57 protein-coding genes (1 of these 57 running past the window's edge) are annotated in these 56144 nt (G+C 68.5%); 19 read left to right on the forward strand and 38 right to left on the reverse strand.

What is annotated here, in order from left to right:
• Both AC1DP1_RS19190 and dtd read left to right on the forward strand, forming a co-directional pair.
• Window positions 1-957: hypothetical protein (locus AC1DP1_RS19190; RefSeq protein WP_477508199.1), on the forward strand; the 957-nt coding region annotated here is incomplete at its 5' end.
• 19 nt (window positions 958-976) lie between these two features.
• A complete protein-coding gene (gene dtd / locus AC1DP1_RS19195) occupies window positions 977-1426 on the forward strand; it encodes a D-aminoacyl-tRNA deacylase (protein WP_477508200.1) in 450 nt (149 codons plus the stop codon).
• 71 nt (window positions 1427-1497) lie between these two features.
• Here the strand turns inward: dtd and AC1DP1_RS19200 are convergent, their stop codons facing one another.
• Complete coding sequence (locus tag AC1DP1_RS19200) at window positions 1498-2646, reverse strand: glycoside hydrolase family 16 protein (protein ID WP_477508201.1); 1149 nt, start codon at window positions 2644-2646, stop codon at window positions 1498-1500.
• Window positions 2647-2719: 73 nt separating this feature from the next.
• Entirely contained in the window at window positions 2720-2992 is a 273-nt protein-coding gene (locus AC1DP1_RS19205; RefSeq protein ID WP_477508202.1) for a hypothetical protein, read from the reverse strand.
• A 170-nt stretch (window positions 2993-3162) separates the two neighbouring features.
• On the opposite strand from AC1DP1_RS19205, the gene cysD reads away from it, so the two are divergent.
• The gene (gene cysD, locus AC1DP1_RS19210) at window positions 3163-4077 is read left to right on the forward strand and encodes a sulfate adenylyltransferase subunit CysD (protein ID WP_300047360.1); all 915 of its coding nucleotides are present in this window, start codon (window positions 3163-3165) and stop codon (window positions 4075-4077) included.
• Window positions 4077-5369 (forward strand): sulfate adenylyltransferase subunit CysN, encoded by a 1293-nt coding sequence (gene cysN, locus AC1DP1_RS19215; protein ID WP_477508203.1) that lies wholly within the window; start codon window positions 4077-4079, stop codon window positions 5367-5369. Before cysD ends, cysN begins: the two co-directional genes overlap by 1 nt.
• Window positions 5370-5609: 240 nt before the next feature.
• Here the strand turns inward: cysN and AC1DP1_RS19220 are convergent, their stop codons facing one another.
• The gene (locus tag AC1DP1_RS19220) at window positions 5610-5876 is read right to left on the reverse strand and encodes a hypothetical protein (protein WP_477508254.1); all 267 of its coding nucleotides are present in this window, start codon (window positions 5874-5876) and stop codon (window positions 5610-5612) included.
• Window positions 5877-5885: 9 nt separating this feature from the next.
• Here AC1DP1_RS19220 and AC1DP1_RS19225 point away from each other — a divergent pair, with 9 nt between their 5' ends.
• Window positions 5886-6116 carry an acyltransferase gene (locus AC1DP1_RS19225; RefSeq protein WP_477508249.1) on the forward strand — a complete coding sequence of 77 codons (231 nt, stop codon included), beginning with the start codon at window positions 5886-5888 and terminating at the stop codon, window positions 6114-6116.
• Window positions 6117-6195: 79 nt separating this feature from the next.
• Here the strand turns inward: AC1DP1_RS19225 and AC1DP1_RS19230 are convergent, their stop codons facing one another.
• From AC1DP1_RS19230 to AC1DP1_RS19265, 8 genes are all read right to left on the reverse strand, one after another.
• Complete coding sequence (locus AC1DP1_RS19230) at window positions 6196-6768, reverse strand: acyltransferase (protein WP_477508250.1); 573 nt, start codon at window positions 6766-6768, stop codon at window positions 6196-6198.
• A 1528-nt stretch (window positions 6769-8296) separates the two neighbouring features.
• Window positions 8297-9709, reverse strand: a complete 1413-nt coding sequence (locus tag AC1DP1_RS19235) for a hypothetical protein (RefSeq protein WP_477508204.1) — start codon at window positions 9707-9709, stop codon at window positions 8297-8299.
• Window positions 9697-10671: a glycosyltransferase family 2 protein gene (locus AC1DP1_RS19240; protein ID WP_477508205.1), complete on the reverse strand. Its 975-nt coding sequence runs from the start codon at window positions 10669-10671 to the stop codon at window positions 9697-9699. Before AC1DP1_RS19240 ends, AC1DP1_RS19235 begins: the two co-directional genes overlap by 13 nt.
• Window positions 10671-11762 carry an acyltransferase family protein gene (locus tag AC1DP1_RS19245; protein WP_477508206.1) on the reverse strand — a complete coding sequence of 364 codons (1092 nt, stop codon included), beginning with the start codon at window positions 11760-11762 and terminating at the stop codon, window positions 10671-10673. Before AC1DP1_RS19245 ends, AC1DP1_RS19240 begins: the two co-directional genes overlap by 1 nt.
• A 104-nt stretch (window positions 11763-11866) precedes the next feature.
• Entirely contained in the window at window positions 11867-12928 is a 1062-nt protein-coding gene (locus AC1DP1_RS19250; protein WP_477508207.1) for a glycosyltransferase, read from the reverse strand.
• Window positions 12925-13953 carry a WaaS/CpsH family glycosyltransferase gene (locus AC1DP1_RS19255; protein ID WP_477508251.1) on the reverse strand — a complete coding sequence of 343 codons (1029 nt, stop codon included), beginning with the start codon at window positions 13951-13953 and terminating at the stop codon, window positions 12925-12927. The genes AC1DP1_RS19250 and AC1DP1_RS19255 overlap by 4 nt, the downstream gene beginning before the upstream one ends.
• Window positions 13953-15077: an NAD-dependent epimerase/dehydratase family protein gene (locus AC1DP1_RS19260; protein ID WP_477508252.1), complete on the reverse strand. Its 1125-nt coding sequence runs from the start codon at window positions 15075-15077 to the stop codon at window positions 13953-13955. The genes AC1DP1_RS19255 and AC1DP1_RS19260 overlap by 1 nt, the downstream gene beginning before the upstream one ends.
• 61 nt (window positions 15078-15138) lie before the next feature.
• Window positions 15139-16644 carry a sugar transferase gene (locus tag AC1DP1_RS19265; protein WP_477508208.1) on the reverse strand — a complete coding sequence of 502 codons (1506 nt, stop codon included), beginning with the start codon at window positions 16642-16644 and terminating at the stop codon, window positions 15139-15141.
• Window positions 16645-16990: 346 nt separating this feature from the next.
• On the opposite strand from AC1DP1_RS19265, the gene AC1DP1_RS19270 reads away from it, so the two are divergent.
• On the forward strand, window positions 16991-18349 hold the full coding sequence (locus tag AC1DP1_RS19270) for a helix-turn-helix domain-containing protein (protein WP_477508209.1): 1359 nt from the start codon (window positions 16991-16993) through the stop codon (window positions 18347-18349).
• 60 nt (window positions 18350-18409) lie between these two features.
• On the opposite strand, the gene AC1DP1_RS19275 is transcribed toward AC1DP1_RS19270, so the two are convergent.
• Window positions 18410-18535 carry a hypothetical protein gene (locus AC1DP1_RS19275; RefSeq protein ID WP_477508210.1) on the reverse strand — a complete coding sequence of 42 codons (126 nt, stop codon included), beginning with the start codon at window positions 18533-18535 and terminating at the stop codon, window positions 18410-18412.
• A 281-nt stretch (window positions 18536-18816) separates the two neighbouring features.
• On the opposite strand from AC1DP1_RS19275, the gene AC1DP1_RS19280 reads away from it, so the two are divergent.
• Window positions 18817-19578 carry a hypothetical protein gene (locus AC1DP1_RS19280; RefSeq protein WP_477508211.1) on the forward strand — a complete coding sequence of 254 codons (762 nt, stop codon included), beginning with the start codon at window positions 18817-18819 and terminating at the stop codon, window positions 19576-19578.
• On the forward strand, window positions 19575-21110 hold the full coding sequence (locus AC1DP1_RS19285; protein WP_477508212.1) for a nucleotidyltransferase family protein: 1536 nt from the start codon (window positions 19575-19577) through the stop codon (window positions 21108-21110). The genes AC1DP1_RS19280 and AC1DP1_RS19285 overlap by 4 nt, the downstream gene beginning before the upstream one ends.
• On the opposite strand, the gene AC1DP1_RS19290 is transcribed toward AC1DP1_RS19285, so the two are convergent.
• Complete coding sequence (locus AC1DP1_RS19290; protein WP_477508213.1) at window positions 21048-21545, reverse strand: hypothetical protein; 498 nt, start codon at window positions 21543-21545, stop codon at window positions 21048-21050. The genes AC1DP1_RS19285 and AC1DP1_RS19290 overlap by 63 nt on opposite strands.
• A 233-nt stretch (window positions 21546-21778) precedes the next feature.
• On the opposite strand from AC1DP1_RS19290, the gene AC1DP1_RS19295 reads away from it, so the two are divergent.
• A complete protein-coding gene (locus tag AC1DP1_RS19295; protein WP_477508214.1) occupies window positions 21779-23176 on the forward strand; it encodes a tyrosine-protein kinase domain-containing protein in 1398 nt (465 codons plus the stop codon).
• 164 nt (window positions 23177-23340) lie between these two features.
• Complete coding sequence (locus tag AC1DP1_RS19300; protein ID WP_477508215.1) at window positions 23341-24312, forward strand: hypothetical protein; 972 nt, start codon at window positions 23341-23343, stop codon at window positions 24310-24312.
• Window positions 24313-24321: 9 nt separating this feature from the next.
• On the opposite strand, the gene AC1DP1_RS19305 is transcribed toward AC1DP1_RS19300, so the two are convergent.
• From AC1DP1_RS19305 to AC1DP1_RS19335, 7 genes are all read right to left on the reverse strand, one after another.
• Window positions 24322-25809 (reverse strand): sensor histidine kinase, encoded by a 1488-nt coding sequence (locus tag AC1DP1_RS19305; RefSeq protein ID WP_477508253.1) that lies wholly within the window; start codon window positions 25807-25809, stop codon window positions 24322-24324.
• Between the two features lie 182 nt (window positions 25810-25991).
• Entirely contained in the window at window positions 25992-26297 is a 306-nt protein-coding gene (locus tag AC1DP1_RS19310) for a DUF1416 domain-containing protein (RefSeq protein ID WP_457191251.1), read from the reverse strand.
• 1 nt (window position 26298) lies between these two features.
• The gene (locus AC1DP1_RS19315; RefSeq protein WP_477508216.1) at window positions 26299-27147 is read right to left on the reverse strand and encodes a sulfurtransferase; all 849 of its coding nucleotides are present in this window, start codon (window positions 27145-27147) and stop codon (window positions 26299-26301) included.
• A gap of 36 nt (window positions 27148-27183) precedes the next feature.
• Entirely contained in the window at window positions 27184-27666 is a 483-nt protein-coding gene (locus tag AC1DP1_RS19320; protein WP_477508217.1) for a DUF4395 domain-containing protein, read from the reverse strand.
• A gap of 286 nt (window positions 27667-27952) precedes the next feature.
• The gene (locus AC1DP1_RS19325) at window positions 27953-28414 is read right to left on the reverse strand and encodes a TlpA family protein disulfide reductase (protein ID WP_477508218.1); all 462 of its coding nucleotides are present in this window, start codon (window positions 28412-28414) and stop codon (window positions 27953-27955) included.
• 117 nt (window positions 28415-28531) lie between these two features.
• The gene (locus AC1DP1_RS19330; RefSeq protein ID WP_477508219.1) at window positions 28532-30736 is read right to left on the reverse strand and encodes a carboxypeptidase-like regulatory domain-containing protein; all 2205 of its coding nucleotides are present in this window, start codon (window positions 30734-30736) and stop codon (window positions 28532-28534) included.
• Between the two features lie 112 nt (window positions 30737-30848).
• Window positions 30849-31157, reverse strand: coding sequence for a MoaD/ThiS family protein (locus tag AC1DP1_RS19335; RefSeq protein ID WP_477508220.1), 309 nt, complete (start codon window positions 31155-31157; stop codon window positions 30849-30851).
• Window positions 31158-31236: 79 nt separating this feature from the next.
• On the opposite strand from AC1DP1_RS19335, the gene AC1DP1_RS19340 reads away from it, so the two are divergent.
• Complete coding sequence (locus AC1DP1_RS19340) at window positions 31237-31956, forward strand: winged helix-turn-helix transcriptional regulator (RefSeq protein ID WP_191193337.1); 720 nt, start codon at window positions 31237-31239, stop codon at window positions 31954-31956.
• Between the two features lie 115 nt (window positions 31957-32071).
• Entirely contained in the window at window positions 32072-32890 is an 819-nt protein-coding gene (gene mshD / locus AC1DP1_RS19345) for a mycothiol synthase (protein ID WP_477508221.1), read from the forward strand.
• Window positions 32891-33020: 130 nt separating this feature from the next.
• Here mshD and ygfZ read toward each other — a convergent pair whose 3' ends face one another.
• From ygfZ to AC1DP1_RS19370, 5 genes are all read right to left on the reverse strand, one after another.
• On the reverse strand, window positions 33021-33968 hold the full coding sequence (gene ygfZ, locus AC1DP1_RS19350) for a CAF17-like 4Fe-4S cluster assembly/insertion protein YgfZ (protein WP_477508222.1): 948 nt from the start codon (window positions 33966-33968) through the stop codon (window positions 33021-33023).
• Window positions 33969-34140: 172 nt separating this feature from the next.
• Complete coding sequence (locus AC1DP1_RS19355; protein ID WP_477508223.1) at window positions 34141-35409, reverse strand: MFS transporter; 1269 nt, start codon at window positions 35407-35409, stop codon at window positions 34141-34143.
• Window positions 35406-35969: a winged helix-turn-helix domain-containing protein gene (locus tag AC1DP1_RS19360; RefSeq protein WP_477508224.1), complete on the reverse strand. Its 564-nt coding sequence runs from the start codon at window positions 35967-35969 to the stop codon at window positions 35406-35408. Before AC1DP1_RS19360 ends, AC1DP1_RS19355 begins: the two co-directional genes overlap by 4 nt.
• A 201-nt stretch (window positions 35970-36170) precedes the next feature.
• Window positions 36171-36593 carry a Fur family transcriptional regulator gene (locus tag AC1DP1_RS19365; protein ID WP_477508225.1) on the reverse strand — a complete coding sequence of 141 codons (423 nt, stop codon included), beginning with the start codon at window positions 36591-36593 and terminating at the stop codon, window positions 36171-36173.
• A gap of 77 nt (window positions 36594-36670) precedes the next feature.
• Window positions 36671-37165, reverse strand: coding sequence for a heme-binding beta-barrel domain-containing protein (locus tag AC1DP1_RS19370; protein ID WP_457191229.1), 495 nt, complete (start codon window positions 37163-37165; stop codon window positions 36671-36673).
• Window positions 37166-37188: 23 nt separating this feature from the next.
• Here AC1DP1_RS19370 and AC1DP1_RS19375 point away from each other — a divergent pair, with 23 nt between their 5' ends.
• From AC1DP1_RS19375 to AC1DP1_RS19390, 4 genes are all read left to right on the forward strand, one after another.
• The gene (locus AC1DP1_RS19375) at window positions 37189-37551 is read left to right on the forward strand and encodes a DsrE family protein (protein ID WP_191193344.1); all 363 of its coding nucleotides are present in this window, start codon (window positions 37189-37191) and stop codon (window positions 37549-37551) included.
• A gap of 46 nt (window positions 37552-37597) precedes the next feature.
• A complete protein-coding gene (locus AC1DP1_RS19380; protein WP_477508226.1) occupies window positions 37598-39775 on the forward strand; it encodes an RNA degradosome polyphosphate kinase in 2178 nt (725 codons plus the stop codon).
• 106 nt (window positions 39776-39881) lie between these two features.
• A complete protein-coding gene (locus AC1DP1_RS19385) occupies window positions 39882-40499 on the forward strand; it encodes a DUF47 domain-containing protein (RefSeq protein ID WP_477508227.1) in 618 nt (205 codons plus the stop codon).
• Window positions 40500-40548: 49 nt separating this feature from the next.
• Complete coding sequence (locus AC1DP1_RS19390; RefSeq protein ID WP_477508228.1) at window positions 40549-41544, forward strand: inorganic phosphate transporter; 996 nt, start codon at window positions 40549-40551, stop codon at window positions 41542-41544.
• 99 nt (window positions 41545-41643) lie between these two features.
• Here AC1DP1_RS19390 and AC1DP1_RS19395 read toward each other — a convergent pair whose 3' ends face one another.
• The 6 genes from AC1DP1_RS19395 to AC1DP1_RS19420 all read right to left on the reverse strand — a co-directional run bounded on the left by AC1DP1_RS19395 (window position 41644) and on the right by AC1DP1_RS19420 (window position 48080).
• Window positions 41644-42567, reverse strand: a complete 924-nt coding sequence (locus AC1DP1_RS19395; RefSeq protein ID WP_477508229.1) for a hypothetical protein — start codon at window positions 42565-42567, stop codon at window positions 41644-41646.
• A 384-nt stretch (window positions 42568-42951) separates the two neighbouring features.
• The gene (gene pstB / locus AC1DP1_RS19400) at window positions 42952-43731 is read right to left on the reverse strand and encodes a phosphate ABC transporter ATP-binding protein PstB (RefSeq protein ID WP_300047436.1); all 780 of its coding nucleotides are present in this window, start codon (window positions 43729-43731) and stop codon (window positions 42952-42954) included.
• A 32-nt stretch (window positions 43732-43763) separates the two neighbouring features.
• On the reverse strand, window positions 43764-44855 hold the full coding sequence (gene pstA, locus AC1DP1_RS19405; RefSeq protein WP_477508230.1) for a phosphate ABC transporter permease PstA: 1092 nt from the start codon (window positions 44853-44855) through the stop codon (window positions 43764-43766).
• Entirely contained in the window at window positions 44852-45787 is a 936-nt protein-coding gene (gene pstC / locus AC1DP1_RS19410; RefSeq protein ID WP_477508231.1) for a phosphate ABC transporter permease subunit PstC, read from the reverse strand. The genes pstA and pstC overlap by 4 nt, the downstream gene beginning before the upstream one ends.
• A gap of 104 nt (window positions 45788-45891) precedes the next feature.
• Entirely contained in the window at window positions 45892-47010 is a 1119-nt protein-coding gene (locus AC1DP1_RS19415) for a phosphate ABC transporter substrate-binding protein PstS (RefSeq protein ID WP_477508232.1), read from the reverse strand.
• Window positions 47011-47213: 203 nt separating this feature from the next.
• Window positions 47214-48080 carry an NUDIX hydrolase gene (locus AC1DP1_RS19420; RefSeq protein WP_457191213.1) on the reverse strand — a complete coding sequence of 289 codons (867 nt, stop codon included), beginning with the start codon at window positions 48078-48080 and terminating at the stop codon, window positions 47214-47216.
• Between the two features lie 40 nt (window positions 48081-48120).
• On the opposite strand from AC1DP1_RS19420, the gene AC1DP1_RS19425 reads away from it, so the two are divergent.
• Window positions 48121-49206 carry a hypothetical protein gene (locus tag AC1DP1_RS19425; protein ID WP_477508233.1) on the forward strand — a complete coding sequence of 362 codons (1086 nt, stop codon included), beginning with the start codon at window positions 48121-48123 and terminating at the stop codon, window positions 49204-49206.
• 16 nt (window positions 49207-49222) lie between these two features.
• Here the strand turns inward: AC1DP1_RS19425 and AC1DP1_RS19430 are convergent, their stop codons facing one another.
• Together AC1DP1_RS19430 and AC1DP1_RS19435 are read right to left on the reverse strand one after the other, a co-directional pair.
• A complete protein-coding gene (locus AC1DP1_RS19430) occupies window positions 49223-49384 on the reverse strand; it encodes a hypothetical protein (RefSeq protein ID WP_300047447.1) in 162 nt (53 codons plus the stop codon).
• Window positions 49385-49581: 197 nt separating this feature from the next.
• Complete coding sequence (locus AC1DP1_RS19435; protein WP_056598399.1) at window positions 49582-49785, reverse strand: cold-shock protein; 204 nt, start codon at window positions 49783-49785, stop codon at window positions 49582-49584.
• Window positions 49786-50069: 284 nt separating this feature from the next.
• On the opposite strand from AC1DP1_RS19435, the gene AC1DP1_RS19440 reads away from it, so the two are divergent.
• Entirely contained in the window at window positions 50070-51599 is a 1530-nt protein-coding gene (locus tag AC1DP1_RS19440) for a M81 family metallopeptidase (RefSeq protein WP_477508234.1), read from the forward strand.
• On the opposite strand, the gene AC1DP1_RS19445 is transcribed toward AC1DP1_RS19440, so the two are convergent.
• Both AC1DP1_RS19445 and AC1DP1_RS19450 read right to left on the reverse strand, forming a co-directional pair.
• Complete coding sequence (locus tag AC1DP1_RS19445) at window positions 51582-52310, reverse strand: copper homeostasis protein CutC (RefSeq protein ID WP_477508235.1); 729 nt, start codon at window positions 52308-52310, stop codon at window positions 51582-51584. The two genes, AC1DP1_RS19440 and AC1DP1_RS19445, sit on opposite strands and share 18 nt — an antisense overlap.
• A 185-nt stretch (window positions 52311-52495) precedes the next feature.
• The gene (locus tag AC1DP1_RS19450) at window positions 52496-53662 is read right to left on the reverse strand and encodes an enolase C-terminal domain-like protein (RefSeq protein WP_300047457.1); all 1167 of its coding nucleotides are present in this window, start codon (window positions 53660-53662) and stop codon (window positions 52496-52498) included.
• Between the two features lie 88 nt (window positions 53663-53750).
• Between AC1DP1_RS19450 and AC1DP1_RS19455 the strand changes: the two genes are divergently transcribed.
• The gene (locus AC1DP1_RS19455; RefSeq protein ID WP_477508236.1) at window positions 53751-54410 is read left to right on the forward strand and encodes a GntR family transcriptional regulator; all 660 of its coding nucleotides are present in this window, start codon (window positions 53751-53753) and stop codon (window positions 54408-54410) included.
• Between the two features lie 40 nt (window positions 54411-54450).
• Here the strand turns inward: AC1DP1_RS19455 and AC1DP1_RS19460 are convergent, their stop codons facing one another.
• The 3 genes in view from AC1DP1_RS19460 to AC1DP1_RS19470 are tightly spaced (at most 6 nt apart) and all read right to left on the reverse strand, a layout consistent with a single transcriptional unit that may run on beyond the window.
• Complete coding sequence (locus AC1DP1_RS19460; protein WP_457191200.1) at window positions 54451-54696, reverse strand: hypothetical protein; 246 nt, start codon at window positions 54694-54696, stop codon at window positions 54451-54453.
• A 2-nt stretch (window positions 54697-54698) separates the two neighbouring features.
• A complete protein-coding gene (locus AC1DP1_RS19465; RefSeq protein WP_477508237.1) occupies window positions 54699-55289 on the reverse strand; it encodes a DUF305 domain-containing protein in 591 nt (196 codons plus the stop codon).
• Window positions 55290-55295: 6 nt separating this feature from the next.
• Window positions 55296-56144: the 3' portion of a glycosyltransferase family 4 protein gene (locus AC1DP1_RS19470; protein ID WP_477508238.1), read on the reverse strand. Its footprint extends 312 nt past the window's final position; the window shows 849 of its 1161 coding nt (coding positions 313-1161); its start codon lies off the right edge, out of view — the gene reads right to left on this strand; it ends in the stop codon at window positions 55296-55298.

The raw sequence follows: 56144 nt of genomic DNA on the forward strand, positions 1-56144 counted from the left end.
GTCGAGGACGCCGCGGCCCATGGTGCGATCGCCGGGCCCAGCGGGTCGGTCGTCGGCGACCAGGTCGCCCTGGCCGTCACGCTGCAGGCCATGGAGGCCAACGAGGGCGACCTCCTGATGCTGCGTGCCGCTGCCGTCGCCGACCCGGAGACCGGCCGGTGCGTCGTGCTGGTCGGCCCTGCTGGCAGCGGGCGCTCGACCGCCGCCCGGACGCTCGCGCGGCACTTCGGCTACGTCACCGACGACACCGTCGCCTTCACCGCAGCGCTCGACCTGCTCCCCTACAGCAAGCCGCTGCTCTCGACCGACGACCCCGCGCAGGGCCTGCTTTCCCCCGACGACCTCGGCCTGCGCCAGGCACCGGGCGACCTCCGCCCGGCGGCGGTGCTCCTGCTCGAGCGCCACGCCGAGGGCTTCGTCCCGCCCGTGCTCACCGAGCTCCCCACCGCGGAGGCGATCGCCCACCTGTCGGGCAACGCGTCCTACCTGCGCTCGCTCGACAAGCCCCTGCACCGCCTGGCCGCTCTCGTCGAGGAGGTGGGCGGGGTGCACCGGGTCGACTACCGCGAGGCCGACGACCTGGTCGCCGTCACCCAGCAGCTGCTCAACCACCCGCCGGCACGCGACATCGAGACGGAGTCGGCGCCCGAGCCGACCGTCGTCGAGCTCCTCGGACCCGACACCACCGACGGCGGCGAGCGCGTACGCCGCAGCGACTTCGTCGACTTCCACGTCAGCGACGGCGTCGGCTGCGTGATGCTCGGCGAGACCGTCGTCGCGCTGTCCTTGCTGGCCACCCGCGTCCTCACCCYGCTCGGTGACGGGTCGGCCAGCCTCGACCGCCTCGGCGAGGCGCTCCTCGTCGAGCTCGGCGAGCCCGAGTCCGGCGACGCCAGGTCGCTCGTCCAGACCCACGTCGACGACCTCGTCGAGGTCGGCGTCCTCACCCGCGTCTGACGCGAGCAGGAGCAACGCCGTGCGTGCCGTCATCCAGCGGGTGCTGTCCGCCAGCGTGCGCGTCGACGGCGAGGTCGTCGGCGAGCTCGACCGCCCGGGACTGCTGGTCTACCTCGGGGTCACCCACGACGACGGCCCGACCGAGGTCGCGTGGACGGCCCGCAAGATCTGGGACCTGCGGCTCCTGCGCGACGAGCAGAGCGCCAGCGACGTCGGCGCGCCCGTGCTGGTCGTCAGCCAGTTCACGCTGTACGGCGACGCGCGCAAGGGCCGCCGGCCCACCTGGCAGGCGGCCGCGCCGGGCCCGGTGAGCGAGCCGCTCTACGACGCGGTCTGCGCCGAGCTCGAACGCCTCGGCGCCCACGTGGAGCACGGCCGCTTCGGCGCCGACATGCGCGTCGAGAGCGTCAACGACGGCCCGATCACCCTCGTCCTCGACTCGCCGTCACAAACCTGGCTGGTCGAGTAGCCCGCGAGGACGACCCCTCGCTGGTCGAGTAGCCCGCGAGGAACGAGCGGGCATATCGAGACCCCGGAACCTCACTTCGGGCCCGTCTCCCACACCCGCGCCCAGTCGACCTCCATGGTCTGGGGCAGCTTGCCGTCGGAGCGCGGCAGCTCGTAGTCCGAGGACAGCAGGCTGAGGATCAGGAACTCCGGGCGCCCGGAGGTCTCCCCCTTCAGGCGCTGGGTGACCTTGTCGTCGATGCGGAAGACGTACTCGTCGGGCGTCCACTCCACGGAGAACACGTGGTACTTCTCGGCCCAGTCGTCGCCCAGCTCGTCGGCGTTGGGGAGCCAGCCGCCGACGGTCTGCTTCTCGCCATTCTCGTCGAGGAAGTAGGTGAAGCTGGTCAGCCCGCCCTCGGGGTGTTCGTCGCCGAAGTACTCGATGACGTCGATCTCGGCGCCACCCTTCTTCGGGCCGCCGGTGCCCTGACCGCCGACCGGCTGCATCCAGAAGGCCGAGTGCTGGCCGCGGCTGGGCTGCGTCTTGATCCGAGCGGCAGCAAAGCCGTACGTGAACGCGACCTTGTGCTCGGTGCCGACGTGGCCGTTGAGCCGGTAGGAGAACTTCTTGCGCTTCCCGGGGAGCTGGCACTCGTCGCCCTCGCGGTCCGGGTCCTCCAGCACGCTGAGCTTCAGCACACCGTCGGCCACCTCGGCGGCGTCCGCGCTGGCCTTGGAGCAGGTGCGGACGCCCGTATAGCCCTGGTCGCGCGTCAGCCACATGGCGTCGGGGCCGTCGACGCTGTCCTCGTCGTCGAAGTCGTCGGTGAAGGTCGCCTCGGGGGCGTCGTCGGTCGAGACCTTGGTGCCGATCGCATCCTCGCCGTCGCCGACCACCACGTGGAGGTCGCCGGAGTCGCGGCTGGTGAGCGAGACGCGGCCCTTGGCGTCGGTCTCCTGCTCGTCGACGTCGGACCAGCCGTCGTCGTCCTTCGCGACCAGGGTGACCGTGGTCCCCTCCTCCGCGTCGGCGATCGTGGCGTCCACGACCCAGGCGGCGGCGGCGGCGGACTCGACGTCCTCGCCGTTGGCAGCGAGCTGGGGCAGCACCTGCGCCTGCACGCTGTCGCTCTTCTCGTACGACGGCGGCGTGGGGTCGCCCTCGTCGGCCGAGCTGCAGCCGGTGACGAGCAGGGCGCTTGCGAGAACGGCCGCAAGGGCCCGGGGGGTGGTCCGCATGCGCGCCATTGTGACGAAGGGACCGCGACCGAGACCAATCGTCCCGGCACCGTCCGACCCTCAGGGCCGGCCGTCACCCGGTGATGCGTGCGGCACTCCCGGACATCACTGCCACACGGCGGCGCGACCTGGAGAGCGCCCGGGCCTCGTGCGCCCATCGTGAGGCCTCGCTGCGGCGACACTCGACGCGTGAGAGGTGTGCCACCCGGTCCACCGCGACGGACGGGACTCGAACGGGCGCGGCCACGGCGTCGGGACGGGCCGCGAACATCCGCCCGACCACCACGGCGACGGGGAACGACAGCAGGATCCACGCTGCGAGGATCATGAGCGCCCAGACGACCATGCCGTGTTGTTACCCCCATCACACCCGGGTCAAACCTCTCGACACGAATTAGTCGCGAACCGGTCCTCCGGCGACCCGCCCCGACCACGCCCGGCAGTGCGAATCGTCGGTCAGGCGGCGCGTCGCTACGATGATGGCTGCTGTCCCCGAGAGAGGCCGTCGCAAACGCCATGACCAACACCCACGTCGACTACCAGCTGAGCCAGCTGGACCAGCTCGAGGCCGAGTCGATCCACATCTTCCGTGAGGTCGCCGCCGAGTTCGAGAAGCCCGTCCTGATGTTCTCCGGTGGCAAGGACTCCATCGTCATGCTCCGCCTGGCGGAGAAGGCGTTCTTCCCGGCCAAGCTGCCGTTCCCGCTGCTCCAGGTCGACACCGGCCTGGACTTCGACGAGGTGCTGACCACCCGCGACTCGTGGGTCGAGCGGCTGGGTGCGCGGATGATCGTGGCCACGATCGATGAGGCGATCGCTGCGGGTCACGTGGTCGATGACGGCAAGACCAGCCGCAACCGCATGCAGATCGGCACCCTGCTCGGCGCGATCGAGGAGAACGGCTTCACCGCCGCCTTCGGTGGCGGTCGCCGCGACGAGGAGAAGGCCCGCGCCAAGGAGCGCGTCTACTCCCACCGCGACGACTTCGGCCAGTGGGACCCCAAGATGCAGCGCCCCGAGCTGTGGAGCCTGTACAACGGCCGCATCCACGCCGGCGAGCACATGCGCATCTTCCCGCTGTCCAACTGGACCGAGCTCGACATCTGGCACTACATCCACCGCGAGGAGATCGAGATCCCCTCCATCTACTTCGCCCACGAGCGCGAGGTCGTCGAGCGCGACGGCATGCTGCTGTCGGTCGGCCAGGAGATCCAGCCCAAGGGTGGCGAGAAGGTCGAGAAGAAGATGGTGCGGTTCCGCACCGTGGGTGACCGCACCCAGACCGGCTGCGTGGAGTCCGAGGCCACCGACACCGCAGCCATCATCGACGAGATCGCCATCGCCCGAGTGACGGAGCGAGGCGCCACCCGTGGCGACGACCGCTTCTCCGAGGCAGCCATGGAAGACCGCAAGAAGGAAGGCTACTTCTGATGGCCAGCACCACTGACGCCCACACCGCCGCCCAGGGCGAGATGGACCTGCTCCGCTTCGCGACCGCCGGTTCGGTCGACGACGGCAAGTCCACGCTCATCGGGCGCCTGCTGCTGGACTCGAAGTCGATCTTCGAGGACCAGCTCGAGGCGGTGGAGTCGACCAGCCAGTCCAAGGGCTACGACTACACCGACCTGGCGCTGCTGACCGACGGCCTGCGCTCCGAGCGCGAGCAGGGCATCACCATCGACGTGGCCTACCGCTACTTCGCCACTCCGGCGCGCAAGTTCATCATCGCCGACACCCCGGGCCACATCCAGTACACCCGCAACATGGTGACCGGCGCCTCGACCGCCGACCTGGGCCTCGTCCTCGTCGACGCCCGCCAAGGCCTCACTGAGCAGTCCCGCCGGCACGCGGTCCTGCTCTCGCTGCTGCGCGTGCCGCACCTCGTGCTGGCGATCAACAAGATGGACCTCGTCGACTGGTCGCAGGAGGTCTACGAGAAGATCCACAAGGAGTTCACGACCTTCGCGACGAAGCTCAACATCCCTGACCTCGAGGTCATCCCGATCTCGGCCCTGCAGGGCGACAACGTCGTCAACCGGTCCGAGAACACCCCGTGGTACTCCGGCCCGACGCTCATGCACCACCTCGAGCACGTCCACGTCGCCTCCGACCGCGACCTCGTGGACACCCGCTTCCCGGTGCAGTACGTCATCCGCCCCAAGTCCGACCAATACCACGACTTCCGCGGGTACGCCGGCCAGGTGGCCGGCGGCGTTCTGAAGAAGGGCGACGAGGTCGTCGTTCTTCCGAGCGGCATGACGTCGACCATTTCCAAGGTCGAGCTCTTCGACCAGGAGATTTCCGAGGCGTTCCCGCCCATGTCGGTGACGATCCACCTCGAGGACGACGTCGACGTCTCCCGCGGCGACATGATCGCCCGCCCGAAGAACGCGCCCAAGCCCAGCCAGGACATCGACGCGATGATCTGCTGGATGACCAACGAGCCGCTGCGTCCGCGCCAGAAGCTCGCCATCAAGCACACGACCCGCATGGGCCGCGCGATGGTCAAGGACATCCAGTACCGCCTCGACGTGAACTCGCTGCACCGCGACCAGGAGGCCGGCGAGCTCTCACTCAACGAGATCGGCCGCGTCCAGCTGCGCACCACTGTGCCGCTGCTCTGCGACCCGTACTCGAAGAACCGCACGACCGGCTCGTTCATCCTGATCGACGAGGCCACCGGGGTCACCGTTGGCGCCGGGATGATCAATAGCGCGAGCTAGGCGCTCCCGCCCGGTTCTTGCGGCGCGAGAGTCGCCTATGCGGTCAGCCCGAACTGCGCCCCGGCGGTTTCCGTCCTTCTCGGATCTCAGCATCGAGCGACTGGCAACCGCGACGATCGTCATCTCACGGCAACTCGGCGAAGGAGTTCAAAGTTGAACGTTCGACGGCGGCTGAGCCGCGCTAGACGCGCCTATGTCCACGCCAAGCTTCGCGCAGCCGGGGTGCACATCGGCGACGGGTCAGATGTCGGGCGTCCCAAAGCGATAGGCCACGGAGCCTCTATCAGCATTGGCGCTCGATGCCGCGTTGGCCCTGACGCCCGACTCTTCGCTGTGCAGCACCAAGCAGCTATCGACGGCATCGGCCGGATCGAAATCGGGGACGACGTCTATATCGGGACGGACGCGTACTTGGTTGCTCACTCGGAGGTCCGAATCGGAGACGGTGCGGTCATCAGCGATCACGTCTTCATGAATGACGGTACCCATGGACTGCAGCCCGACCACGGACGCATCATGGAACAACCGGTTGCGGTGAAAGGCCCGATAATCATCGGCAGGGGAGCCTTCGTCGGTTACCGGGCGGTCCTCCTACCAGACGTCACCATCGGAGATCACGCCGTAGTGTGCGCGCAATCGGTCGTGACACGAAGCGTCCCGCCGCAAACGATGGTGGCTGGGGCTCCAGCGCGACCTATCAAGACGTACGATAACGAAACGGGCGCTTGGGTGGCGTATCGCACTTGAGTAGAAGTCGGGGCGATTACGTGAACTGAACCTCACGGAACAGGCCATAGACCCCGGGCATTCGCGTCCCTCGTGGCTACTAATGGGATCGGATCACCCTCGCCGGCACCCCGGCCGCTACAGCGCCGTCCGGAACGTCGCTTGCGACAACGGAGTTAGCGCCTATGACGCACCTCGCTCCGATCCGAACGTCCGGGAGCACAACCACCCCCACCCCCAAGAAACTGCCAGGTCCTATATAGACTTCGTGTTCGCCGCCTACCAATTCCGCGGCAACACTGCCTGCCACATCCGTCGGGCTTGAATGGCTGGTATCCACAATTGCGCATCGTGGCGCCAAAACGACATTGTCGGAAATTGTGACTCTTGACGAGCAAACGATATGAACATCTTGCTCTATCGATACCCGGTTGCCAATCGACAAATTGGGCTCAATTTCGCCGGTTCTATGAATGACCTCAATCCTGGCCCCATCCCGGACCTCAGTACGTTCACCAATATGTATCCACTTTCCGCCAGCAACGAGGACCGGGCGTCGGATCATCGACCGTGGGCCGAACGAACCAAGCACACGGCGGTAGTAAAACGACGACCAGAGTCGCGACTTCATTCGAGCGACACGGACAAGGACGTCAGTCGACATATCTATCATTATCCTCTGTTCCCTTGCTGCAGCATGACCACGGGCCGCGAGACAGCTCGCCAAAGCCGCACCCTATCTAGCGCTTGAAGCCCGGTCCAAAGCACTCCAAAGAACGACGTGACCACTCCGGCGAAAATCACCGATAGAGACGCGGCTACGCCTATGTCAATCGTCTCCGCGATCCACACTGCTAGAATCGCCGGCCCCTGCCAAAGTACTGCTGAGACGACACGGACAAATACAAATTTCCGTTCCACAAACTGCGTAATCCCTACGACAGGCATAACCGAGCACGTGGTCAGCATTACCGCCAGCACCGATGATAAAAGGAGAGCACACGCCACCCCCGTCGCCCCAAATAGCTGGCCGCCCGCGATTACTAAGACTACGGCGAAAATGGCGTCCAACACTGGCTGTAGCTTTACCTTGGAATGCCGGCCCGTTGAAATCGCCGCAAAACTAATTGGAGACATGCTGTGCCGCAAGGCGGCCGCATAGATCACCAAGACAATGGCCATCGTAGATACGGACCCCTCGGCTAGGACGCCAGCCACTGCAGTTGTAAGTCCGACCCCGACTGCGCCGAGGGCGAAGGGCAGAGCAACCCCCAGGGAAATTACACGCTCAAGGACAGGCCCAATACTGGCTGGGCGTTTCGCCGCCCGAGTCAGCTCCGAGAGCACTGGACTAAAAATCGCCTGCGCGGCCCCCATTACGCCCATCCCTACCGAAACGGCCAGAGCAAATGTCGGAAGTGCGGCATAATCAAGGCGCCCAACAACTACGGGTGCCATCGCGAAGGTCGGAAGCGAACAAATCGCCCACAAGGCCAGCGGGCCTGAAAACCGAAGAAGCCTAGCGAAGGAATATGCATCTGAATCTTGCGGTACGGCGGGCGCGCTCGTGGTAACCCATCGCCATATTATGTAGACAATTGCAGCCGAAGGTAGGGAATACGCGAACGCGAGAATGCTCAATGAACTGCTTAGGGCTGCAGCAGCAGTGACACCAACCACAACACCAAGGCGCCCCAGAGCGAAAACCAACGAGGGCGCCAACTGGCGCTGGAGTCCAGCGAAGTATCCCGCTCCCACGTTTGCCACCAGTACGCATGACTGGGCAAACGTAACGACAACCAACGAAAGAGCCACTGTAGATTCTAGATAGCGCGGAAGGTCAGGGAACAACCCCTTGATATGCCAAGCGGCTAAGGCAGATCCGCCAATGGCAAGGAGACCAATCAGGCTTAGCGCCTGCATGCCGCGGATGCCGGCTTGCCGAGCAGCCGCCCTGTTCCCGGCGGCGAGATTTTCAGCCGCGATAGCCTGAATTGACGTTGACATGCCCAGATCGAAGTACATGACGAACGAGCTGAGGCTCAGTATGACCGACCACGCTGCGTACTCGGGTCCTGGCATCAGTAGGTACAAGAGGAACGGTAGGGCTACAAGCGCCAGACTATTTGCACCAGCCCTGATCGCACTCGCAGCCGAGTTGGACACAAGAACGTCTAGCGGTCGAACGGCGTGTGCCCCCATCACTGCCTCATCCGCCCATCGCCTATGGGCCAAGTCGTACGATGTCCGACTGGTGTTGGGTCTTCCCAGCTCTGCGCGGGGCGAGACGCTCGCCCTCGGTGGTCGAGTTGTGCAACCGTTTCAACAGCCCGTCCATTCTCGACCTGACCGGCCCCGAGGACACCAATCAAGATCCAGAGTAGTGGCGTCGAGAGATCCGGTTCCGCCGCAATCTTAGCCAGCAGGAGCGCGAGTAGCGCCAGCCACACGGCTGGAGCAGACCGGAACTGCACGCCTCGCCATAGTCGCACGCAAGCGACGCCAAACAGCAGCGTTCCCAATACGCCAACGTTGCTAAGCAACGTTGTCGCAAAACTTGAAGCTCGGTTGGCACCTAGGCCAGCGCCCAACCCCCACGTATCAAGCATCACGTGAAGGGCCCGAATATCGGCGGCGAAGCGGGAGACAGCAGAATCTGAAGCCGACTTGGTGCTCACCAAGTCGATTACATAAGAAGTCAAGGGATTCGGCATCAGAGCCAGGCACGCTAGGACCAGGGGGGCGAGAGCGACGGCGGGAGGAATCCGCCGGTTTCGATGCACCCCGCGCAGCCATGCAGCTGTGACGACAACTACAACCAGCGCTCCCCCAGCAACGACTGCAGTGCCAGAAGCAGATTGCGCAAGATTGAGCAGACTGAGCGCAAGCCACGCGCCCGGCCACACGCGGGCCCTGCCTCGGCCGACGAACATCCGATAGCCGAAGTAGGCGGAGCTAGCCAGGGCAAATGCCGCTAGGTAAGACGGCTCGGAAAAGGTCCCGAAGTGGCGCGTTTCGCCTGCGTTGTAGCCCGCTCCCGGATAGTTCCGGAACCAAGAATCGATCAAGGCCGATGCCCGAGGAAGGAGCAACGACATCGCACTAAGACCGATTCCGCAAACAAACGCCGCCTCGGGCAACCGCGACGATCGAGCGGCCGCATTCGCTAGAACAAAGGCAATCGCAATATTGATGACTAGTAGAACAATTTGGAAGCGCATTCCTGGCGTGTAGGCAAGCGCGGTTGGCGTCTTTACAGCCGCATCGATTCCAATGTCCGGCGCGAGCACCGGAACACCCGCAAACAGTTGGGGAGAAAGGACGCTGACCACGATTCCCACGAGCGCAAGGAGAGCAAAGGTCCGGAATGCGCCTTGCGCGGACCCGCGACGCCGTAGCGCCGTAAGCCAGAACGAGAAGAGCGTCGCTGATCCAACTAGATAGAACGGAGTGACGCTCGCATTGGACCCGATATTTATGGCCGCGGTTGTCGGAAAGGCTGCAGCGGCACTGAGGATCCATGGGAGCGCGCGCCGCTGCAACAGAACGGCTGCGCATGTCACGCCGAGGAAGACAATTCCAATTTCTGTTACCGATAGGATCATCTCTGACACTCCCCTGGCATATCTGCATACAGACTGCCTTGCGGGCTCGGCCCAATGTCGGCAAACAGCCCAGCACGGAATGCGCGGAGGCGGCGCGCACTCGCGCTTACTCCATCCTTCCGCAGAATGAATCTGGCTGCCACCCAGGCTGCCAAGAATGCGTAACTAAAAAGTCGACTCGGCAGGCTTTGCAGCTTCCTGACGGCGATGATCCGATTCTGCGACTCCCACCAAATAGAAAACGGTGACTTTGTTCCGCCAGTCGACGAACTCTCTTTATGGAGCAGAACTGTTGACGGCGCCAAGACGTACGAGTATCCCAATCGCCGCGCGCGGACGCTGAAGTCGACATCGTCGTAGTAGACAAAATAGTCCTCATCCATGAGCCCCGCCCTGTGGAAGTCAGTCGTCCTTCCGAGCAGACTGCACGTCGGCGCGTACTCCACTTCGCGTGGGACCTCCGGGGGCCGGAGTCCTCTCTGGCCGCGGCCAGGATGCGATACCTTGAACGCGAAAGCGTCTCGAATCGTGCCGTCGTTGTACCAGACCGTACCAACTGGATCGGACGACTCGATGAATGTCGTAACAAAGGACCCGGGTAATGCCGATGCAGTGGACAACATAACACTGATGTAATCCGGCGGCAGGACCGTGTCATTATTGAGGAGAAGCACCCATCCGATTCCTAGCTCGCTCGCCCGGCGGATGCCTTGATTATTGCCTATCGCTACCCCGAGGTTGCGAGAATTCCTGAACACCTCAACACCGGTAAGACCGAAGGACTCGATCAGTTCGGCCGATGAGTCCTCGGACGCGTTATCTACCGCTATCAGACGCACACCTGGGTGGGTCTGCGCGCKTAGACTGCGCAGAAAGTCTGGGAGCACGGCAGCGCCGTTGTAGGTGACGGTGACAACCGCAACTTGCACTTCGCGGCGGCTTTCTTGGTTCGCGTTACATTCCACAGCCACTACCGTCGACGATCGCTAGATGGGGGCCTGAGCGAGGCAGCACCGTGGGGTCCGGGTAGTGCACCTTCTACTACATCGTTGTACAAAGAAGGAGCGGGAGTAGGTGCCATCTCCTCTGGATGGTTTCGGGAGCGCGCTGCACGTCTCCGATGCCACCCCAACGCTGGCCGTTCCACGAATATCCAGCTTCCCCACGCCAGAGGGGCGGCGAGCAGGACCGCAATGGCAGAGAAGATCAAGAACGGCAAATTTACCAGCACCGTGCTTGCTATGAGTTGCTCGACAGGAAAACCATAAATGTACATGCCGTAGGAGATGTCGTTGTCCAAGCGAAGCCTCGGGTGTCGGAGAAGGATCCCAACACCCAGGACGACGTAAGACACTGGGAGGGCGGCCACCAGTCGGTAGTCTGGGAGCGCAGCTGCAGAGACCCCTATGACCATTATTGCGCCTGCAATGATGGGCCATGACAGTCGGACCCGGCGGCGTAGGAGAAACAACAACGCGCCGCCCGAGAACATGAGGCCAAGACGGGACGCGTCCCCGACAAACTTTGGTACTTCATTGACGACCGCATAGAGGCTTGCGCTCCAGCACGCTACAAAAACAGTTAGATAGATCAGGTCGGGGCGTCGGCGGACGGCAGTGCCAATTGCCACCGCCATGACATAACAAGCAAACTCCCACTTTAGCGTCCACAGCGACGCGTTCCAGTCCCCGGGCCACGGGACTGCATGCGGGCCACCGGCTATGTCGTGCTGGAAGACAATTAGGAACCCGTTTGCGAACGGGTACCCGAGCCAGCTCGCCAGGTCACGCGCCAGCTCGCTTGTGGTGTGGGTCAGCGCCGCGGCAATAGGAGCGAAAATCACTGCAGTCATCAAGAGACATACCCAGTAGGCCGGAAACAGCCTAGTTGCCCGAGCCTCTATGAATGACATTGCGTTTGCCGCTCGCCCCCAGCTACGAACTATCAGGAATCCCGAGATGGCGAAGAAGCCGTCGACGGGGAGCTGTCCGACCAGCGGATCGAACAGTCCACGAGGATCGGTGGAACCGGACGTCACCACGGCCCCATGCGTGAAGATCACGGCGGACGCCAGGGCCAGTCGTACAGCGTTCAGAGAGTTGGCGCGAGGTACGAATGCGGTCTCGATTGTTCTCGAATTCTTGGATGGCATCGACAAAAGGCCCATTAGGCGTCTCCCATCAAGAGGTCCCCCAGCGCTCGCCGGACCCCCTGCGCAGTGTCGCTCCATGTGCCCGAGGCCGTGCGCTCTGTTGCTTGCGGCGCCCGCAGACAGCTTACGATCGCTCCGGCGAGGTCTGACGGGGTCGGCGGAACCACCTGCACACGGTCCCCGTGGATGCGGTCGATTCCATTATCGTTCGTTGATATCGCCGGAATCCCGAAAAAGAATGCTTCAGATATGGGGAGACCAAAACCCTCGTCTGTCGACGCTAGCACGATCGCCGCAGCACTCTGCACCCGTTTCTGGTAGTCGCTTTCCTCGACAAAACCCGGTAGTTCGACGTGGTCGCCAATACCCAATTCGGTCGCGAGACGCCGCAGTTCTTTGGCGAACTCGCCTCGTGCTCCGAGAACGGTCAACGGCGTGCGTACGGCCGAGCCCTGAGCAACCTCCGCCATCGCGCGAATGACCAGATCGGGGCGCTTGTTCGCGTGGTGGCCAAAGGTGACCACAGAGCGCGCCTGGGGCTCTGTCGGGACAAGAACCGGCCAGCGGCGGGCGTGATCCTGCCCGTTCTCCACGATCACGCGTCGCGCCCGAGGCGCAATGCCCGCGGTCTCCTCGTCTGTCTTTGGCGATATCTGGATCGCCAGATCGGCGTGGTTGGTCGACCACACCCACGAGCGCCGATAGACGCGCTGCGACGTGCCGAATTCTTCTGGGCGGACCAGGTGTCGCCAGTCATGAACGGTGCATACCCGCGGGCGGCCCTGCACGAGCGGGCTTGCGACGAGGCTGATGGACAGAACCGCATCGGCCTTTACGCGTCGGGCGACCAAGGGTGTGTAGAGCCACTGGCCGACGAGCCGTCCCGCGACGGTCTCGCGCAGCTCGTGGACGCGTACGCCGTGGTTACCGAACGCCTTGGATGCCCACGGGTACCCAACCACGTGGATGTCGTCCCCGGACTCAAGCTCCGCCCACGCCTTGACGAGCTCCTCTGCGTACAACCGCATGCCGCCCGAACGTTCCGGTGCGCCTAAGGTATCGATCAGGATTCTCACGACATGGCCTTCCCAGGTGCAGCACCAGCGGATACTTCGTGAATCCAGGACCGGAGCGAGTACCTCTCGAACCCCGGTGGCGCTGCGCCTGGCCGGCTTCGGGATGCCAACTGGTCATACAGGGCGGCCGAGTCGATCTCAGCGGGATCGGTTGGAACGACTACAACTCTGGCCGGGTCGAAGAACGGCTCGAGGGTGATCGCTGCATTGGTCGTCACGAGAATCGCCCCTGACGCAAGGACCTCGAATGTTCGCATGGTCAGCCCGTGTTGGCCTGATCGCTGCATGTCCAGGACTGCGTGAGATGTTTTGAAGATCTCGGCGATCCCCCGTTTGGCCATCGGGTCGAACGAGACCTCCGACCAAGGCACGTCGCGATGCTCGCGAGTGATGTACTTCAGGACGAAGAAGTACCACCGAGCAGGAACGAAGAAGAACCCGAAGGTGGCGTGAGAGTCAGCGAAGCACCTCTGCGCGAACGTGTACCGCTCAGTGTGCAGCGTTCCGACGAATGCCAGGTCGTACGCACGCGACGTCTGTGAGGCGTTGCTGGGTGCGGCGTCAAAGTCGTCCACATAGAAGAGGGGGAGGTAGTTGAAATCGTTTCTGCACGCGACGTCCTCTCGGTCAAAGCTCAGTCGAGTGTCGAAGCAGTCGAGCACTTCTAGGCAGTTGCCAGCGTTCGCCAGAGCGTCGTAGGTGTAGAAGACGAAGCGCGCACTGGGGTTGTCGGCTCGCAATTGCTCCAGGAACCACCGGGGCACCACTTCAGCCTTCACGACCAGAACCAAATCAAACTGTTCTCCGCGCAACTTCCGTTGCCAGGACCGGTAGTACCTGTCGACCCAGCCCTTTGCGAGCTGCTTGCGCACCCGCAAGAGCGCGCGCACCAAGGCAGTGTTGGACGGTCGCTCGTCAACGAGAAGCGTTGACCACCCCTGCCCCTCGAGCTCAGCGACGATGTCGCGCTCGTACCCGAAGAAAGAGGGAGAGATGATGAGCGCTCGTTGCGCTGCCGGCGACATCACTTCAGCAGGTTCTTCTGCCGCATTTCCTCGAGCGAACGTTCGTACCCACTCTCGGAGACAGCTTGAGTGTTGACCCAGCCAACAAAGTTCGACAACCCCTCGCCGAACGAGACGCGGGGAGACCATCCCAGAGCGGCGCGGATCTGCGAAATGTCCGCAACATTGTGCCTGATGTCGCCGAGCCGGAAGTTGCCCGTGATCTCGACTGGAACCTGCATCCCCAGGGCGCTCATCAACTCGGCGACGACCTCGTTGACTGTCGTGGCAACCCCACTGCCGACGTTGAACACCTTGTCGTTGGCCCGGTGACTCTCGAGCGCATCGGCCGTCGCAGCCACAACGTCGTCGATGTAGACGAAGTCGCGGCTTTCCAAACCGTCCTCGAAGATGTTGATGGAACTGCCCTGCCGAATGCGGGTCGAAAAGATCGACAGAATTCCGGTGTACGGGTTCGTGAGGGACTGCCCCGGACCGTAGACGTTCTGGTAGCGGAGAGCCACCCCCGCCATACCGAGAGTCGGGGCCACAGTCATTACCAGCGATTCCTGCATCTGCTTGGTGATGCCGTACACGGACGACGGATGCAGCTTCGCGTCCTCACCTGTCGGGATCATCCGCAGAGGTCCTACCCCGGGATGCGTGACGTCGAACAGGCCAGAGAGCAGGTCGGACTCACCCCGTCGGTCAGGACACACGCGCATCCCATCCGGGGTCTCGTAGCTCCCCTCGCCATAGATGGACCGGGATGAAGCAACCACGATCTTTCGGACGGTGCGCTCGCTCTCGCTCCCCAACACCTCGAGGAGCGTCGCGGTGCCGCCGATGTTCACCCGCGTGTAGTGCTCGATCTGATACATGGATTCGCCCGTGCCGGTCTCGGCCGCGAGATGAACGACCGCATCCTGGTCCTGAACCGCAGCACGAACGTCATCCCGCGAGGTCACGTCACCGCGCAGGACCCGGGCGTACCGTGACGCGTGCTGGACGAGCGGACTCGTCTCCGGCTGCGGGCCGTGGATCTTCGGCAGGAAGTTGTCGAGGACGGTGACGGTGTGCCCCCGCTCGCTGAGTTCTTGGGCCAGACGCGACCCGATGAACCCAGCACCGCCAGTAATGAGCACGCGTGACAAGACATCTCCTCCGAGATTGATAACTGGACTGCTGGCGCTTCGGGAACGTGGATCAGTAGGCGCCGTCGGTCGCAATGACCGCGCGCACCGTACGCCACAGGATCGCAAGATCTGCCGTCATCGACCAGTTCTCGACGTAGTGGACGTCGAGGTTGATTGCCTCATCGAACGACAGGTCCGATCGACCCGAGACCTGCCAGAGTCCAGTCATCCCGGGCTTGACCGTCAGACGTCGCGTCGCGACGCGGTCGTATCGCTCGACCTCGAAGTCACGCTGGGGCCGCGGTCCGACCAAGCTCATGTCACCCCGTAGGACATTCAGCAGTTGGGGGAGCTCATCGATCGAGTAGCGCCTGATGAAGCTGCCGACGCGCGTCACCCTTGGGTCCTTCGTCAGCTTCGGCAGTTCGGCGAGTGACTTGCCTTCCGCCGCCAACAGCTCGGCCAACTGGCTGTCCGCGTCGCGTCGCATCGAGCGGAACTTGACCATCCCGAAGCGCTCGCCACTGCGACCGATCCTCTCCTGGCGGTAGAAGACGGCGCCCGGGCTCGACAGCTTGACCGCGACAGCGGTCGCCATGAATACAGGGGACAGCGCTGCCAGGATGAACAGTGAGCCGAGAAGGTCGAAAGCGCGCTTGCCGAGGCGCCCGGCGGCCGCGAACTGGGGCTCGCTGACGTGCAGCATCGGCATGCCTGAGATGTCTTGGAGGAAGAGACGCGAGGATGCCACGTTCAGCACGTTGGGAGACAGGATCAGATCGATGTTCGATCCTTCCAGCTGCCACGCAAGATCACGGAGCGACTCATGCCCGAGATGCTCGGTGTCAGTGACCACAACGGTGGTCGCCCCAGAGATGGCCAGAGCTTCTGCGAAGTCGGTGCGTGACGACATCACTGGAATGACGACCGAGGTGTCGTCGGGCACCACATCGAGGGGCATGCCTCCGTCAGGTACCCAGACGCCGCACACCTGGTAACCCGCGGTCTTGTGCTTGGAGAACCAGTTGGCGAGCTCCGACGCCGCTCGCTCGCCTCCGATGACCAGGACCCTCGCCACCGCCTCGCCGTTGACGCGGGCGCGGTGGAGGCTCAGACGAGCGATCTTGCGCTCGACCAGGAGCCCAGCGAGTCCGAGTGGGAAGGCAGTAGCCAGGTACAACCGGGAGGCATCCATCTTGAGAGCAACCGACAGCATGGCAAGCACGGCGAACACCCGGAAGGTTGCCAGGATGACTCGGCGGTACTCTTCCCAGCCGTGGCCCACGACCTTGGGGCTACGAGCCTGGTGCGCCTGAAGCGACAGCCACCACATCGCCGCGATCGCGACGCCGAGCACTGCGTAGGAAGCGCCGAGTCCACTGACCGGTCGATCGGGGGTTCCACCGAATCGCACGACCTGAGCGGCACCGAGCGCGATCACCAACACGATCAAGTCGCCGAAGATGAGAGCGCGCGCGTGACGTCGCCGCCAGTCGACAGCGTTGCTAGTCTCCTGGCCGACGACCTGGATCGAGCGGTGCACGACCTCGGGTCGACGGATGGCGACCTCGGGCACACGACTGACTACGGACACTGCATCCCCCACGGATGACTTGCCGAGACCATCTGGCCCCGAGAACGACGTCAATCAACCCCTGACTGACACCCCCACGCTAAGCGACCATCACTCGATTCGTGCAAACTTGAACGAAGATGGACCGTTTGTGAGGTGTGCTGTTGCTCACCAGTTACCCGTCACCCACCCCTACGGGGGGAACCTGCGCCTCTCCCCGTCACTTCACCACACTGACGCACGCGCTTGCTCCATGGCGTGATGGACCGTTAGGACTATCTGGGCAAACCTGACGATGGTTTTTGCCAGAATTCAACAACTCGGCTCGCCCGACCGCCACAATGGCCGGATGGACGCACGTCAGGCTGAACTGCTCGCCAAGGCCGACGCCCACGAGCTGGGTCGTCGGCTTCGCTCGATCCGTGTTGCCCGTGGGCTCACTCAGGGCGAGGTGGTCGGCGACACGATGTCGGTTGCCTATCTCTCCCGCCTCGAGACCGGCGCTCGCAAGCCGACGGTGAAGGCGCTCAGCGCTCTCGCCGCGCGACTCGACGTGACGATCGATGCACTGCTCGCAGTAGAGCCGGGTCAGGATCCTGACGAGGTGCGGCTGGCGCTCGACTACGCCGAGCTGGCCCTCGAGTCGGGAGAACCTGCCGAAGCCGCCCAGCACCTCGACGCAGCCCTGAGCCGGGTAGGCGATGTGGCCGGGACCGGCCTGCGTGAGCGCGCCAAGCTACTGCACGCTCGCTCACTGGAGGCCGCCGGCCAGGAGGACGAGGCCATCATCGAGCTCGAGATGCTCCTGGACGACAGCACCGTAAGCGAGGTCAGCCGCATCAAGGCCGGCATCGCCCTCAGCCGCATCCACCGGGAGACCGGCGACCTGGGCCGAGCGATCACCTGCGGTGAGGAGGTGCTGTCACAGCTGCGCACCGCTGGCCTCGAGGCGAGCGACGAKGCCGTCCAGCTCTCCGTGACCGTCGCGGCCGCCTACTTCGAGCGTGGCGACACGGCCCACGCCGTGCGGCTCTGCAGCAAGGCCATCTCCCAGGCCGAGACCCTGGAGTCCCCGCGCGCCCGCGCTTCGGCCTACTGGAACGCGAGTGTGATGCAGGCCAACCGGGGGGACATCGCGGCCGCGGTGCCGCTCGCCGAGCGGGCACTTGCCCTCCTCAGCGAGGGCCAAGATGCGCGCAACCTCGCGCGGCTACGCACCGAAGTGGGTCGCCTGCAGCTGGAGCTCGACCCGCCTGCCGTCGACGAAGCACGTGAAAACCTGACGCAGGCGGCATCGGAGATGGAGTGGAGCAGCGCATCCCCGACCGATCGGGCATGGACGCTCCTTGGTCTGGCTCGCGCGGCGTACCTGTCCGGCGAGCTGGAGCAGGCACGTGACCTGATCGGGGAGGTCAAAGTCACGTCGGGCGGGCACGCACCCCTCGCCGAGGCGGAGGCCCTGACGTTGGCCGGCCGGACTTGTGCAGCAGAGGGCAGGATGGAGCAGGCCGCTGACTACTACCAGCAGGCCGTGTTGCGGCTGTCGGCAATCGGTGCCGACAAGGCGGCCGCTCAGTCCTGGTTCGACCTCGCGGCTTTGCTCGAGAGTGTGGACCTGGCCGAAGCCGCACGCGACGCGTACCGTCGCGCGGCGGCCTCGACAGGTCTCCGAACCCGTTCGACTGTCGCTTCGCCCGTACGCGTGTGAGGTGAGGGGGCCCCGCGGCCGCACGCTGGGTCGAGGACGACCTGTGGGATCCGCTTGAGATCAGCAGCACCACACGTTGCGCTGCTGGACGTCCTTGGGGGCTGCGGTGGCCGGGGCTGCCATGCCGGAGATGCTGACCATGACGATGGCAGTGGTGGCAACGACGAGGCGGGCGATGTTCTTCATGGGGTGACTCCTTGTGGGGTGTGGGCTGACCGAGCGACCCGGGCAAACGGGTCGCTCGCGGCGATTGTGTCAAAAATGCTGCGCGGACGCGCCGTGTCTGGCAAACTCAGTCAAGACAGATTGGCAAATGCCCCCGCCGAGACGTCTGCTCGTCAAGTGCCCCCACTTCGAGCCAAGAAGATGCGCTCCACCCCACGGAGCGCCCGGAGCCCCCCGCACCCCACGCGGGGGGCCCATTCTTTTCCCATCAGAACCGGTGCATCCCCATTAGGGTTGCGCGCATGTCCAGCACCGATGAGCTCGAGGTCGAGCGGGACGTGGTCGCCCACATCTCGGCCTTCGGGGTCGTGGTGCCGGTCCGAGCTTCTCCGGCATTGCGCGGGCCCGTGCTGGGAGCGTGGCGCGACGCGCTGACGGACGACGATCCGACCACCGGCGTGGTGGACGCCGTCGGCCCGGACGTCGCGAGCGCCCTTCACTACCTGTCCCCCGCCGTCACCACAGCCGCGATCGACGCCAGGGCGGGAGAGCTCGTCATGTTGCACGCTGCCGCCCTCGCCGACCCCGCGACGGGCCGAACCGCGGTGCTCGTCGCGGCCTCGGGCACCGGGAAGACCACCGCGTCGGTGACGTTGGGGAGGACGTTCGCCTACCTCACCGACGAGACGTCAGCCATCACCCCGGACGGAGTCGTGCTGACCTACCGCAAGCCGCTGTCCATCATCGACGGCGGGCACCTGAAGAAGCAGGTCGCCCCGTCCGAGCTCGGACTGCTCACGACTGAGCGCGAGTGCCGGCTGGCCGCCCTGATCGTGATCGAGCGGGATCCAGAGCACCAGGGCGGGCCGACCGTCGAGCCACTCGCGACCGTGGACGCCATCGCAGCCATCGCGCCCCAGTCGTCCTACCTGCCAAGCATGGACAAGCCCCTCCACCGCCTGGCCGAGCTGATTCACCTCGTGGGTGGCGCTCGACACGTGCGTTACGCCGAGTCGGCCGACCTCGGACCCGTGCTCACCCAGCTCCTGGCCGTCCCGTCGTGATCGTCAGGCGTGGCGCGCTCACCGACCACTACCTCGAGGGCGAACGCAGCGTGGTGATGGTGGACGAGAGTGTGCTCGGCCTCTCCCCGATCGCCACCACCATCCTCGAGGCCGTCCCGGAGGGGAGCTCTGTGAGCCTTCACGATGTCACCGGTCACGTCGTTGCGGCGTTCGGTCCACCTGCGGGTCCGGAGTCGGCTGAAACCCTCACTCGGCAGCAGGTGTGGGACCTGGTGGCCCACAAGGTCTTGGAGGTCGTTGACGACAAGGTAGGTCGCGACGGTTCTCCGTCCGATTCCGACCGGTGTCGCGAGCAAGACGCGTCCGACGATGACGTCGAGTCCGCGGTGGCAGCACTTCGGGATGCCCTGCGGCACATCCGATCGGACGATCTGGGGCGCTGGACAGCACCCGGGTCATTGAGCCCCCAATCACTACTTGCTGCAGCCAGACAACACCACGTCGTTCCCTATCTTGCGGCCCACATGGACCGCCTCGACCTGCCGGGGCAAGCAAGGTCGGAGGTCGAGGTTATGGCAGGCCGTCAACAGGCAGGAGCAACGATCTTGGCTGCCGATCTCGTCGTGGCACTCGAGACCCTGACCGCAGTCGGGGTGAGGGCCCTGGCGTGCAAGGGCCTGGCCCTGGCCGCGCAGGCACACGGGGACTACTTGGTTCGAGGGGCAGGCGACATCGACCTGCTCGTTCCGCCCTCGGACCTCGAGCGGGCGCACGGAGCCCTTTCAGAGGCCGGCTGGACCCCTGGTCTCGGATACCCCGTGCCTGGCTCGTCGTGGGCGTGGCGTCACCTCGCCCGTACCGGCAACGAGCTCACCCTCTCGGGACCCCACAGCGACATAGACCTCCACTGGCACCTCGCGCCCACACGTGGAACCTTTCCGGACTTCGACACCCTGTGGGCGCGCCGCACAGGCGTAGTTGTCGCAAGTCACTCGGTGCCCACGTTGTCTCGCTACGACGCGTTGGCTCACTCCGCCGGACACGCAGCGAAGGACGAATGGCGCTGGTTGCGGAGCCTGATCGATGTGCACGCACTCATGTCGGACCCCGACACGTGGCTCGGCGCCGACCGCCCACTCCGCAAGGACCAACTGCTCACGATCGGGTTGGCTGCACGCGAGTTCGGCACTCCGACTGTTGCCCCGGCGGTCGTCACCTTCGCCGAAGGACACGTTGACAAGACCTTTCTTCGCCGAGCTCGTCACGTGCAGGCTGCCACCAACGCCGAGCACCGACCGTCTGCCGTGCCTGGAATCGACTTCCTGAGCCGCTTGAGGGTCGTCGGTCTCACCGACGGCTCGCCACGGGAGGCAGCGCGACTTCTGAGCCGAAGTGCCCTGCCGCCCTGGCTGACCGCAGATCTTCAGTCACCACGGACAACCGTTGCAGCTCCCCAGGCGTTGGCCAGGCGCGCCAGGGAAGTGGGGAGGAAGTGGTGGCAGAAGCGCTCAGCGCTGCTCGGTGTACCCAGCGGTGAGCGTTCCGATGACCCGGTTCGGAGATCCGGCTGAGAGGATCAACGATGCCGTGCCGTTGCCGTTGCTGGTACGCGTGAACCTGGCCGTCACCGTGATGGACCCGTTGGCGTCGAGCGTGCCGTACATACGAGACATCGCGCCGGTGTCCGACCACGTGGTTTCCCCACAAGTCACGGTCAGGTCCGAGACAGCCGAGACCCCAGAGAAGTCGGCCTTCAGATTGGTCAGCGGAGCCGAGCCAGCAATGATGGTGAAGGTCCAGGTCACGTAGTGCGTGCTCTGGTCCTTCGAGCTCCGGTATGCCGCGCTGTTGGAGAAGGTGGCTGTGCCGGTCGAAGCCGCTGCGATGTTCGGCGTCGCTACGACAACCGTGACCGCTGATGCGGACCACGCTGCCCCACGCAGCGCGGTCCGACGGGTGATGCCGCTCTCGTTCGAGCGTGACTGACTGGTGAGCTGATCGCTCATTGTGGTGCCCCCACCTTGAAGTTGTGAGTGGTCGCCCCCGACCACTGCCGGTCAGCGTCTGCCGTCCGGGTTGATCGAAGGCTATAGATCACAATCTCGAGTTCCGTGGCGTTTTACTCGAATGAGGGTTTCCTCGATGAATGTTGTACTTCCCCACGGGCCACCCCATTCGCCGGACGACTCCTCCGCGGGCACCTACTCTTCTCAAGACGTCCGAAAGTAAAGGGGATCCGGTGGAGCTCGCCGACTACCTGCGCATCTTGCGCAACCACTGGATCGCCGTGACGGCGTTCATCCTCGTGGCCGCGCTGGCCGCCTTTGGGTGGAGCAGCATCCAGCCCAAGGTCTACGCCGCGAGCTCGTCGGGCTTCGTCACCTCCGGTGGCGGTGGCGACCCCGGCCTCGACAGCCTCAACGACTCGCTGTCCAAGTCGCGCGCGGCGTCGTACGTCGTGCTGGCGAAGGACCGCGAGACCGCGTCGATCGTCATCGACGACCTCGGGCTCGACACCTCGCCCGAGGGCCTGGTCGGCAGCATCGACGCCGCCCAGACGCCCGACACGGTCGTCATCTCGATCACCGCCCGCGCCGGCACGCCCGAGGAGGCGCAGCAGCTCGCCGACGCATGGGTGGGCGCGCTCGCGGAGCGGGTCAAGAGCATCGAGGCGGGCAAGTCCAGCGGCAGCCAGGGCATGCGCATCGAGGTGTCGGAGTCGGCACAGCTCCCGACGAGCCCGGTGTCTCCGCAGGTCGAGCGCAACGTGCTCCTCGGCGCCGTGCTCGGCGCCCTGCTCGGGCTCGGCTACGCCGTCGTCCGCAGCCTGCTCGACCGTCGCATCCGCTCGGCGGAGGACATCGAGCGTGACACCGGCGTCCCGGTCGTCGGCTCGGTGCCGGATATCGGCAAGACGCCCGGCATCTTCGTCGGCACCAGCACCGGCAACGCCGCCCTCGCCGCGGAGGGCGTACGCCGCCTGCGCACCAACCTGTCCTACATGGACGTCGACAACCCGCCGCGCGCGATCGTCGTCACCAGTCCGAAGCAGGGCGACGGCAAGTCGACCGTCGCGGCCAACCTCGCCGCCGCCATCGCCGGCTCCGGGCAGGCCGTGACCCTGGTCGACGCCGACCTGCGGCGACCGACCGTCGCGTCCGCGGCCGGGGTCGACGACACGGTCGGCCTCACCGACGTGCTGTCCGGCCGACTCGAGCTGGCCGACGCCCTCCAGTCGCACCCGACCATCGAGGGCCTCAGCGTGCTCACCTCGGGCTCGCGGCCGCCCAACCCCAGCGAGATCCTGGGGTCGCAGGCCATGCGCGGCGTCATCGCGGACCTGACCGCCAAGGGAATGCTGATCATCGACGCCCCTCCCCTGCTGCCGGTGACCGACGCCGCCGTCGTCGCGCACGCCGCAGACGGTGCCTTCATCGTTGTCTCGGCCGGTCGGACGCTCGACACGGAGCTCGACAACGCCCTGGGCCACCTGCGCACGGTCAACGCCCGTCCGCTCGGCATCATCCTCAACCGGGTCTCGAAGCGGACCGTCGGCGCCGGCAACTACGGCCACTACGGCTACGGCACCGACGACTACGTCGAGGGCACGTCGGGACGGCGCAAGAACCGACGCTGACCCGGGAGAGGTCGAAGGTCTGCACCAGCGGACCAGACCGCTCGCCGACCAGATCAAGGTTTGCCGCACGTTCCGTGCAGCCCGGTGGCAACGGGCTGAAGTCGACCTACGCTCGCCGAACCAGCCCGTGGGGGCGCTGGTTCGTCGAAACGTGGGGGTACACCGTGTCCGATCAGGGAAGCATGGGGTCGACCGTGCTCAGCAGGCGGGCAGCCGTCCGGGGAGCCGTGTGGGCGATCCCCGCGGTCACCGTCGCGACGACGGCTCCGGCCTTCGCCAACACCTCGGGCGGGATGGCGCTGACCGGCTTCACAGCGGTGTACGCAGCCCCGGACCGGCTCGTCATCTCCGGGACGGTCGTCGCCGGTGCCATGGCCCAGGCAGGCACGCTGACCTTCACCGTCGAGCCCAACCTGGTCGGTTCGGTCGCCGTCGTCGCGGGTGCGACAGGGGTCGTGGTGCCGACGTCGGGCGGCGGCTTCTCCATCACCTACCCCGTCACGCCCGGGTCGTTCACCACGACCCTCGACCTCGGTGAGGACGACCTCGCCGGACAGTTCCGCGGCTACCGGGGTGACGAGACCGTCCTCCTCGCGGACGTCGAGCCGTCGGTGTCCGACCCGGAGCCCGTTCCGGTGGCCCACCTGCCCTTCTCAGAGCTCGAGCCGGTCAGTGCGTCGGCCGCGTGGACGTCGTACACCGCGGTGCGCGTGGAGGCGACCGGGGTGCGGCTGACGACGGACCCCCAACCCTCCGTGGGACGGCTCCGGGTCACCGTCAGCATTCCTGCGGCCACCTACGCCAACGCCAACCCGCCGGCCGTGTCCGACCTGGCACCCGGCTGGATGGCGGACCCGAGCCGCGCGCCCTTCGAGGCAGCCGGCGGCTGGGTCATGCGTTTCGTCACCGGGCAGGAGGCGCACACGTCGCTGACGGGGGTGGCAGCGCATCGTGGCCCCGGCGCCTTCGGCGTGACACTGACCCACGACAGCACGGGCTTCTTCGTCCCCGGCCGGTTCCCGATCGACGTCACCACGGACGAGACCGCGTTCGGCTGGGGTGAGAGCTCGTCCAAGGTGCTCGACCAGGACATCCGGGTCGACCTCGGCCCCCGCCCGGCTCCGCCGGAGGGCTGACGGCCCTCCTCAGCGGGGCAGCAGCACGCAGACGCTGGTGCCCTCGCCGAGCGCGCTCTCCAACGACACCACGCCGCCGTGGGCCTCGACGATGCTGCGCACGATCGTGAGGCCCAGGCCGGTGCCGGGCACGTGGAGCCGGCGGGCGTTCTCGCCTCGGTAGAAGCGGCCGAACACCTGCTCGACGTCGGCGGGCTCGATGCCGGTGCCCTCGTCGGTGACCGTCAGCACCACGTGTTCCTCGCGCATCGCCAGGTCGACCGTCACGAAGCAGCCCTCGCGGCTGTAGGCGATCGCGTTGTCCAGCAGGTTGTCGAAGACCTGTCGCAGGCGCATGCCGTCGGCGACGGCCGGCAGCGCGTCCGGCACCCGGCTGACGATCCGCACGCCCCTGCCGTCGGCGTCGAGCGACGCCGCGTCGACCGCCTCGCACAGGATCACGGCGAGGTCGACCCGGTAGGGGTCCACCAGCGGCGAGCCGGCCGAGACGCGGGTGGTGAAGAGCAGGTCGGCGACCAGGTGCGAGAGCCGGAGCATGTTGCGGCGGGCCGCGGTCACCTGCTGGTGGCCCTCGGCGCTGACGTCGGTCGACTCGTCGAGCAGCTCGAGGTAGGCCAGCGCCGCCGTGAGCGGCGTACGGAGCTCGTGGGAGATCGTCGAGACGAACTCGTCCTTGACGCCCATCGCGCGCACCAGGTCGGTGACGTCGTGGTAGGCCAGGACGGCGCCTGCCAGCTCCCCCGTGCGGTCGAGGACACGGCGCGCGGAGACCGACAGGGCCCGGCGCGAGTGGGGGTCCTCGCCCACCCACAGGCGTAGGTCGTCGAACTCCTCGCCGGACGCGGCCCGCACCGACGGCATGTCGTCGCGCGCCAGCGGCTGCTGGTCGAGGTCGTAGGCGAAGCCGGTCTGCCCGGCCTGGCCGAGGTGACCCTCGGGGAAGGCGAGCTCGAGGAACTCCCGGTGCCGGCCGTTGGTGGCGAGGTAGTGGCCGGTGGCGTCGATCTGCAGCAGTCCGACCGCGACGCCCTCGAAGATCGCCTGGGCCGTACGACGCTCCGCATCTGCGGCGGCCTCCGCCGCGTCGAGCCGCTCGACGAAGGCCTGGCGCTCGCTGAGGTCGACGATCTGGGAGATGAAGTGGATCGGGGTGCCCAACGGGTCGCGCAGCAGCGCGACGGACAGGTCGCCGACCAGGATGCTGCCGTCGGCGCGGAGGTAGCGCTTGGTGATCCGGTAGGAGCTGATCTCCCCGGCCAGCGTCTGCTCGAACAGGCGCAGGTCGGCGTCGAGGTCGTCGGGGTGGGTGATGTCCTGGAAGGACTTCGTGATCAGCACGTCGGCCTCGTGGCCGAGCATCTCGCACAGCGCGACGTTGGCCGTCATGAAGCCGCCCGTCGGGGACACGATCGCCATCCCGACCGGCGAGTGCTCCATCGTCAGGCGCCAGAGCTCGTCGGTCTCGAGTGCGGGCGCGGGCGCGATCTCAGCGACCATCACCCACCTACCCTCCACGTCACAGCCCGCATGCGGCGCACAGCCCGAGGTGCCACGGTAGGACGGGTGCGAGCCCGCCGCTCCGAGTGTGGGGGAACAGTGGCGAAAATGAGAGGAACGCCCCGCACTGCGCGTGCAGGACGTCCCTCCGGTGGTCTGGACCAGGCGCGGGTCCGCGCGGGTCAGGCGGTGACGAGCACCTGCACCTCGGCGACCGAGCCCGTCGCGGCGACGACGCGGGTGTCGACCGGCTGGGCCTTCGGCGCCAGCGTCCGCAGGGTCCACTCGCCGTCGCCGGCGAAGAAGCGGAAGTGCCCCGTCGCGGACGTCGGCACCTCGGCGGTGAACTCGCCGCTGCGGTCGAGCAGCCGGACGTAGGCGTTGGCGACGGGCTCGTCACCGCTGCGCAGCACCTGGCCCTGGATCACGGCTTCCTTGGCGACGTTGACGCCGTCGAGCGACAGGCCGCCCTCCTTGGCTCCGCACATGTCAGGCCTCCCCGGGCTCGTCGCCGAGGGCGACCGGGACGCCGACGAGCGAGCCGTACTCGGTCCAGGAGCCGTCGTAGTTCTTGACGTTCTTGCGGCCGAGGAGCTCGGTCAGCACGAACCACGTCAGCGAGGAGCGCTCGCCGATGCGGCACAGCGCGATCGTGTCCTTGTCGGTGTCGAAGCCGACCTCGTCGTAGAGCGCGGTGAGCTCCTCGTCGGACTTGAAGGTGCCGTCGTCGTTGGCGTTCTTGCTCCACGGCACGTTGACCGACGTCGGGATGTGGCCGGCGCGCTGGGCCTGCTCCTGCGGGAGGTGGGCCGGGGCGAGCAGCCGGCCGGCGTACTCGTCGGGGCTGCGCACGTCGACGAGGTTCTGCGTGCCGATCGCGGCGACGACCTCGTCGCGGAAGGCGCGGATCGAGGGGTCCTGCTCCTGCGCGGTGTACGACGCCGTCGCGCGGGTCGGGAGCTCGTCGGTCAGCTCACGCGAGTCGAGCTCCCACTTCTTGCGGCCGCCGTCAAGGAGCTTGACGTCCTGGTGGCCGTAGAGCTTGAAGTACCAGTAGGCGTAGGCGGCGAACCAGTTGTTGTTGCCGCCGTAGAGCACGACGGTGTCGTCGTTGGAGACACCGCGCTCGGACAGCAGGGCCTCGAACTGCTCCTTGTTGACGAAGTCGCGGCGGACCTGGTCCTGGAGGTCGGTCGTCCAGTCGAGCTTGATGGCTCCCCGGATGTGGCCCTTGTCGTAGGCGGTCGTGTCCTCGTCGACCTCGATGAGGACGACGCCGTCGGTGTCGAGGTTGTCCTCGACCCACTGGGCGGTGACGAGCGAGTTCTCGCGGCTCATGGTTGGTGTGCTCCTTGTTGGTGGTGACAGTCGGGGTCAGACGGTGGCGATGAAGCGGCGGACGAGCAGGTAGACCTCGCATCCCAGGCAGAAGGCGAAGACGGCGTTGAGGAGGGCGGCGACGAGCGCGAGGCCGACCGCCACCTGGGCGACGACGGTGGCGCCGGCCGCAAAGGCGAGCAGCCCGACGAGCGCGAACGCGAGGCCCACGGCCTGGGCGAAGCGCGGCGGCTCGGGGGCCTCCCACTCGGTGGGCGGCGCCAGGCGCGGGCGGACGAGCGTGCGGAACAGCCAGGCGTGCGGCGTCGCCTGCACCCCGCGCACCGCACCCACGGCGAACAGCACCGCCTGCACGGCGAGCAGCGCGACGGCGTACGGCGTGGGGAGCAGCAGCACGGCCACCAGGACGACGGCGGTCAGGGCGGCGGCGAGCTGCGGGCCGCGGGGGTCGATCGCACCCTCGGGACGGAGGGCGGCGCCGGGACCCTGGGCAGGTCGGGGCTTGGCGGTGGTGGTCATGTCTCTCCTGAGGTCGGTCGGCACGGCAGGGGCCGGGCACGCCGGGGCAGGGCCCGGCATGCGGGTCCCACCGACCGAGCACGGTCCGGCGACGTCAGGCCGGACGGGGGCTCAGGTGAGCGGTGGGACCGCTACGACATTCGACACAGCGCCGAGCGCACGCGGCAGTGGTCCACTGCGCGGCGCTTGGTGAGCATGGTCGAGGACATGACGACGACCCTAGGCGCTCCCACCATCTCGACCCCGCTCTGTCTCACCATGTGACCCACGCATCCATATCCTGAGATCACACGCGTGCCAGCGCGCTCAGGACCTGGTCGCGCGTGGGCGCCCCGGTCGCGCGGGTCACCTCAGCGCCGGCGGCATCGAGCACGATCGTGGTGGGCGTGCGGAGGATGCCGAGCGTCCGCGTCGCCTCGAGGTGCTCCTCGGCGTCGATCTCCACGTGGGTGACGCCGTCGACGAGACCGGTCACCTCGCCCAGCACCCGGCGGGTCGCGCGGCACGGGGCGCAGAACGCGCTGGAGAACTGCAGCAACGTCGCCCGCTCCCCCAGCTGCTGGCCCGCAGCGGCGACAAGATCGGCGCCGGGCCTCGTGACGGGCACGTCGTCCACCCCGAGGTCGGGCGCCGCGGGAGGGCGTACGACGTCGGTGCCGCGGAAGCGACCGTCCGTCGCGAGCCGCCACAGCCCGAACGCCAGCGCCAGCACGACGGCGGCGACGACGATCCAGGCTCCGGTGGTCACATCCGCCCAACGACGGTGCGCGACGGATTTGTTCCTGCGCGCCCGCCCAGCCGGAAATGGAGCGAGGCCCCGGGACGGATCCCGGGGCCTCGCGTGGTGGAGCAGTGGTGCAGGAGGTCAGCGCTTCTTCTTGACCTTGACGGTCTTCGCAACCGTGGCGTCTCCGTACTTGCCGCCCTTGAGGTCGACCTCGAAGACGAGCTTGTTCTTGCCCGTGATCAGCTTCTTGAGGGTGACGGTGGCCTTGCCGTTGCGGAGCTTGGCCGTGCCCACCTTCTTGTAGACCGGGGCGCCGAACTCGTCCTCGCGCACGATCTTCTGGACGACGACCTTGCCCTTGAACTTCTTGGCCTTGACCTTCTTGTCCTTCACGACGACCGAGGCCTTGGTGCCGTTGACCGAGATCTTGACCTTCGGCTTCTTGGCGATCTTCTGGGTGGTCGCCATCGCGGTGCCGGTGATGCCGTCGTTGGTGGCGGTCACCCGCAGGGTGATGCGCTTGCCCTTGTAGTTCTTCGTGACCTTGAGCGTGCGGCCCTGCCCGACGACGACGTCGTCGACCAGCCACGCGTACTGGTAGGTCGTGCCGCCGTCGAGCGTCCAGTACCCCGTGGTCGCGCGGATCTTGCCGCGAAGGTAGGGGTTGCCCTTGATCTCGGGCTCGCGCAGCGCGCGCATGCCCTCCTCGAGGGTGGCGTCGACACCCGAGACGGTCTTGCCGCTCGTGACGGTGATGATCTCCGCGTTGGCGAAGTTGGTGTTGTCGTACCACTCGGGGCCGAAGAACTTGTCGTCGAAGCTTCCGTCGAGGAACAGCACCTTGTACTTGCCCGGCTTGAGGGCGGTCGCGTTGAACGTGCCGTCGTCCTCGATCGAGCCGTAGGCGTAGCTGCCCTGGGTCACGGGCCCGTCATTGGCCTCCATCATCTGCACCGAGACACCGTCGATCGACAGCGGGGACGCAGCGGACACGGTGCCGGAGATGCCACCGGTGAGCGGCAGCACGACGTTGACGCCGGCAGCCGGCACGGGCGCCGGGTCGGCCACGGCAAAGGACTGCGCCCCGCCGTACCAGCGGCTCATGCGGTAGTACTGGCCGTCCTCGCGCTCGAGCTCGTCCTCGACCTCGATCTTGTACTCGGTCTCCGAGGAACCGGTCGACGCGGGGTCGAGGTCGTCGAAGGCGTACTGGCCGGCGCGGTTGGTGATGGCGACCGTCTGCTGACGCTCGTCGCGCGCCTTGAGCGGCGTGCTCCATGCGGTCACGCGAGCACCGATGACCGGAGCTCCGGCGGAGTCGGTGACCGTACCGCTCATGTCGATCGTGGCCGGGTCGACGGCGAAGGACGGGTCGTCGGCCAGGGCCGCGTCGACTCCGGCGACGGTGGCGCCGCCGTTGAGCACCAGCTCGGTGGCAGAGGCCTGGTCGGCCTTGTCGGCGAACCACTCACCGAGGAACTGCCCGACGGGGTCGCTGAACCGGATCTTGTAGACGCCCTCCTGGGCACCGTTGATCCTGAAGACGCCGTTGGCGTCGGTGAGGTCGGTGTAGGACGCGAAGGTGTTGCTGCCCTGGTAGGCCTGGACCCGCACCCGCTCGAGCGCGGTGCCCGCGGTGTTGGTGAGGCGGCCGGTCAGGACGCCGCCGCGGCTGACGCCGATGTCGCCGAGCGCCAGAGGCGTCGCGCCGAGGGTGATCGCGTCGGCGGTCTCCTCGGTGGTCTTGTCGGTGTACCACTCGGACGCGTAGCCGGCGGGGTCGATCTCGAGCTTGTAGGAGCCGGCGAGCGGGGCGCCGACACGGAAGGTGCCGTCGCGCTCGATGCGGGCCGAGGACACGTAGGAGCCGCCGGCGTGCAGGCTGACCGATCCGCTGCGGACCGGGCGACCCGCGGAGTTCACCACGCGGCCGGTGGCCGTGGGTGCCGTGGCGAGGACGATCGGCGCGAGGGCGGTCGGCCCCGTCACCGCGACCGCGTCGGCGGAAGCGAGGTCGGGCTTGTCGACGTAGAACTCCGGCGCGAGCGTGCCGTCGATGCTCTGGAACTCGAACTTGTAGGTGCCCGGCTCGAGCGGCAGGTTCATCCGGCCGTCGGCGACGTACTGGCCGTCCTCGTAGAAGTATCTGCCGTCGCTCTGGCCGAGGTAGGCGGTGACGTACCCCTCGACCGGGTTGCCCGCGGCGTCGGTGACCGTGGTGGTCACCCCGACCGGGGCTGCGTGGGCCGGCGCTGCCAGCCCGATCGTGAAGCCGGCAAGCGCCGTCGCGGCGGCGGCGCCACCTGCGACGAGGCGCGCAAAGGCTCCCCCGTTTGTGCTCATCATGCTTGTGTCCCCCTTGGACTCATGTCGGCACACACGTGCACGACACGCAGGCCATCCCCCGTAGGAGGCCTGTCGAGGGCAGTTCTATCGCATATCTGTGACCTTGTGCTCAACCACCGGCAAATGGGGGCAACAGCTCGACGACGTCGCCGGGGCGTACGACGACGGACTCCGGGTCCTGCGTGCGGACCGGCCGGTCGCCGAGGAGCACCGAGCAGACGCCGACCGTGCGGGCCATCTGCTCACCGGGATGCCGCTCGAGGACACGCGCGACGACGTCGGCGAGGCTCAGCTCGTCCTCCGTCCCGTCCGTCTCCCAGACATCCTCCGCGGTCCCGGCCGCGGCCCGGGCGCCCGCCCAGTAGCGCACGGTGATCGCTGTCTCACGACTCCGGTGCGCGTCCGTCGGGTGGCTCATGCGGGATATCCTTCCTCATCCCCGGCTGACGCACCGGCTGACGCCCCGGCTGATCCCCCGCACGAGGAGGGCCCCCGCGATGAGCGCACTGCTGCTGCTCACGAGCGCCCTGCAGCCCTCCGCCGAGGTGCTCCCCGGGCTCGCGCTGCTGTCGCACACCGTGAAGATCGTCCCGGCCCAGGGCAGCGCGCTGCTCGACGCGCCCGAGTCCGACCTCGTCCTCGTCGACGGGCGCCAGGACCTCGCCGCCGCCCGCGACCTGTGCCGGCTGATCCGCACCACCGGCACCGACGCCCCGGTCCTGCTCATCGTCACCGAGGGCGGCCTCGCCGTCGTCGCCCACGACTGGGGCATGGACGACGTCGTCCTCCACACCTGCGGCCCGGCCGAGCTCGACGCCCGGATCCGCCTCGCGATCGGCCGCGCGAGCGCCGCCGCCCCCGACGACCCGGCCGCCCACGTGATCCATCGCGGCGAGGTCGTCGTCGACGACGCCACCTACACCGCCCGCATCGGCGGCCGGCCCCTCGACCTGACTTACAAGGAGTTCGAGCTCCTGAAGTACCTCGCCCAGCACCCGGGCCGCGTCTTCAGCCGCGAGCAGCTCCTCCAGGAGGTCTGGGGCTACGACTACTTCGGGGGCACCCGCACCGTCGACGTCCACGTCCGGCGCCTCCGTGCCAAGCTCGGCACCGAGCACGAGCACCACATCGGCACCGTCCGCAACGTCGGCTACCGCTTCGTCGTGCCCACCCGCGACCCCGCCCCGGAGACCGCGCCCTCCTCGACGTCCTCCTGACCCCGGCCCGACCTGCCCGCTCGCGATATCTGAGGACGCCGTGGTCGTGATCTGCCCCGATTTCCGACCACCACGTCCTCAGATAACCCGCTAGGGCGCCGCTAGGGTCGAGCGCATGCAGGCCCCCGCCCCAGAGACAGTCGCGCAGATCGCCGACGAGGCCGCGGCCGCCGACGGGGCCGACCCGCTCGACGAGGCGGCCCGCATCGCCCTCGCCGACGGCGCCGCGACCGTCATCGCGGAGGACGACGCCTTCGCCCTCCTGCATGCCGGCGACCTGTCACTCGTCGTCCGCCCGACGGCCCGCGGCCGCGGCCTCGGGTCCGCGCTGCTCACGCGCGCCGAGTCGTCGTACGGCACCGGGCTGACGGCGTGGTCGCACGGCAACCACCCGGCCGCCGCCAGGCTCGCCGCCCGCCACGGGTGGGAGCGGGTGCGCGACCTCTGGGTGATGCGGCGGCCGACCTCGCACCCCCTGCCCGCCCTCGAGGTGCCCGACGGGGTGACGGTCCGGTCCTACCGCGACTCCGACGCCGCCGACGTGGTCGCGGTCAACGCGGCCGCCTTCGCCGACCACCCCGAGCAGGGCGCGATGGACCTCGACAACCTCGCCCGGCGGATGGCGGAGCCGTGGTTCGACCCGGCCGGGCTGCTCGTCGCGGAGGACGACTCGGGGATGCTCGGCTTCCACTGGACCAAGCAGCACGACGCCCGCCTCGGCGAGGTGTACGTCGTCGGCGTCGCGCCGGCCGCGCAGGGCCGCGGGCTCGGCAAGGTGCTCACCCTGGCCGGGCTGCACCACCTCGCCGGCCTCGGCGTGGACGAGGTGCTGCTCTACGTCGAGTCCGACAACGCCCCCGCCGTCGCGGTCTACTCCCGCCTCGGGTTCGGGCACGCCGACGCGGACACCCACGTGCAGTACCGCCGCCCCTGATCGGGCACGCCCGCTGCGTCATACGAACCCGCACCCATGGGTGCCGATCGGTATGACGCTCAGCTCGCGCGAGCCCCCAGCGTCATACGAAGGCGCACCTGTACGTGCCGCTCCGTATGACGCAGCCGCGTCAGCGGAGGGGGCGGACGTGCAGGCCGACCTCGGGGTCGACGACGACCTCCTGCGCGGCGGGCATCTCGTCGACCGTCAGGGCTGCGTCGACCGGCACGTTGCGCTTGACCAGCGCGAGAGCGATCGGGCCGAGCTCGTGGTGGCGGGCGCTGGAGCCGACGAAGCCGACGTCACGACCGTCGTACGACACCGGGGAGCCGACGGGCGGCAGGCGGTTCTCCGACCCGTCGAGGTGCAGCAGCACCAGCCGGCGGGGCGGACGACCGAGCGTGTGGACCCGCGCGACGGTCTCCTGGCCGCGGTAGCAGCCCTTGTCGAGGTGCACCGCGGCGCCGATCCAGCCGACCTCGTTGGGGATGGTGCGGTGGTCGGTGTCGAGGCCGAGCCGCGGCTCGCCGCGCTCGATGCGCAGCGCCTCGAAGGCCCAGAGCCCGCAGGCCGGCCCGGCCGCTTCGGCGTACGCCTCGAGGCGGTCGCGGGGCACGAGGTCATAACGACCAGCCCGTGGTGACGAGCCGTCCCCCGGGCGCCACATCACGGCGACGTCGTCGACGAGGGAGACCTCGACGCGGGTCATGAACTTCATCCGCTCGAGCCACTCCGCCAGCGCGGCGCCCGCGCCCGGCTCGGTGTGGGCGGTGAACGCCTCGCCGTCGTCGACGCCGGTGAAGGCGTGCTCGACGTGGCCCTGCGGGCTCAGCACGAGCGCCTGGGTCCAGGTGCCGGGGGCGAGGCCGTCGAAGTACTGCGTGGTCAGGTTGTGGAGCCACGACAGCCGCTCGGGTCCGGAGATGCGTACGACGTCGCGGTGCGAGAGGTCGACGAACCCGTCACCGCGCGCGAGGCTGCGCTGCTCGGTGTTGAAGGAGCCGTAGTGGGCGGCGACCGGGGCGTCGATCCCGTCGCCCGCGACGGCACCGGGCAGGGCGAGGAGCGGGGACTGCATGCCGACGAGCCTACGCCGTGGCCCGAGACACCGGCCGTCGCGAGCGCAGTCAGGCGTGCGTGATGGCAAGGCGGAGGAGTGGAGACGTGACGGAGTCACGGCGACCGACGACAACGCAGCCAGCGCGTGCGTCTGACTGCGCGCAGCAGGCTGGGGACGAGGGGCGCGGCGTTCAAGCCGCGCCCACTCCCGGCCCCAGCGGCGACGAGGGGTCGAGCGGGGCGGGCGGCTCGTCGAGGGGCTCCGGCTCGGGGTGGCGCCGCCCGAGCTGGTCGCGGAGCCAGAAGGCGACGTGACCGGCGCCGGCCAGCGTCGCGACGCCGATGACCAGGAAGATCCACCGCCAGTCGACGACGGTCACCAGCGCGGCACCGAGGGCGAGCGAGACCGCGCTCGGCACCGTCATCACGACCTCGGCGGCCGTCGAGACGCGACCCATCAGCCGCTGCGGCGTACGACGCTGCAGCAGCGTCATGTAGGCGACGACCAGCAGCGGGAGCGAGACGCCGAAGACCACGATGCTCACCAGCACGCCCGCCATCACCGGCGACGCCGCGATGCCCAGGGCACTGATCCCGAGCAGCACCAGCCCGAGCACGCTCGTCGCGACCTCACCGAGGCGTCGTACGCACCGGGCGGAGGCGATGCCGCCGACGACCGCGCCGATGCCCTGCACCGACACGATCACGCTGACGTAGGTGGCGGGGCGGTCGAAGTGGTCGGTCAGCGCGAAGATCGCCGACTCCGTGAAGCCGAGGACGAGCATCGACAGGCCGAACCCGATGAGGAGGTGGCCGAGCACCCGGTCGTGCACGAGGTGGCGCAGGCCGTCGGTGAGCTGGTTCCAGTAGGCGGCCTGCTCGTGCTCGGGGGTCTCCTCCTCGACCCGGATCGTCGAGATGATGGCCGCCGCGACGAGGAACGACGCGGCGTCGACGAGCGCGACTGCCCAGCCGCCGAGCCAGGCGAAGAGCGCGGCGCCGAGCAGCGGGCCGAAGAGCCGGTAGGACTCCTTGACGGTCTGGATGCTGGAGTTGGCGTCGACGAGCATCCGCTCGGGCATCAGCTCCTTGAGCAGGCCGTTGAGGCCGGCGGGCAGGACGACGAAGCTGACGCCGTAGAGCCCGGCGACCGTCCAGATGATCCAGACGTCGCCGGCGTCGCGGACCAGCAGCAGCGGCAGGACCGCGACGGCCGACAGGATGTTGCCCCAGACCAGCATCGGCTTGCGCTTGATCCGGTCGAGCCAGACGCCGACGAACGGCGCGAAGATCGCCGGGATGCACATGAAGAAGAACGTGAAGCCGGCCATCGCGCTCGAGCCGGTGAGGGTCTTCACCCAGATGCTCAGCACCAGCAGCATGATCGAGTCGCCGAGCATCGACGTCGTCAGGCCGGCGAAGAGCCGCGTGAAGCCGGGCTGGGCGAAGGCCGCCCTCATCGCTCGATCTCCACGGCCGCGCCCCAGGCGACGATCTCGCACAGCCGGGCGCCCTCGGGCCGCTCGCCCGCGCCGAGGCGGTCGTCGTACGTGCCCGCGACCTCGGCCAGCCGGTCGGTCAGGTCGGCCAGCTCCTCGGGCGTGAGCCACGCGACGTGCTGGGTCAGCCCGGCGCTGTCGCGCCAGCCCGGATCCGTCTCGCGCTCGCTCGCGCCGAGGAACCGGTCGACCCACCGCTCGAGCAGCATCCGGCTCAACGCCTGCCCGGCGCGCAGCTCGTCACGGCCGACGTCGTCGTCCTCGGCCCACGACATCCCGATGTGCTGCATCTGCCACGGCCGCTGGCGTCCCGTGCCGCCGGCAGCCTCCTCGATGAAGTCGTGCTCGGCGAGCTTGCGCAGGTGCCACGAGCAGTTGGCCGGCGTCTCGTCGAGCTGGTCGGCGAGCTCGGTGGCGGTCATCGGGCCGTGGACCGACAGCAGCTCGATGATCCCCATCCGGACCGGGTGGGCGACGGCGGCGAGGGCGCGCGGGTCGCGGAGGCGGCGGGGGTTGGGCATCTGTCGAAAGTACTCTTTCGAAAGAGTCCTTGCAATAGGGGGGCGATCCCCGGACATCCGGGGAACTCCCCGCTTGTCGGCCGAAATCTCAGCCGACAAGCGGGAACATCGGCCGCAAAGTCCGGCGTGAGTCGCTCAGAGACTCACGGTCCCAGCAGCCCGAACATCGGCCGCAAAGTCCGACCTGAGTCGCTCAGAGACTCAAGATCCAGCGGCAGCCGAGCAGTCGGCGCAGGTGCCGAAGATCGCGAGGTGGCCGACGTCGACGGAGAAACCGTCCTCCCCCAGCGCCGCGACGAGCGACGCCACGATCGCGGGGTCGTACGAGCTCACGGAGCCGCAGCCGCGGCACACGACGTGGATGTGCTCGTGCTCGCGGGTCGAGTGGTACGTCGGCGCGCGGTCGCTGAGGTGCGTGTGGCGCACCAGCCCGAGCTCCTCGAGCACCTCGAGCGTGCGGTAGACGGTGGAGGCGTTGACCGAGCTCACCTGGCCGCGCACGTGGGCCAGCACCTCGTCGGGGGTGGCGTGGCGCAGCTCCTCGACGGCCCGCAGGATCAGCTCGCGCTGCGGGGTGAGCCGCAGCCCCTGCTCCCRCAGCCGCGCCGCCAGGTCGTCGCTCATGACCCGCTTGTCCGGGCTCCCCGCGGCGCTCGTCCGGCGGAGCGCAGCGGAGGAGAAGGACGTCGTGGGGTGTTCATTCAGGCTCGCTGGAGGCGCGCCCAGGTGTGGGGCTGGAGCTCCTGGCCCACGGCCGCCATGTCGTAGGCGTAGAGCAGGTCACCCTCGACGTTGCCGTACATCCGGGAGCCGGCCGTGACCTCCTTCGCCGTCTCGGTGAAGGAGACGCCGGCGGTGTGCATCTCGACCTTGCCGCCGTCGGCCGCGCCGTACCAGATCTCCGAGAAGCCGATGTTGTGCGAGAGCAGGAACTCGACCTTCCCGGGCTCGGGGCAGCGCAGGAAGCCGGTCTCCATGGCGGCGTCGCGGACGAACTCGCCCTCCTCGTCGACGATCCACGCGCGCGACATGTAGTGGAAGAACGGTCGGCCGTCGTGGGTGAAGATCAGCTCCTGGCCGAACTGGAACGACTCGATCGTCGGGTAGGTCCCGTGGCCGTTGCCGCGCCAGGTGCCGAGCAGCCACGCGACGGGGCCGCAGTTGGGGTGCAGGTTGTCCGGCAGCTCGAAAGGCATGGGCCCGACTCTAGTCTGGGCGCATGCCTCGCTCACTGGTCGTCAAGGTCACCTGCGGCGCCGAGGAGCCCGAGCGCCTCAACCAGGGCTTCACCGTCGCCGCCGCCGCGGCGGCGTCCGGCGCCGAGGTCTCGCTGTGGCTGACCGGCGACGCCGCCTGGTTCGGCGTACCGGGTCGCGCCGAGGAGTTCGAGCTCGAGCTCGCGACGCCGCTCGACCAGCTGATCGCAGCCGTCCTCACGAGCGGGACGATCACCGTCTGCTCGCAGTGCGCGGCGCGACGCGGCATCGTCGCCGGCGACCTCCGCGAGGGCGTCACGATCGCCGGCGCGGCCGTCTTCGCCGAGCAGGTCCTGGGCGAGGGCGTCCAGGCGTTGGTCTACTGAGACGGAGGTCATCCGACGTTCACCTTCCGGTGCCACACTGAGTGACATGTCCGACCCGGCCACCCTCACCAGCGCTGTCTCCCCGTCGGTGGACGAAGGGCCGGTCGCCGAGCCCTTCGGGCACCCCACCGACACCTTCGACGTCGAGCCGCCCTACCAGCCCGACGCCGAGGCCATCGCGGGTGTCGAGAAATACGAGGACCGCTTCATCGACCGGGAGATCTCCTGGGTCCGCTTCAACCAGCGGGTCCTCGAGCTCGCCGAGGACCCGACCCTCCCGCTGCTGGAGCGGGCGCGCTTCCTCGCGATCTTCGCCAGCAACCTCGACGAGTTCTTCATGGTCCGCGTCGCCGGCCTCAAGCGACGCATCGCCGCCGGGGTCGCCGTGCGGGCGGCCAGCGGACTGATGCCGCGCGAGCAGCTGGAGACGCTGTGGGCCGAGGGCCGCGCGCTGATGGAGCGGCACGCGCGGGCGCTGGTCGAGCTGCTGCCCGAGCTGGGCGGGCACGGCATCGAGATCGTCCGGTGGGCCGAGCTCGACCGCGAGGAGCAGAAGATCTGCAAGAAGCTCTTCAAGGACCGGATCTTCCCGGTCCTCACCCCCCTGGCCGTCGACCCCGCCCACCCGTTCCCCTACATCTCCGGGCTGTCGCTCAACCTCGCGGTCGTCGTACGCCACCCGGAGACCGGCACCGAGCACTTCGCGCGGGTCAAGGTGCCACCCACGTTCGGCCGCTTCGTCGGGGTCGGCAACCAGCGGTTCGTGCCGATCGAGGACGTCATCGGCGAGCACCTCAAGAAGCTCTTCACCGGCATGGACGTGCTGGCCTCCCACACCTTCCGGGTCACCCGCAACGAGGACCTCGAGGTGGAGGAGGACGACGCGGAGAACCTCCTCAAGGCGCTCGAGAAGGAGCTTCAGCGGCGCCGCTTCGGCCCGCCGGTGCGGCTCGAGGTCGAGGAGTCGATGGACCCCAAGGTGCTCGAGCTGCTGGTGTCCGAGCTGGGCGTCGGGCGCGACGAGGTCGTCTCGCTGCCCGGCCCGCTCGACCTCACCGGGCTCCACTCGATCGCCGAACTGCCGCGCGACGACCTCAAGTACGCCGCCTTCCTCCCGTCGACGCACCCGAGCCTGGCGGAAGTCGAGTCGTCGTCGCCGGTCGACGTCTTCGACTCCGTGTCACGCCACGACGTGCTGCTGCACCACCCCTACGACTCCTTCGCCACGTCAGTGCAGCGCTTCCTCGAGCAGGCCGCCGCCGACCCGCACGTGCTGGCGATCAAGCAGACGCTCTACCGCACCTCCGGCGACAGCCCGATCATCGAGGCGCTCATCGACGCCGCCGAGGCCGGCAAGCAGGTCCTGGTGATCGTGGAGATCAAGGCCCGCTTCGACGAGCAGGCCAACATCCGCTGGGCACGCAAGCTCGAGCAGGCCGGCTGCCACGTCGTCTACGGCCTCGTCGGGCTCAAGACCCACTGCAAGCTGTCGATGGTCGTGCGCGACGAGCCCGAGGGCATCCGCCGCTACGTCCACCTCGGCACCGGCAACTACAACCCGAAGACCGCCCGGCTCTACGAGGACCTCGGCCTGCTGACGGCCAACCCCGAGATCGGCGAGGACGTCGCGCTGCTCTTCAACAACCTCTCGGGCGTCAGTCGCAACCGCACCTACGACCACCTCCTCGTCGCGCCCCACAGCGTGCGCGAGGGCCTGATCGCCCAGATCCACCAAGAGATCGCCCACCACCAGGCCGGCCGGCCCGCAGGGATCCGGATCAAGGCGAACTCGGTGGTCGACGAGGCGGTGATCGACGCGCTCTACCTCGCCTCGCAGGAGGGCGTACGCATCGAGCTGCTCATCCGCGGCATCTGCGCGATGCGACCCGGCGTACAAGGGCTGTCCGAGACCGTCCGGGTGCGCTCGATCCTGGGCCGCTTCCTGGAGCACAGCCGGATCTTCTGGTTCGACAACGGCGGCGACCCGGCCGCGTGGATCGGGTCGGCCGACATGATGCACCGCAACCTCGACCGCCGCGTGGAGGTGCTCGTACGACTGCGCGACCCGCACGTCGTCGCGGAGGTCGGGGCGCTCCTCGACCTGGCGCTCGACCCACGGACGACGGCGTGGGAGCTGGGGTCGGACGCCGAGTGGCGGATGCACCGCGGCGAGCGGCACCTGCAGGACGAGCTGATCGTCCGCCAGCGCGTACGCCGCCGCTGAGCGCCGCGTCACACAGGGACCCGAACGGGGCCCCGGTTTTGCGTCAGGGGACCGATCACCCCCTACCATGAACCACGGTTCATCCGCCCCCCGTTCGGAGTTCACCGTGCGTTTGAAGTTCCGCCCTGTCGACAGCTCGTTCTACGACCTCTTCGCCGAGGCTGCCAACCACCTCGTCGTCGGATCCCAGCTCCTCAGCGAGATGCTGTCGGCCGGCAACTCCAAGGCAGAGATCGCCCAGCGCATGCGCGAGGCCGAGCACGCTGCCGACGAGACGACCCACTCGATCATCCGACGGGTGAACAGCACGTTCGTCACGCCGTTCGACCGCGAGGACATCTACTCCCTCGCCTCGGCCCTCGACGACGTCATGGACATGATGGACGAGGCCGTCGACCTGGTCCTCCTCTACGAGGTGACCTGGCTGCCGCCGGAGACCACGCAGCAGGTCGAGGTGCTGCAGCGGTGCGCGGAGCTCACGGCCGCCGCGATGCCGTCGCTGGAGTCGATGGGCTCGTTGGACGAGTACTGGATCGAGGTCAACCGCCTCGAGAACACCGGTGACAAGTCCTACCGCCGCATCCTGGCCAACCTCTTCAGCGGTGAGCACGAGGCCCTCGAGGTCCTGAAGCTCAAGGACATCGTGGAGTCCCTCGAGGGGGCGATCGACGCGTTCGAGAAGGTCGCCAACATCGTGGAGCAGATCGCGGTCAAGGAGTCCTGATCCTGATGCACGCCATCACCTCGTCCTCGCGCGCCCGGAGCATCGCCTGATGGAGCTCGGGATCATCATCGCGGTCGTCGTCGTCGCCCTCGTGTTCGACTACACCAACGGCTTCCACGACGCGGCCAACGCGATCGCGACGTCCGTCTCGACGGGCGCCCTCAAGCCACGCGTGGCCCTGGCCATGGCGGCGGTCATGAACTTCGTGGGCGCGTTCCTGGGCCAGAAGGTCGCCCAGACCGTGTCCGAGGTCATCGACCCGGGAAGCGGCAGCCACGGCCTCGTCATCGTGATGTGTGGGCTGCTCGGCGCCATCACCTGGAACCTGATCACCTGGTGGCTCGGCCTTCCCTCCTCCTCCTCACAGGCCCTGATCGGCGGCCTCGTCGGCGCCGCGGTCGCCGCTGGGGCCACCGCCAACTGGACGGTGGTGGTCGACAAGGTCGTCCTCCCGATGCTGATCTCGCCGGTCGTCGCCTTCACCCTTGGATTCGCCGTGATGCTGGGGATCATGTGGGCATTCCGCCGCGCCAACCCGGGCCGCGCCAACCGCGGCTTCAAGTTGGCGCAGACCTTCTCGGCGGCCGCGATGGCCCTCGGCCACGGGCTCCAGGACGCGCAGAAGACGATGGGCGTGATCTTCCTGGCGCTACTCACCGGTGGCTACGTCGCCGCCTCCGACCCGCTCCCGCTGTGGGTCATCTTCGTGTCGGCGTCCGCGATCTCGCTGGGCACGTGGTCGGGCGGGTGGCGCATCATGCGCACCCTGGGTCGACGCATCATCCACCTCGACCCGGCCCGCGGCTTCGCTGCCGAGTCGGTGGCGTCGGGGGTGCTCTACTCCACGGCCTACATCTTCGAGGCGCCGATCTCGACCACCCACACCATCACCTCCGCCGTCATGGGCGTGGGCGCGACCAAGCGCCTCTCCGCCGTCCGGTGGGGTGTGGCACGGTCGATCCTGATCGCCTGGGTGCTCACCTTCCCGGCAGCCGCCTCCGTTGCCGCGATCTGCTACTGGATCGCCCGCGTCTTCCTCCCCTGACCGCTTTCCTTTCGGCCCCGGCCGATATCTGAGGACGCGGCGTACGTTCCGACCGGCGAATTCCGTTCACCACGTCCTCAGATATCTCGAGCCGGGCCGTCAGGCGGCCCGCTGGCGATGAGCCAGCAGCCGCGCCCGGTCATACGTCGAGAGTGCGCGGCGCGCGTCCACCGTGGTCGTGTCCCGCCACCAGGCCGGCGTCTGCAGCGTCCACGCGCGATCCGAGCCCGGCTGTCGCTCGGCGCGTACGTACGCCTCGCGCAGGCGCAGCCGGAACGGGCCCTGATCGACGAGGTCGCCCGCCATCATGGTCGCGCCCTCGAGTCCGAGCCGCCGGTAGGCCGCCTCCTTGGCCACGTCGTTGTGGCGCACCGAACCGGCGAGGTGCAGCCCGCCGTCGTACATCCCGTAGACCCCTGCGGCGGGATCGATGGCGTCCGGCGTGCCCACGAAGCGCCCGTGCCGGTCGAAGACGGGGACGTTCGTCAGCAGGCGTGGCCCGTGCATCTCCTCGTGCCAGGCCAGCCGCATCACGGGCTCCATGGGCGACCACGCATTCTCGTCGAGCAGCGGCAGCACGCGCCGTAGGCGTTCGACGCCTCGACGTGCCACGAGGTCGGTGTCCAGGAAGGCTGCGAGCTCCCGGATGGAGACCAGGTCGCTGAAGGCGGCCATGTCGAATGCCGCCACCGCGGCCTCGTCGTCGCGTGCACGTCGCATCTCGAACGCGACGCTCCACAGCGGGTGGGTGACGCGCACGCCGCCGGAGCGCAGGACGTACCGAGGCGCGATGACCTCCTGCGACACGTCCAGACCATCGTGCGAACGCATGCGGTGACCACTGCTGACCGCGACCGGGACAGGGAGCAGGTCGCCACCGCGTCCCATCCCGCCGAACCAGACACCTCCGAGCCACGAGAGCCCCGCCCATCCCGTCACGCCCCCGTAGCCCGGCAGCTGTGCCGCCGCCTCGACGACGCGTTGCGCCGGGTCGCCCGGGTCGATGGCGGAAGGGACCCACAAGTTGAAGCCCGCGCGACGCCACGCTCCGGAGCGGGTTGCCCAGGCGTTCGGACCTTCTACGCCTTGCCGGTCCCGGCGCGCCGGCCACCACACTCCGGGTCGCAGCCCTTCGCGCGGGCCGATCCCGCGCGCGGGCCAGGCACCCGCAGTCCATCGGTCCGAGTCCACACCTGCATCGTGCTGCGAACGAGACCCCGCCCGCTCGGCTCATCCACAGGACGCGAGATAGCTGAGGACGCGGCGGTCGGCCAACGGCCGAATTGCATCCACGGCGTCCTCAGATATCCGGGCGGGGTGGCCGGGGACGCCCTGGGGGTCCGAACCCCCGATCGGACACCCAGGACGCTCCGGACCACCCCGGCGGCAAGGGGCCGGGGAGAGGGCTCAGCCGAAGCGGCCGGAGATGTAGGCCTCGGTGGCCTCGTTGTCCGGGTTCGCGAACATCTTCTGGGTGGAGTTGAACTCCACCAGCTGGCCGGGCTGGCCGGCGGCCTTGAGGTTGAAGAAGCCGGTCTCGTCGGAGACGCGGGCGGCCTGCTGCATGTTGTGGGTGACGATGACGATCGTGTAGTCGGACTTCAGCTCGTGGATGAGGTCCTCGATCGCGGAGGTCGAGATCGGGTCGAGCGCGGAGCACGGCTCGTCCATGAGCAGCACCTGCGGCTCGACGGCGATCGCACGGGCGATGCAGAGCCGCTGCTGCTGGCCGCCGGAGAGACCCATGCCGGGCTTGTTGAGGCGGTCCTTCACCTCGTTCCAGAGGTTCGCCCCCTTCAGCGAGCGCTCGACGATGTCGTCGGCCTCGGCCTTCTTCATCCTCTTGGAGTTGAGGCGGTTGCCGGCCAGGACGTTCTCGTAGATCGACATCGTCGGGAACGGGTTCGGCCGCTGGAAGACCATGCCGATCTGGCGGCGTACGGCGACCGGGTCGACGGCGCTGTCGTAGAGCGACTGCCCGTCGACCATCACCTTGCCCTCGACGCGTGCGCCGGGGATGACCTCGTGCATGCGGTTGAGCGAGCGCAGGAACGTGGACTTGCCGCATCCGGACGGACCGATGAAGGCAGTGACCGAGCGTGCCTTGATGGTCATGTTGACGCCCTGTACGGCGAGGAAGTCGCCGTAGTAGATGTCCAGGTCGCCGACGGTGATGCTCTTGGCCATGGGGTGAGTCTCTCTTGTGTCTGGTTCGGGGCCTAGTGGCCGGTCTTGGGGGCGAAGATCGCGCCGATGATGCGCGCCACGAGGTTCAGCATCATGACGATCAGGATCAGCACCAGCGCGCCGCCCCAGGCGATCTCGATGCCGGGCGGCGTGCCACCCGGGGTCTCGGCGATGCCGGGGTTGGCGTTCTGGGTGTAGATCAGCACCGGGAGGGTGGTCATCCGCTCCGAGAACACGTTGAAGTTCGTGCGGGTCGTCAGGCCGGCGATGAGGAGCAGCGGGGCGGTCTCGCCGACGACGCGGGCGATGGCGAGCGTGACCCCGGTGACGATGCCGCCGAGGGCCGTCGGGAGGACGACCTTGACGATCGTGCGCCACTTCGGCACGCCCAGGGCGTACGACGCCTCGCGCAGGTCGGCGGGAACCAGCCGCAGCATCTCCTCGGTCGAGCGGACCACCACCGGGATCATCAGCAGCGACAGCGCCACCGAGCCGCCGATACCGACCCGGGTGGACGGACCGAAGATGAGGATGAACAGCGAGAACGCGAAGAGGCCGGCCACGATCGACGGGATGCCGGTCATCACGTCCACCAGGAACGTGATCCAGCGGGCGAGGCGGCTGCCCTTGCCGTACTCGATGAGGTAGATCGCGGCCATGATGCCGATCGGCACCGAGATGACGGCGGCGCCCAGCGTGATCAGGAGGGTGCCGACCAGCGCGTGGTAGATGCCCACCTCCTGATCCAGCTCGGTCCGGTACATCGAGTAGGTGAGGAAGGTCGAGTTGATCGCGGGCAGACCCCGGTCCACGACCGTGTAGAGCAGCGAGACCAGCGGGACGATGGCGACGAAGCACGCCGCCCACACGAGCCCGGTGACCATCCGGTCCGCCGCCCCGCGAGGCCCCTCCACGACCCGAGCCCAGGCCGGCAGCGCGACGAGGTAGAGGACACCGGCGACGAGCGCCCACGCGATCAGGCCCCAGCCGAGCAGGAGCACAGGCAGGGCCGCAGCGGCGATGGCCACGACACCGACGAGCGCGGGCGCCACGCGAGGCAGCTTGGCCTGCGTGAACGCGACCGGCTCCGAGGTGGGCCGGGCGGGAGCTGTGGTGATGCTCATCGGGCCAACTTCCTCTCGTTGCGGGTGACGATCCACCGGGCGGCGAAGTTGACCAGGAACGTCACGAGGAAGAGCACCAGGCCGGTCGCGATCAGCACCTGGATCTTGCCCGGGGTGCCCTCCTTGTAGTTGGAGGCGATGTTGGACGCGATCGAGGCCGGGTTGCTGCTCGAGATCAGGTTGAGGGAGATGCCGCCGCCGGCGGACAGCACCATGGCAACGGCCATGGTCTCGCCGAGCGCGCGTCCCAGGCCGAGCATCACCGCCGAGACCATGCCGGAGCGGGCGTAGGGGAAGACGGCCATCCGGATCATCTCCCAGCGGGTGGCGCCCAGCGCGAGCGCGGCCTCCTCGTGCAGCCGCGGCGTCTGGGAGAACACCTCGCGCGAGATCGCGGTGATGATCGGGAGGATCATGATCGCCAGCACCAGACCGGCGGTGAGGATGGTGCGTCCGGTGCCGGAGGCCGGCCCGGCGAAGAAGGGCAGCCAGCCCATGTTCTCGTCCAGCCAGACGTAACCCGGCTGCAGGTGGCGCGCCAGGACGCTGATGCCCCAGAGGCCGAAGACCACCGAGGGCACCGCGGCGAGCAGGTCGATGACGTAGGCGATCGGGGTGGCGATCGACTTCGGCGCGTAGTGGCTCACCACGAGCGCGATGCCCCAGGCGAGCGGGACGGCCACGATCAGCGCGATCACGGCGGCGAGCACGGTGCCGAACAGCAGCGGGGCGACGTAGCCCCAGAAGTTGCTCGCCTCGCCGTAGAACTCGGCCGGCTTTGCCAGACCCGGGACGCCCTCGATCGCCAGGAAGATGAAGACGCCTGCCAGGGCGAGAAGGATCGCGATCCCGGCGGCCAGGGCGGTGGCGGAGAAGACCCGGTCGCCCAGCCTCGCCGGGCCCGTCTCCTGATCAGCGGCGATGGTTGCCACGTGCTACCTCATTCAGTCGGTTCATGCGTCGGTGCGGCGGGCCGGATGTCCGACCCGCCGCACGCGGCGATGGGTGACCGGGGCAGCTGGCCCCGGCCGTGGGATCAGCCCGCGGAGATGGTGTCCACGATGCTCTGCGCCTGCTCGGCGACCGAGGCGGAGAGCGGCGCGGAGCCGGCCTCCTGCGAAGCGGCCGCCTGGCCCTCGTCGGAGACGATGTAGGACAGGTAGCCGCTGACGAGGTCGGCCTCGGCCTGGTCCTCGTAGGTCTGGCAGGCGATCAGGTAGCTGAGCAGGACGACCGGGTAGGCGCCCGACTCGGTGGTGGTGCGGTCGATGTCGACGGCCATGTCGACGTCGGCCCGACCCTCGGCGGCCGGCGAGGTCTCGACAACCTTGGCGGCACCCTCGGCGGACGGAGCGACGTACTCCTCGCCCACCTTGACCGAGACGACGGACAGGTCGCCGACCTGGCTCTCGTCGGCGTAGCCGATCGTGCCCTTGCCGCCGGAGACGGCGGAGATCACACCGGAGGTGCCCTCGGCCGCTTCGCCACCCTTGACCGGGAAGGCGTCCTCGGCCTCGTAGGACCACGAGCCGCTGGCCTTGCCGAGGTAGTCGGTGAAGTTCTTCGTGGTGCCCGAGTCGTCGGAGCGGTGCACGGGCGTGATGGCCAGGTCCGGCAGCGTCGCGTCGGGGTTCTGGTCGGCGATCGCCTTGTCGTTCCAGTTCGTGATCTTGTTGTCGAAGATCTGCGCGATCGTGTCGGCGTCGAGGTTGAGCGAGTCGACACCCTCGAGGTTGAACGCCACCGCGATCGGCGAGACGTAGGCCGGGACCTCGATCGGGTCCTCGCCACCGCAGCGCTCCTTGGCGCCGCTGAGCTCGCCCTCGTCGTCGGTGAGGTAGGAGTCGGAGCCGGCGAAGCTGACGCCGCCCTCGATGAAGTTGGTGCGTCCGTCACCGGAGCCGACCGGGTCGTAGTTGACCGTGACGTTCCCGTCGTTCATGCCCTGGAAGCCGGTGGCCCAGGCGCCCTGCGCCTTCTCCTGCGAGGACGCGCCGGCGCCGTTCAGGTCCCCGGAGAGGCCGCCGGCCTCGGAGGTGTCGTCGCCCGAGTCGGCGTCGGCCTCGTTGGAGGCACCGCACGCGGTGAGGGAGATCGAGAGGGCAAGAACAGCGACGCTCGGGGCGAGCAGCTTGCGGAAGGAAGTGCGATTCACTTCGGGTGCTCCTGATGGAAGTCTGATGAGTGCTGACGATCAGGAAGGTAGGCACCGCAGGAGAACGACCACGGCGCCGTCGGTGAACGCGCGGTGAACTCGGCAGGACCGGTTGGCATCACCCGTTCGGGCGTGCGACGACGATCACATGAACTCGTCCCGGGGCGCTTGACGAGCGGCCGTCGAGAGCAATAGAGGGAGGCTCAGGGCTCGACGTGCTGGGTGGCCACGACGCGACCCTTGCGGTGGTGCACCACGAGCATCGAACCGGGCGCCAGCTCGACGTCGGGAACCTGCAGCGCGTCGAGCACGGTCGGGAGCACCGGACGGTGGGTGCACAGCACCGCGCTCCCGGCGTCGAGGTCGCCGTCGAGGAACCCGTCGACGAGGTCGACGACGCCCTCGACGGTGGAGCCTTCCTCGCTCAGCTCGTCGTAGAGCTTCACCGGCCAGCCGGTCACGTCGGCGTACGGCATCACCGTCTGCACGCAGCGGGTGCTGGTGGAGGTGTGGGCGGCCGTGACGTCGAAGGCGGCCAGGAGCGGCACCAGGCGCTGGGACTGGGTCTCCCCGAGCCGGACGAGAGGCCGCCGCCGGTCGTCCTTCTTCCAGCCGTTGCGCGAGCGCGCCTCGGCGTGGCGCAGCACCACCAGCGCCCGGGTACGCCGCCGCAGCGGGCGCGCCTCGGCCAGGGTGTCGCGGTCGTAGGCGTAGGTGAGGCGCTGCTGCGCGTCCTTCCAGTCCACCCACTCGACCGCGTCGATCTCGTCGTTGGGGCGGTAGCGGCTCACGTCGTCGCTTCCGGCGACCCGGGCGGCCCAGTAGTCCACGGCCTTCCAGCGGCCGTTGGACATCCGGTAGCGCTGCTGCGACAGCGCCGGCCCGAGGCGTACGTCGAGCCCGGTCTCCTCGGCCACCTCGCGCACCGCGGCGGTGACCACGTGCTCCCCGCGGTCGAGCTTGCCCTTGGGGAAGGACCAGTCGTCGTACTTGGGCCGGTGCACCAGGAGCACCTCACCGCCCTTCCGGGTCACGACGGCACCAGCAGCGCGCACGTCGCGGGGCTCCATGGAAGTAGTCTCACACCCCACCCCGACCGCGAGGAGCCCCGTGCCACATCGTGACGTCCCGCGCGCCGGGACCCGCGGCCGGAGCCGGGGCCGGACCCGCGCCGTGCTGGCCGTCGTCGTGGTGCTCGTCGTGGCGGGCGCCGGGCTCGTCGCGTGGCGCGCCCTCACGCCCGCGACGCCGCTCCAGGAGGCGATGGAGCTGGCGCCGGCCGACGCGACCCGCTTCTCCTGGACGGACTGGGACGGCGTACGCCGCGAGCTGGACGCCGGCGTCGGCGCGGACTCGTCGGCCGAGGAGGTCGACGCCTTCCTGGTCGACGCCTTCGCCGCCGACCTGTCGTCCACGTCGGCGCTCGGCACGTCCGCTGGCGTGATGCAGGACGAGCTGGGCTTCTCCCCCGCCACTGTCTCGTGGGAGCTGCTCGCCCAGTCGGGCGCGGGAGCGGTCGAGGTGCTCAAGGTCGACGACGACGTCGACCTCGACGCCGTGGCGGACCGCCTCGCCGACCTGGGCTGGACCGAGCCCGACGAGGAGGACGGCGTGTGGGTCGGAGGCCCCGACGTGCTGGCCGGGGTCGGCTCGACGCTGACCCCCGAGCTGCAGCACGTCGCGCTGCTCGCCGACCAGGGCCTCGTGCTGACCTCCGACCAGGCCCCGTTCCTGGAACAGGTGCTGGAGGGGGACGGCGCACCCGACGACCTCGCCGACCTCGCTGCCTCGCTGGACGAGCCGCTGGCCGCGGCGGTCTACGACGGCGCGTACGCCTGCGAGCACCTGGCGATGTCGCAGGCCGACGACGACGCCCGGGCCGAGGCCGACCAGCTCGTCGAGGCGGCGGGCGAGGTCCACCCGCTGACCGGGTTCGCCATGGGCGTGCTGCCCGGGGGCGACGTACGCGCGGTGATGCAGGTCGAGGACGCGGACGACGCCGCCGGTGACGCGGAGACGCGAGCTCGGCTGGCCGCGGGACCGGCGCCCGGGCAGGGCGGGGAGTTCGCCGACCGGTTCTCGGTGGAGCGGGCCGGTTCGGAGGGCCGCGAGGTGGTGCTCGACCTGCGCCCGGTCGAGGGCAGCTACGTGCTGTCGGACCTCACCAGCGGCCCGGTGCTGTTCGCCACCTGCTGAGCGGAGGGCGGCGCAGTCAGTCCTGCGGCTTGCGCGGGGTGACTCCGAGGAGGCGGTCGATCTCCTCGCGCGACAAGTGGTCGTCGGACTCGCTCGCTGCGATGATCAGCGTGGTGGTGAGCTCGACCTCGCCGAGGAGGTCACCGTCCTCGAGAGTCACGTCGAACTGGTCGTGCATCGTCACCCTCCTGACGTCCTCGCCTGTTTGTTGGACCACACGACTTTATGCGTCCGAGCCAAGTCTGACTGACCCGGAAGCGGCGCAACATGGCCCGAATGAGTCAAGTGTGCCCCGAAATCGAGTCTGGCCCCACCCCACTGAGGGGGAGGAGCCAGACTCTTGATCAGATCTGGAACAGGTCCAGCGTCAGCCGATCAGAGCGGACGGACGTTCTCCGCCTGCGGGCCCTTGGGGCCCTGGGTGACGTCGAACTCGACCTTCTGGTTCTCATCCAGCGACTTGTAGCCGTTGGACTGGATGGCCGAGTAGTGCACGAAGACGTCGTCGCCGCCGTCCTCCTGCGCAATGAAGCCGAAACCCTTCTCGGCGTTGAACCACTTCACGGTGCCTTGAGCCATGTGCTCGGTACTCCTGTTATCGGAACGAGAAGCCATCACATCGACGGCTCCGCATCAAGTGCGGTGACACGTCGCTCCGACTTACAAGCTGGAAAGGCCCGAAGAGGGGAACGCCGTTGGATCACAAACTCCGCGGGCGTCAACCTGCTGGAACTTGCACCTGTTGCAGGAGCAACCCTACCAACAAATCGCCCGACGTCACCGGTCGCGGACCACCTATGGGTGAACAGTCGACCAACGGACCTGCCGAGCGGCCTCCCGGAGGCCCCTGACACCATCCAGAAGTGACCAGTGACGTCGTCCTTCCGCACCTTCCGCGCGTGGCCGTCTGCGGCATCAGCCTCGAGGCGTCGACGTTCTCCCCCGCGCTCACGACGGCGGCGATGCTCGCTCCCCGGAGGGGTCGCGAGGTCCTCGACGCGTGGGAGTTCTGGCGGCCCGCCGGCGCCCTGGCGGACCGCGCGCGGTGGCTCGGCATCCTCCAGGCGCGCAGCATCGCGGGAGGCGCCATCCCCGCCGATGACTACGTCCTGCTCAAGGCCGAGATCCTCTCCGGGCTCGTCGCGGCCGTGGCCGAAGCGCCCCTCGACGGCGTGGTGCTCGACATCCACGGAGCCGCGAGCGTCGTCGGCCTCGACGACATGGAGGGCGACCTCGCCGTCGCCGTGCGCGCCGTGGTGGGGCCTGACTGCCTGATCAGCAGCGGGATGGACCTCCACGGCAACGTGTCGCGCACCCTCGCCGAGACGGTCGACCTGCTGACGACCTACCGCACCGCGCCGCACGTCGACTGGCAGGAGACGAAGGAGCGGGCCGCCCGCAACCTCGTCGACCGGCTCGCGCTGCCGCCGGGGCGCCGCCGCCCGGCGAAGGCCTGGGTGCCGGTGCCGATCCTGCTCCCCGGCGAGATGACCAGCACCCGCCAGGAGCCGGCAACGAGCCTGTACGCCCGCGTGCCGGCGATCGAGGCGCTCGAGGGGGTCCTCGACGCGGGGATCTGGATCGGCTACCCGTGGGCCGACGAGCCGCGCAACGGGGCGGTCGTGATGGTGGTCGGCGACGACGCCGACCGGGCGATGACCGAGGCGGCAGCGCTGGCCACCGAGCTGTGGGAGCGGCGCGAGGACTTCGGCTTCGTCGCGCCGACCGGGTCGCTCGAGGAGGTGATGGAGGCGGCCCTCGCCTCACCGGTCACGCCGTACTTCGTGTCCGACTCCGGCGACAACCCGACCGCTGGCGGGGCGGGCGACGTGACCTGGACGCTGGCCGAGCTGCTGGCGAGCGAGGAGCTGGCGGCGAGCGGCAGGCGCGCGATCTACGCCTCCATCCCCGACGCCATGGGCGCGCTGGCGGCCTCGGAGGCCGGAGTCGGCGCCGACGTGCGCCTCACGCTGGGCGCGCGGGTCGACGCACGTCCGGCCCCACCGGTGGAGGTCGCCGGCGAGGTGGTGGCGGTCGTGCCGTCCGACGACAACCTGGAGGTCGTCGTGCGCACCGCGACGGTCGACGTGATCGTCACCCGCCGGCGCCGGCCCTACCACCTCGAGCAGGACTTCACCCGGCTCGGCCTGGACCCGCGCAGCGCCGACGTCGTCGTGGTCAAGATCGGCTACCTCGAGCCCGAGCTCTTCGGCATGGCCGCCGACTGGATGCTCGCGCTCACCCCGGGTGGCGTGGACCAGGACCTGGTGCGCCTCGGTCACCGTCGGCTCCGGCGCCCGATGTTCCCCCTCGACGACGTCAGCGGCGTCGACCCGCTCGCGCACGCCGAGCTGTTCCCCGGCGACACCGCCGCGCTATCTCCCGAGGGCTGACATCACCTCGGCGAGCACCTCGGCGCTGGTCACGCTGCGACGCCCGTCGTCGTAGCCGGCGGACGACCCCGCCGCCGTGACCGTGCCCGGCGCCCGCAGGTGCACCTCGCGCGCCCCGGTCTCCGCGACGATGCGGGCCGCGTTCACCGGGCGTACGCCGCCCCCGACCGCGATGCGCACGTCCTCACCGCCGCGCCGGACCAGGTCGGCGAGCTGCGGGAGGTGGTCGAGCGCCGGGCCGGGACCGCCCGAGGTCAGGACGCGGGAGACGCCGAGGTCCGCCAGCAGCGCCAGCGCGGACGGCTGGTCCGGCACGGAGTCGAAGGCCTTGTGGAAGGTGACCGGTGCGTCGCCGCTCGCGGCCACGAGTCGTCGTACGGCACCCGCGTCGATGTCACCGTCGGGCGTCAGGCTCCCGACGACGAACCCGAGCCGCGCCGACCCGGCGAGCGCCCCGCGCACCGCCTCGATGTCGGCGACCATGACCTCGACCTCCTCCGGGGAGTGGACGAAGTCGCCGGGCCGGGCACGGACGAGAACCCGGATCTCGAGCCCGGGCGCCGCGGCCGCGCAGTGCCGGACGAACCCGAGCGTCGGGGTGGTCCCGCCGTCGGCCAGCCCGGCGCACACCTCCAGGGCGTCCGCGCCCGCCGCTGCGGCGAGCGCGGCTCCACCGACGTCCTCCAGGCAGATCTCGACCAGGGTGTCCATGGCCCCACGCTAGGGCGTGTCTTTCAAGTCTCGGCCGTCGCGAGCGGCGTCAGGGACGTGCGATGGCAAGGCGGAGGAGGGAGACATGGCGGAGCCATGGCGACTGACGACAACGCAGCCAGCGTGCGTTCATGACGGCGCGCAGCAGGCCATGGACTTGAGGGACACGCCCTAGGGCCGACGGGTCACGCGTGCAGGTCGCGGAGCACGCGGTGGAAGGCGGCCTTGCCCTCGAAGCCGATGCCGGGTCGGTCGTCGAGCCGCACCCGCCCGCCCTCCACGACGGCGTCGTCGGCGAAGCCCCCGGTCGGCTGGAACTCGCCGGGGTAGGACTCGTTGCCGCCGAGCCTCAGGGCGGCGGCGATGTGGAGGGAGAACTGGTGGCCGCCGTGCGGGATGCAGCGGCGCGAGGACCAGCCGTGCTGGGCGAGCATGTCCTGGATGCGGCGGTACTCCACGAGGCCGTAGCTCAGGGCCGGGTCGACCTGGATCCAGTCGCGGTCGGGCCGCAGTCCGCCGTAGCGGACGAGGTTGCGGGCGTCCTGGAGGGAGAACAGGTTCTCCCCCGTGGCGATCGGGCCGCGGTAGTGCTCGGCGAGCGTGGCGTTGAGCCGGTAGTCCAGCGGGTCGCCGACCTCCTCGTACCAGAACAGCCCGTAGGGGTCGATCGCCCGGCCGTAGGCCAGCGCGGTGTCGAGGTCGAAGCGTCCGTTGACGTCGACCGCAAGGCGTGAGCCGTCGCCGCCCAGCACCTCGATCACGGCTTCGATGCGCCGCAGGTCCTCGGCCAGGTCGGCGCCGCCGATCTTCATCTTGACCACCTCGTAGCCCGCGTCGAGGAAGCGGCGCATCTCGTCCTGGAGGTCGCCCAGCGACTTGCCGGGGGCGTAGTAGCCGCCCGCGGCGTAGACGAACACGGAGTCGTCGGACCCGCCGTCGCCGTAGTGGTCGGCGATCCAGCGGTGCAGCGGCACGCCGGCGACCTTGGCCGCGAGGTCGTGCAGCGCCATGTCGACGACACCGACGGCGACCGACCGCTCCCCGTGCCCACCGGGCTTCTCGTTGCGCATCATCACCTCCCAGGCCGCGCTCGGCGACAGGGCGCCCGCCTCGTCGAGGAGGCTGTCGGGGTCGGCCTCGAGGAGTCGCGGCAGGATGCGACGGCGCAGGATCTCGCCCGCGGAGTAGCGGCCGTTGGAGTTGAAGCCGTAGCCGACGACGGGCTCGCCGTCGACCACGACGTCGCTCACCAGCGCGAGGACCGAGCAGTCCATCGTCGAGAAGTCGATGAAGGCGTTGCTCATCGGCGAGCTGATCGGGATGACGCCCTCATGGGCGGAGACGATCCTCATGGCGTGGCTCCAATTCTTATAAGATGCGAGATCCGCACCCTACGCACATCGCTGCATGAATCACCAATCGGTCTTATAAGATGAGCCGGTGGCCGATCCCCTCTTCACCAGCAAGGCCGACGTCGCCTACGCGCGCATCCGCCAGCAGATCCTCGACGGCTCGCTCGAGGCGGGCTCACCCCTGGCGCAGTACGAGCTCGCCTCTGACCTGGGCATCAGCATCACGCCGCTGCGCGAGGCCGTACGACGACTCAGCGGGGAGGGCTGGATCAGGCTCGACACCCACCGCAACGCCCGCGTCGCCGAGCTCGACCTCCACGAGGCCCGGCAGCTGCTCGAGGCCCGGCGTGCCCTCGAGCCGGCCGCCGTCGCGCTGGCCGCCGAGCGCCGAACGGACCAGGACGTCGTACGGATGCAGGCAGCGCTGAAGCGGCTCAAGCCCGTCACCCGGAAGTGGGGCGAGACCGCCCTCGCCGCGCACCGCGAGGTCCACCGCGCCCTGTACTCCGCGTCGCACAACGACGTCGTCGTCCGGATGCTCGACGACCTCTGGGACAAGTCGGACCGTTACCGACGCGTCGGGCTCCAGCTGCCGCCGGGCGGGGAGGACCGCACCCGCGACTTCGAGGAGCACCACGAGCTCGTCCGGCTCGTCGTCGACGGTGACGCCGCTGCGGCGTCCGACCTGATGACCGCCCACATCGACCACAGCCTCGCCGCGGCCGTGCTCGCGGCACCCGTGGGTTGACGGCGGTCGCCGTCGCAGCCGCCGGCCCGACCGCGACGGGTCAGGGGTACCGACCCGCGGAGTCGTCCCGTTGCTCGGCGGACCCGTCCAGGACGACAGCAGCAGCCACCTTCGCCCACGCCACCACGAGGGTGGCTCCGGAGTCGGAGCCGGGATCGATCACCGGCAGGCGGCCGGTCGCGTCCGTCCCCACGCGCTCGACCTCCTCGCGAACCGCCATCTCGTTCTCGTCGGCGATCCGCCACCGTTGGGTCCAGCCGTCGCCGTACAGCATCAGGTAGGCCATGGTCATCGCCCCCTGGGGCTCGGCACGGTCACCGGCGAAGGCATCTGCCACGACCCGCCGTCGTCGCTCCATCGCGACATCGAGTCGTGGACCACCGGGGCGGCGGCCCGGTGCTGTGCCAGGACGAGCAGCAGACCGTGGAGCACCGCGAGCTGTCGGTCGTCCGCGTGGATGGCGTGCTCGGCCAGGGAGCGCGTCGACCGGCTCGCACCGGCGACCATCTCGGCGCGCGAACGGATGAGCGAGGCGTGGGCATGAGCGGTCAGTCGGTCCACGAACATCCGGTCCAGCGCCTCCCCGCCCAGCCCGTCGAGAGCCCCTGGCGGCGCGATCGGAGGAGGCGCCTTCTCGGGCTGACCCCAGCCGAGCAGGACGGCTGACATCGCCGCGAAGCGGTCCGCCTGGACCGACAGCGCGTCGCGGGCCAGGGCTCGAACGTCCGGCCGCGAGCTGCGGCTTGCACCTGCGCAGACCGCCATGATCGGCACCAGTGCCGCGACGGCGTCCTCCAGGTAGCGCAGGTCGGTGGCGTTGCCCTCAGGCTTTGCGTGCGCCTCCACGCCCGGTCGGGGCGCGCGGGCCCAGATGATCACGGGTGGTCACACTCCTCGTACGGGCAACGCCGGGCGGACGGTCTCGGCCCGGATGGCTGGGGACTCGACGAGCGGACGGGGGTGCGGCTCGTCCGCGGACGGGAGCGCCACCAGCTCCTCGAGCGCCTGGATGACCTCCGAGGGGGTCGGCCCCGTCACGCCCTCGAGAACCTGCAGCAGGGTCGTGACCGAGTCCGCGACCGTGAAGTCCCGGCCGGCGTCCATCCGTTCGCGCCCGAGGACCGGTCCGAGGCGACGAGCGGCCAGGATGCCCTGGGCCAGCGCCTCGGCGTCGTCGGGCTCGACGAGCACCAGCCCGCCGCAGTCGGTCTCCGGCAGCCCGCCGTCGCGCGAGGCGACCACGCGGCAACCGGCGTGCTGGGCCTCGATCGACAGGATCCCGAAGGTCTCGTGCCAGTACTGCGCATTCGACGGCATCACGACCACGTCGTGCTCGACGAGCAACGACGCCATGTCGGCGGGCGTGCGCCGGGCGGGCACGAGGGTGATGCCGGGGTGCGAGCGAAGCAACCGCTCGATGATGGCGCCCTGCGGCTTGTCAGCGCCGGCGGACGTCACCGTGACGGAGACGGAGCCCGGATCGAACAAGTCGGTGTGCAGCGCCGAGAGCAGGGTGTAGATGCCCTTCTCGGGCGTGAGCCGCCCGGCGTACAGCACGCGGGTCACCTCATCGGTCCTCTCCGCCCGAGGCAGGGTGGCGAACTCCGGCTCGGCGAACGGGTACACGACATGGATCGTGTCGAGGCCCACGTCGAGGAAGTCCGCCCAGAGCGCGGCCGCGTAGCGGCTGGTCGCGACGAGCGTGCGGTCCCGCGTCCCGGCCACCACGGATGC

The organism is Nocardioides sp. P4_G10 (assembly GCF_056401175.1).

What these genes read in the sequence shown, in the direction of transcription:
- AC1DP1_RS19380 (WP_477508226.1), top strand. Translation starts at nt 37,598, where the DNA reads ATGTCCGACCCGGCCACCCTCACCAGCGCTGTCTCCCCGTCGGTGGAC.
- cysD (WP_300047360.1), top strand. Translation starts at nt 3,163, where the DNA reads ATGACCAACACCCACGTCGACTACCAGCTGAGCCAGCTGGACCAGCTC.
- AC1DP1_RS19280 (WP_477508211.1), top strand. Translation starts at nt 18,817, where the DNA reads ATGTCCAGCACCGATGAGCTCGAGGTCGAGCGGGACGTGGTCGCCCAC.
- pstA (WP_477508230.1), bottom strand. Translation starts at nt 44,855, where the DNA reads ATGAGCATCACCACAGCTCCCGCCCGGCCCACCTCGGAGCCGGTCGCG.
- AC1DP1_RS19420 (WP_457191213.1), bottom strand. Translation starts at nt 48,080, where the DNA reads ATGGAGCCCCGCGACGTGCGCGCTGCTGGTGCCGTCGTGACCCGGAAG.
- AC1DP1_RS19360 (WP_477508224.1), bottom strand. Translation starts at nt 35,969, where the DNA reads ATGCCCAACCCCCGCCGCCTCCGCGACCCGCGCGCCCTCGCCGCCGTC.
- AC1DP1_RS19370 (WP_457191229.1), bottom strand. Translation starts at nt 37,165, where the DNA reads ATGCCTTTCGAGCTGCCGGACAACCTGCACCCCAACTGCGGCCCCGTC.
- AC1DP1_RS19225 (WP_477508249.1), top strand. Translation starts at nt 5,886, where the DNA reads ATGGAACAACCGGTTGCGGTGAAAGGCCCGATAATCATCGGCAGGGGA.
- AC1DP1_RS19445 (WP_477508235.1), bottom strand. Translation starts at nt 52,310, where the DNA reads ATGGACACCCTGGTCGAGATCTGCCTGGAGGACGTCGGTGGAGCCGCG.
- AC1DP1_RS19435 (WP_056598399.1), bottom strand. Translation starts at nt 49,785, where the DNA reads ATGGCTCAAGGCACCGTGAAGTGGTTCAACGCCGAGAAGGGTTTCGGC.
- cysN (WP_477508203.1), top strand. Translation starts at nt 4,077, where the DNA reads ATGGCCAGCACCACTGACGCCCACACCGCCGCCCAGGGCGAGATGGAC.
- AC1DP1_RS19330 (WP_477508219.1), bottom strand. Translation starts at nt 30,736, where the DNA reads ATGAGCACAAACGGGGGAGCCTTTGCGCGCCTCGTCGCAGGTGGCGCC.
- AC1DP1_RS19315 (WP_477508216.1), bottom strand. Translation starts at nt 27,147, where the DNA reads ATGAGCCGCGAGAACTCGCTCGTCACCGCCCAGTGGGTCGAGGACAAC.
- AC1DP1_RS19460 (WP_457191200.1), bottom strand. Translation starts at nt 54,696, where the DNA reads ATGGCCTACCTGATGCTGTACGGCGACGGCTGGACCCAACGGTGGCGG.
- pstB (WP_300047436.1), bottom strand. Translation starts at nt 43,731, where the DNA reads ATGGCCAAGAGCATCACCGTCGGCGACCTGGACATCTACTACGGCGAC.
- AC1DP1_RS19320 (WP_477508217.1), bottom strand. Translation starts at nt 27,666, where the DNA reads ATGACCACCACCGCCAAGCCCCGACCTGCCCAGGGTCCCGGCGCCGCC.
- AC1DP1_RS19205 (WP_477508202.1), bottom strand. Translation starts at nt 2,992, where the DNA reads ATGGTCGTCTGGGCGCTCATGATCCTCGCAGCGTGGATCCTGCTGTCG.
- AC1DP1_RS19310 (WP_457191251.1), bottom strand. Translation starts at nt 26,297, where the DNA reads ATGTGCGGAGCCAAGGAGGGCGGCCTGTCGCTCGACGGCGTCAACGTC.
- AC1DP1_RS19275 (WP_477508210.1), bottom strand. Translation starts at nt 18,535, where the DNA reads ATGAAGAACATCGCCCGCCTCGTCGTTGCCACCACTGCCATCGTCATG.
- ygfZ (WP_477508222.1), bottom strand. Translation starts at nt 33,968, where the DNA reads ATGCAGTCCCCGCTCCTCGCCCTGCCCGGTGCCGTCGCGGGCGACGGG.
- AC1DP1_RS19390 (WP_477508228.1), top strand. Translation starts at nt 40,549, where the DNA reads ATGGAGCTCGGGATCATCATCGCGGTCGTCGTCGTCGCCCTCGTGTTC.
- mshD (WP_477508221.1), top strand. Translation starts at nt 32,072, where the DNA reads ATGCAGGCCCCCGCCCCAGAGACAGTCGCGCAGATCGCCGACGAGGCC.
- AC1DP1_RS19375 (WP_191193344.1), top strand. Translation starts at nt 37,189, where the DNA reads ATGCCTCGCTCACTGGTCGTCAAGGTCACCTGCGGCGCCGAGGAGCCC.
- AC1DP1_RS19305 (WP_477508253.1), bottom strand. Translation starts at nt 25,809, where the DNA reads ATGGTCGCTGAGATCGCGCCCGCGCCCGCACTCGAGACCGACGAGCTC.
- AC1DP1_RS19450 (WP_300047457.1), bottom strand. Translation starts at nt 53,662, where the DNA reads ATGAGGATCGTCTCCGCCCATGAGGGCGTCATCCCGATCAGCTCGCCG.
- AC1DP1_RS19340 (WP_191193337.1), top strand. Translation starts at nt 31,237, where the DNA reads ATGAGCGCACTGCTGCTGCTCACGAGCGCCCTGCAGCCCTCCGCCGAG.
- AC1DP1_RS19255 (WP_477508251.1), bottom strand. Translation starts at nt 13,953, where the DNA reads ATGTCGCCGGCAGCGCAACGAGCGCTCATCATCTCTCCCTCTTTCTTC.
- AC1DP1_RS19355 (WP_477508223.1), bottom strand. Translation starts at nt 35,409, where the DNA reads ATGAGGGCGGCCTTCGCCCAGCCCGGCTTCACGCGGCTCTTCGCCGGC.
- AC1DP1_RS19430 (WP_300047447.1), bottom strand. Translation starts at nt 49,384, where the DNA reads ATGCACGACCAGTTCGACGTGACTCTCGAGGACGGTGACCTCCTCGGC.
- AC1DP1_RS19335 (WP_477508220.1), bottom strand. Translation starts at nt 31,157, where the DNA reads ATGAGCCACCCGACGGACGCGCACCGGAGTCGTGAGACAGCGATCACC.
- AC1DP1_RS19230 (WP_477508250.1), bottom strand. Translation starts at nt 6,768, where the DNA reads ATGATAGATATGTCGACTGACGTCCTTGTCCGTGTCGCTCGAATGAAG.
- AC1DP1_RS19290 (WP_477508213.1), bottom strand. Translation starts at nt 21,545, where the DNA reads ATGAGCGATCAGCTCACCAGTCAGTCACGCTCGAACGAGAGCGGCATC.
- AC1DP1_RS19200 (WP_477508201.1), bottom strand. Translation starts at nt 2,646, where the DNA reads ATGCGGACCACCCCCCGGGCCCTTGCGGCCGTTCTCGCAAGCGCCCTG.